This is a genomic window from Cupriavidus sp. 01L45, assembly GCF_056399885.1.
The window spans coordinates 1-57,671 of record NZ_JBFTSG010000034.1; the positions used below are offsets into that span (position 1 = coordinate 1).

Annotated in this window: 46 protein-coding genes, 1 tRNA gene and 1 pseudogene; 31 read left to right on the forward strand and 17 right to left on the reverse strand. The window is 66.7% G+C overall.

Annotation, left to right across the window (positions count from 1 at the left end):
• The 4 genes and pseudogenes from AC1DT6_RS22505 to AC1DT6_RS22520 all read left to right on the forward strand — a co-directional run.
• Nucleotides 1-405: pseudogene (locus AC1DT6_RS22505) on the forward strand (MFS transporter); the annotation flags it as partial.
• A 435-nt stretch (nucleotides 406-840) separates the two neighbouring features.
• Nucleotides 841-2,295: a cytochrome ubiquinol oxidase subunit I gene (locus AC1DT6_RS22510; RefSeq protein WP_477104329.1), complete on the forward strand. Its 1,455-nt coding sequence runs from the start codon at nucleotides 841-843 to the stop codon at nucleotides 2,293-2,295.
• Nucleotides 2,296-2,300: 5 nt separating this feature from the next.
• Nucleotides 2,301-3,308: a cytochrome d ubiquinol oxidase subunit II gene (gene cydB / locus AC1DT6_RS22515; protein WP_477114905.1), complete on the forward strand. Its 1,008-nt coding sequence runs from the start codon at nucleotides 2,301-2,303 to the stop codon at nucleotides 3,306-3,308.
• A complete protein-coding gene (locus AC1DT6_RS22520) occupies nucleotides 3,308-3,466 on the forward strand; it encodes a DUF2474 family protein (protein ID WP_276290887.1) in 159 nt (52 codons plus the stop codon). The genes cydB and AC1DT6_RS22520 overlap by 1 nt, the downstream gene beginning before the upstream one ends.
• A 20-nt stretch (nucleotides 3,467-3,486) precedes the next feature.
• Here the strand turns inward: AC1DT6_RS22520 and AC1DT6_RS22525 are convergent, their stop codons facing one another.
• A complete protein-coding gene (locus AC1DT6_RS22525) occupies nucleotides 3,487-4,251 on the reverse strand; it encodes an SDR family NAD(P)-dependent oxidoreductase (protein WP_477112035.1) in 765 nt (254 codons plus the stop codon).
• A gap of 146 nt (nucleotides 4,252-4,397) precedes the next feature.
• Between AC1DT6_RS22525 and AC1DT6_RS22530 the strand changes: the two genes are divergently transcribed.
• The 9 genes from AC1DT6_RS22530 (at nucleotide 4,398) to AC1DT6_RS22570 (ending at nucleotide 15,102) form a co-directional block, all read left to right on the forward strand.
• Nucleotides 4,398-4,994 carry a TetR/AcrR family transcriptional regulator gene (locus AC1DT6_RS22530; RefSeq protein ID WP_441635793.1) on the forward strand — a complete coding sequence of 199 codons (597 nt, stop codon included), beginning with the start codon at nucleotides 4,398-4,400 and terminating at the stop codon, nucleotides 4,992-4,994.
• A gap of 39 nt (nucleotides 4,995-5,033) precedes the next feature.
• Nucleotides 5,034-6,353: an MFS transporter gene (locus AC1DT6_RS22535; RefSeq protein WP_441635795.1), complete on the forward strand. Its 1,320-nt coding sequence runs from the start codon at nucleotides 5,034-5,036 to the stop codon at nucleotides 6,351-6,353.
• 377 nt (nucleotides 6,354-6,730) lie between these two features.
• The gene (locus tag AC1DT6_RS22540; protein ID WP_441635797.1) at nucleotides 6,731-8,761 is read left to right on the forward strand and encodes an alkaline phosphatase family protein; all 2,031 of its coding nucleotides are present in this window, start codon (nucleotides 6,731-6,733) and stop codon (nucleotides 8,759-8,761) included.
• A 26-nt stretch (nucleotides 8,762-8,787) separates the two neighbouring features.
• The gene (locus tag AC1DT6_RS22545) at nucleotides 8,788-8,973 is read left to right on the forward strand and encodes a hypothetical protein (RefSeq protein ID WP_441635799.1); all 186 of its coding nucleotides are present in this window, start codon (nucleotides 8,788-8,790) and stop codon (nucleotides 8,971-8,973) included.
• 80 nt (nucleotides 8,974-9,053) lie between these two features.
• A complete protein-coding gene (locus AC1DT6_RS22550; protein ID WP_441635801.1) occupies nucleotides 9,054-11,207 on the forward strand; it encodes a phosphocholine-specific phospholipase C in 2,154 nt (717 codons plus the stop codon).
• 169 nt (nucleotides 11,208-11,376) lie between these two features.
• Nucleotides 11,377-12,246 carry a LysR substrate-binding domain-containing protein gene (locus AC1DT6_RS22555; RefSeq protein ID WP_441635803.1) on the forward strand — a complete coding sequence of 290 codons (870 nt, stop codon included), beginning with the start codon at nucleotides 11,377-11,379 and terminating at the stop codon, nucleotides 12,244-12,246.
• 107 nt (nucleotides 12,247-12,353) lie between these two features.
• Complete coding sequence (locus tag AC1DT6_RS22560) at nucleotides 12,354-13,052, forward strand: HAD family hydrolase (protein WP_441635805.1); 699 nt, start codon at nucleotides 12,354-12,356, stop codon at nucleotides 13,050-13,052.
• Between the two features lie 257 nt (nucleotides 13,053-13,309).
• Entirely contained in the window at nucleotides 13,310-14,344 is a 1,035-nt protein-coding gene (locus AC1DT6_RS22565; protein ID WP_441635807.1) for a M14 family zinc carboxypeptidase, read from the forward strand.
• Nucleotides 14,341-15,102, forward strand: a complete 762-nt coding sequence (locus AC1DT6_RS22570) for an alpha/beta fold hydrolase (protein ID WP_441635809.1) — start codon at nucleotides 14,341-14,343, stop codon at nucleotides 15,100-15,102. Before AC1DT6_RS22565 ends, AC1DT6_RS22570 begins: the two co-directional genes overlap by 4 nt.
• A 58-nt stretch (nucleotides 15,103-15,160) precedes the next feature.
• Here the strand turns inward: AC1DT6_RS22570 and AC1DT6_RS22575 are convergent, their stop codons facing one another.
• From AC1DT6_RS22575 to AC1DT6_RS22590, 4 genes are all read right to left on the reverse strand, one after another.
• Nucleotides 15,161-17,329: a sensor domain-containing protein gene (locus tag AC1DT6_RS22575; RefSeq protein WP_441635811.1), complete on the reverse strand. Its 2,169-nt coding sequence runs from the start codon at nucleotides 17,327-17,329 to the stop codon at nucleotides 15,161-15,163.
• A 147-nt stretch (nucleotides 17,330-17,476) separates the two neighbouring features.
• Entirely contained in the window at nucleotides 17,477-18,205 is a 729-nt protein-coding gene (locus AC1DT6_RS22580) for a DsbA family protein (RefSeq protein WP_441635813.1), read from the reverse strand.
• 48 nt (nucleotides 18,206-18,253) lie between these two features.
• Nucleotides 18,254-19,162, reverse strand: a complete 909-nt coding sequence (locus tag AC1DT6_RS22585; protein ID WP_477112036.1) for an MBL fold metallo-hydrolase — start codon at nucleotides 19,160-19,162, stop codon at nucleotides 18,254-18,256.
• A 545-nt stretch (nucleotides 19,163-19,707) separates the two neighbouring features.
• A complete protein-coding gene (locus AC1DT6_RS22590) occupies nucleotides 19,708-20,652 on the reverse strand; it encodes a DUF6279 family lipoprotein (protein WP_477114906.1) in 945 nt (314 codons plus the stop codon).
• Between the two features lie 179 nt (nucleotides 20,653-20,831).
• Between AC1DT6_RS22590 and glmU the strand changes: the two genes are divergently transcribed.
• Both glmU and glmS read left to right on the forward strand, forming a co-directional pair.
• Nucleotides 20,832-22,193, forward strand: a complete 1,362-nt coding sequence (glmU, locus tag AC1DT6_RS22595; RefSeq protein WP_441635669.1) for a bifunctional UDP-N-acetylglucosamine diphosphorylase/glucosamine-1-phosphate N-acetyltransferase GlmU — start codon at nucleotides 20,832-20,834, stop codon at nucleotides 22,191-22,193.
• Nucleotides 22,194-22,313: 120 nt separating this feature from the next.
• Entirely contained in the window at nucleotides 22,314-24,152 is a 1,839-nt protein-coding gene (glmS, locus tag AC1DT6_RS22600; protein ID WP_441635668.1) for a glutamine--fructose-6-phosphate transaminase (isomerizing), read from the forward strand.
• Between the two features lie 259 nt (nucleotides 24,153-24,411).
• Here glmS and AC1DT6_RS22605 read toward each other — a convergent pair whose 3' ends face one another.
• Nucleotides 24,412-25,854, reverse strand: a complete 1,443-nt coding sequence (locus tag AC1DT6_RS22605; RefSeq protein ID WP_441635666.1) for an HDOD domain-containing protein — start codon at nucleotides 25,852-25,854, stop codon at nucleotides 24,412-24,414.
• Nucleotides 25,855-25,862: 8 nt separating this feature from the next.
• Nucleotides 25,863-27,644, reverse strand: coding sequence for a putative bifunctional diguanylate cyclase/phosphodiesterase (locus tag AC1DT6_RS22610; protein ID WP_441635664.1), 1,782 nt, complete (start codon nucleotides 27,642-27,644; stop codon nucleotides 25,863-25,865).
• A gap of 346 nt (nucleotides 27,645-27,990) precedes the next feature.
• On the opposite strand from AC1DT6_RS22610, the gene AC1DT6_RS22615 reads away from it, so the two are divergent.
• The 4 genes from AC1DT6_RS22615 to AC1DT6_RS22630 all read left to right on the forward strand — a co-directional run bounded on the left by AC1DT6_RS22615 (nucleotide 27,991) and on the right by AC1DT6_RS22630 (nucleotide 30,518).
• Nucleotides 27,991-28,410, forward strand: a complete 420-nt coding sequence (locus tag AC1DT6_RS22615; protein WP_045236150.1) for a hotdog fold thioesterase — start codon at nucleotides 27,991-27,993, stop codon at nucleotides 28,408-28,410.
• A gap of 93 nt (nucleotides 28,411-28,503) precedes the next feature.
• Nucleotides 28,504-28,578 (forward strand) — tRNA-Cys (locus AC1DT6_RS22620).
• 355 nt (nucleotides 28,579-28,933) lie between these two features.
• Nucleotides 28,934-29,377 carry a GNAT family N-acetyltransferase gene (locus AC1DT6_RS22625; RefSeq protein ID WP_441635662.1) on the forward strand — a complete coding sequence of 148 codons (444 nt, stop codon included), beginning with the start codon at nucleotides 28,934-28,936 and terminating at the stop codon, nucleotides 29,375-29,377.
• Nucleotides 29,378-29,393: 16 nt separating this feature from the next.
• On the forward strand, nucleotides 29,394-30,518 hold the full coding sequence (locus AC1DT6_RS22630; RefSeq protein ID WP_441635661.1) for a bifunctional nicotinamide-nucleotide adenylyltransferase/Nudix hydroxylase: 1,125 nt from the start codon (nucleotides 29,394-29,396) through the stop codon (nucleotides 30,516-30,518).
• A 163-nt stretch (nucleotides 30,519-30,681) separates the two neighbouring features.
• Here the strand turns inward: AC1DT6_RS22630 and AC1DT6_RS22635 are convergent, their stop codons facing one another.
• From AC1DT6_RS22635 to urtA, 7 genes are all read right to left on the reverse strand, one after another.
• Nucleotides 30,682-31,020 (reverse strand): FmdB family zinc ribbon protein, encoded by a 339-nt coding sequence (locus tag AC1DT6_RS22635; RefSeq protein ID WP_035869953.1) that lies wholly within the window; start codon nucleotides 31,018-31,020, stop codon nucleotides 30,682-30,684.
• Nucleotides 31,021-31,087: 67 nt separating this feature from the next.
• Entirely contained in the window at nucleotides 31,088-32,317 is a 1,230-nt protein-coding gene (gene fmdA / locus AC1DT6_RS22640) for a formamidase (RefSeq protein ID WP_035869950.1), read from the reverse strand.
• Nucleotides 32,318-32,385: 68 nt separating this feature from the next.
• Nucleotides 32,386-33,075: an urea ABC transporter ATP-binding subunit UrtE gene (gene urtE, locus AC1DT6_RS22645; RefSeq protein WP_276287593.1), complete on the reverse strand. Its 690-nt coding sequence runs from the start codon at nucleotides 33,073-33,075 to the stop codon at nucleotides 32,386-32,388.
• 16 nt (nucleotides 33,076-33,091) lie between these two features.
• The gene (gene urtD, locus AC1DT6_RS22650) at nucleotides 33,092-33,835 is read right to left on the reverse strand and encodes an urea ABC transporter ATP-binding protein UrtD (protein ID WP_441635656.1); all 744 of its coding nucleotides are present in this window, start codon (nucleotides 33,833-33,835) and stop codon (nucleotides 33,092-33,094) included.
• Between the two features lie 29 nt (nucleotides 33,836-33,864).
• The gene (gene urtC / locus AC1DT6_RS22655) at nucleotides 33,865-35,037 is read right to left on the reverse strand and encodes an urea ABC transporter permease subunit UrtC (protein ID WP_441635654.1); all 1,173 of its coding nucleotides are present in this window, start codon (nucleotides 35,035-35,037) and stop codon (nucleotides 33,865-33,867) included.
• 46 nt (nucleotides 35,038-35,083) lie between these two features.
• Nucleotides 35,084-35,998 (reverse strand): urea ABC transporter permease subunit UrtB, encoded by a 915-nt coding sequence (urtB, locus tag AC1DT6_RS22660; RefSeq protein ID WP_441635652.1) that lies wholly within the window; start codon nucleotides 35,996-35,998, stop codon nucleotides 35,084-35,086.
• Between the two features lie 163 nt (nucleotides 35,999-36,161).
• On the reverse strand, nucleotides 36,162-37,457 hold the full coding sequence (gene urtA / locus AC1DT6_RS22665) for an urea ABC transporter substrate-binding protein (RefSeq protein WP_441635650.1): 1,296 nt from the start codon (nucleotides 37,455-37,457) through the stop codon (nucleotides 36,162-36,164).
• Between the two features lie 278 nt (nucleotides 37,458-37,735).
• Here urtA and AC1DT6_RS22670 point away from each other — a divergent pair, with 278 nt between their 5' ends.
• Nucleotides 37,736-41,095 (forward strand): hybrid sensor histidine kinase/response regulator, encoded by a 3,360-nt coding sequence (locus tag AC1DT6_RS22670; RefSeq protein WP_477114907.1) that lies wholly within the window; start codon nucleotides 37,736-37,738, stop codon nucleotides 41,093-41,095.
• The gene (locus AC1DT6_RS22675) at nucleotides 41,079-41,966 is read left to right on the forward strand and encodes a response regulator (RefSeq protein WP_441630655.1); all 888 of its coding nucleotides are present in this window, start codon (nucleotides 41,079-41,081) and stop codon (nucleotides 41,964-41,966) included. The genes AC1DT6_RS22670 and AC1DT6_RS22675 overlap by 17 nt, the downstream gene beginning before the upstream one ends.
• A 12-nt stretch (nucleotides 41,967-41,978) precedes the next feature.
• Here the strand turns inward: AC1DT6_RS22675 and dmeF are convergent, their stop codons facing one another.
• Nucleotides 41,979-42,971 carry a CDF family Co(II)/Ni(II) efflux transporter DmeF gene (gene dmeF / locus AC1DT6_RS22680; protein WP_441630657.1) on the reverse strand — a complete coding sequence of 331 codons (993 nt, stop codon included), beginning with the start codon at nucleotides 42,969-42,971 and terminating at the stop codon, nucleotides 41,979-41,981.
• A gap of 146 nt (nucleotides 42,972-43,117) precedes the next feature.
• Between dmeF and chrA the strand changes: the two genes are divergently transcribed.
• Entirely contained in the window at nucleotides 43,118-44,473 is a 1,356-nt protein-coding gene (chrA, locus tag AC1DT6_RS22685; protein WP_477114908.1) for a chromate efflux transporter, read from the forward strand.
• 10 nt (nucleotides 44,474-44,483) lie between these two features.
• Here chrA and AC1DT6_RS22690 read toward each other — a convergent pair whose 3' ends face one another.
• Nucleotides 44,484-45,404 carry a LysR family transcriptional regulator gene (locus AC1DT6_RS22690; RefSeq protein WP_441630661.1) on the reverse strand — a complete coding sequence of 307 codons (921 nt, stop codon included), beginning with the start codon at nucleotides 45,402-45,404 and terminating at the stop codon, nucleotides 44,484-44,486.
• A gap of 152 nt (nucleotides 45,405-45,556) precedes the next feature.
• Between AC1DT6_RS22690 and leuC the strand changes: the two genes are divergently transcribed.
• From leuC to AC1DT6_RS22725, 7 genes are all read left to right on the forward strand, one after another.
• Nucleotides 45,557-46,975 carry a 3-isopropylmalate dehydratase large subunit gene (gene leuC / locus AC1DT6_RS22695; protein ID WP_477114909.1) on the forward strand — a complete coding sequence of 473 codons (1,419 nt, stop codon included), beginning with the start codon at nucleotides 45,557-45,559 and terminating at the stop codon, nucleotides 46,973-46,975.
• Entirely contained in the window at nucleotides 46,968-47,627 is a 660-nt protein-coding gene (gene leuD / locus AC1DT6_RS22700; protein ID WP_477114910.1) for a 3-isopropylmalate dehydratase small subunit, read from the forward strand. Before leuC ends, leuD begins: the two co-directional genes overlap by 8 nt.
• 13 nt (nucleotides 47,628-47,640) lie before the next feature.
• Nucleotides 47,641-48,525, forward strand: a complete 885-nt coding sequence (locus AC1DT6_RS22705) for an alpha/beta fold hydrolase (RefSeq protein WP_477114911.1) — start codon at nucleotides 47,641-47,643, stop codon at nucleotides 48,523-48,525.
• Nucleotides 48,526-48,626: 101 nt separating this feature from the next.
• A complete protein-coding gene (locus AC1DT6_RS22710; protein ID WP_035869903.1) occupies nucleotides 48,627-49,265 on the forward strand; it encodes a TetR/AcrR family transcriptional regulator in 639 nt (212 codons plus the stop codon).
• Between the two features lie 210 nt (nucleotides 49,266-49,475).
• Nucleotides 49,476-50,444, forward strand: a complete 969-nt coding sequence (locus tag AC1DT6_RS22715) for a Bug family tripartite tricarboxylate transporter substrate binding protein (protein WP_441630669.1) — start codon at nucleotides 49,476-49,478, stop codon at nucleotides 50,442-50,444.
• A gap of 61 nt (nucleotides 50,445-50,505) precedes the next feature.
• Nucleotides 50,506-51,696, forward strand: coding sequence for a M24 family metallopeptidase (locus tag AC1DT6_RS22720; protein WP_441630671.1), 1,191 nt, complete (start codon nucleotides 50,506-50,508; stop codon nucleotides 51,694-51,696).
• A 396-nt stretch (nucleotides 51,697-52,092) separates the two neighbouring features.
• Complete coding sequence (locus tag AC1DT6_RS22725; RefSeq protein WP_052685852.1) at nucleotides 52,093-52,671, forward strand: acyloxyacyl hydrolase; 579 nt, start codon at nucleotides 52,093-52,095, stop codon at nucleotides 52,669-52,671.
• 31 nt (nucleotides 52,672-52,702) lie between these two features.
• Here the strand turns inward: AC1DT6_RS22725 and AC1DT6_RS22730 are convergent, their stop codons facing one another.
• On the reverse strand, nucleotides 52,703-54,217 hold the full coding sequence (locus tag AC1DT6_RS22730) for an aminotransferase-like domain-containing protein (protein ID WP_441630673.1): 1,515 nt from the start codon (nucleotides 54,215-54,217) through the stop codon (nucleotides 52,703-52,705).
• A 351-nt stretch (nucleotides 54,218-54,568) separates the two neighbouring features.
• On the opposite strand from AC1DT6_RS22730, the gene aptA reads away from it, so the two are divergent.
• Both aptA and AC1DT6_RS22740 read left to right on the forward strand, forming a co-directional pair.
• Entirely contained in the window at nucleotides 54,569-55,900 is a 1,332-nt protein-coding gene (gene aptA, locus AC1DT6_RS22735; RefSeq protein ID WP_477114912.1) for an omega-aminotransferase AptA, read from the forward strand.
• Between the two features lie 39 nt (nucleotides 55,901-55,939).
• Entirely contained in the window at nucleotides 55,940-57,457 is a 1,518-nt protein-coding gene (locus AC1DT6_RS22740) for a CoA-acylating methylmalonate-semialdehyde dehydrogenase (RefSeq protein WP_035869886.1), read from the forward strand.
• Nucleotides 57,458-57,671: the final 214 nt, after the last annotated feature.

Sequence of the window (57,671 nt, forward strand, 5' to 3'; positions counted from 1 at the left end):
AAGCTGACGCTCGCGATCCTGTTCTGTCTCGTGTCGTGCGTGCTGTTGCTGGCGGGCTTCCGGTTGCCGCCGGGTACCTCGCAGTTGCTGCTGATCGGTTTCGGCATGCTGCTGGCAATGGGTACCTGGGGCCCCGCCGGCGCCATGGTGGTCAATCTCTCCCGCCCCTCGACCCATGCCACCGCGCTGGCGATGCTGACACTGGCCAACAACATCCTTGGCGCCGCGCCGGCGCCTTACCTGACGGGCCTGCTGGCCGACAGGATCGGATTGCTCGGGGCCCTGCAGATGGTTCCACTGATCTCCCTGGTCGCAGCCGCCGTGTTCTTCATCGCCAGGCCGCGCTACCTGCGCGACCTGCGGCTTGCCGAAGCGCGCAATGAGGCAGAGCGCAGCTGCGCCTGAAAACGCACCCCGCCGCTCGCTATGGCGAGCGGCGCCGCGCCCCTCTCCGGCCGTCTTGCCGGCAATTCTGATCCGGTCTTTTTGTCGCCGGTTGCTTCTGTTATGTTCCTCGCACTGCCGGTAACATGCTCTCCATGGCATGCGCCCGGCGCGAAACGCACAAAATGCGCAACACGCAGGATCGGGCACCGTGCCCAATCTCCCGGCAATGCTCATGGACATCCCCGCTTCAAACCTGCCCGCCCGGTCAGGCCCCGCCAAGGCCGCGGCACCCCGCCGCCAGCCGATCCATCCACCCAGCACGAAAAATGCGACTTCCAATACGCTCGCCGGGTGGTCTACTCTAGTGACTTGTGCTGCTGCTGCGCGCCGCGGCAAGGCCGCTCCCAGACTGGCAAGCCAGGCCCGCCGGCACAGCTTCATGGAGGTCACGATATGTTCGGCTTGAGCGCGCTCGACCTGGCACGGATCCAGTTCGGCTTCACCATTTCCTTCCATATCATCTTTCCCGCCATCACCATCGGCATGGCGAGTTACCTGGCGGTGCTGGAAGGCTGCTGGCTGCGCACCCAAAATACGGTCTACCGCGACCTCTATCATTTCTGGTCCAAGATATTTGCCGTCAATTTCGGCATGGGCGTGGTGTCCGGGCTGGTCATGGCTTACCAGTTCGGCACCAACTGGAGCTTCTTCTCGGACTTCGCCGGCAGCGTGACCGGCCCCCTGCTCGCCTATGAGGTGCTGACCGCGTTCTTCCTGGAAGCGGGCTTCCTCGGCGTGATGCTGTTCGGCTGGAGCCGGGTCGGCCCCGGCCTGCATTTCTTCGCCACGCTGATGGTGGCGGTCGGCACGCTGATCTCGGCCACGTGGATCCTGGCCTCCAACAGCTGGATGCAAACTCCGCAGGGATTCGAGATCATCGACGGCCGCGTGGTCCCGGTGGACTGGCTGGCGGTGATCTTCAACCCGTCTTTCCCGTACCGGCTGGTGCACATGAGCGTGGCGGCATTCCTCGCGACCGCGCTGTTCGTGGGCGCCTCCGCCGCGTGGCACCTGCTGCGCCGGCGCGACAACCCGGCCATCCGCAAGATGCTTTCGATGGCGATGTGGATGCTGCTGATCGTGGCGCCAATCCAGGCCGTGATCGGCGACATGCACGGCATCAACACGCTCAAGCACCAGCCGGCCAAGATCGCCGCGCTCGAAGGCCACTGGGAAAACCGCGGCGACGAAGCGCTGCCGCTGATCCTGTTCGGCTGGCCCGACATGAAGCGCGAGGAAACCCGTTTCGCGGTGGAAGTCCCGCGCCTTGGCAGCCTGATCCTCACCCATACCTGGGATGGCCAGATCAAGGGACTGAAGGAGTTCGCGCCGGAGGACCGGCCCAACGCCACCATCATCTTCTGGTGCTTCCGCATCATGGTGGGGCTTGGCATGCTGATGATCCTGCTCGGGCTCTGGAGCCTGCTGCTGCGGCGTGGCGAAAAGCTCTTCCACTCCCGCGCCTTCCTGCGCATGGCGCTATGGATGGGCCCGGCGGGGCTGATCGCGCTGCTGGCGGGCTGGTTCACCACCGAAATCGGGCGCCAGCCCTGGGTGGTCTACGGCGTGATGCGCACCGCCGACGCGGTCTCGCCGCACGGCGTGCCGGAACTGGCGTTCTCGCTCGCGCTGTTCGTGGTGGCCTATTTCTTCGTGTTCGGCGTGGGCATCGCCTACATGATGCGGCTGGTGCGCAAGGGCCCGGTCATGCATGAAGGCGACCCGGAACCCGATGGCGGCCACGGCGTGGAAGGCACTCCGGCGCGCCCGCTGTCCGCCGTGGACGATCCGGGCGATGTGCCGGACGCCGTGGCCTCCGCTAACCGTCTGGCCGATCGCAGGAGCTGATCATCATGGGCATCGACCTTTCTCTTATCTGGATCCTCATCATCTTTTTTGGCGTGATGATGTATGTGGTCATGGACGGCTTCGACCTTGGCATCGGCATGCTGTATCCCTTCGTGCCGGACCGCCATGACCGCGACGTGATGATGAACACGGTGGCGCCGGTGTGGGACGGCAACGAGACCTGGCTGGTGCTGGGCGGCGCGGGGCTGCTGGCCGCCTTCCCGCTGGCTTACTCGCTGGTGCTCAGCGCGCTCTACCTGCCGCTGATCTTCATGCTGCTGGGGCTGATATTCCGCGGCGTGGCGTTCGAGTTCCGCTTCAAGGCCAACGACCGCGAGCGCCACGTCTGGGACAAGGCGTTTATCTGCGGCTCGCTGATGGCGGCCTTCTTCCAGGGCGTTTCGCTGGGCGCGTATATCGATGGCATCAAGGTCAGCGGGCGCAGCTTTGCCGGCGGGCCGCTGGACTGGCTGCAGCCCTTCCCGCTGTTCTGCGGGCTAGGCGTGGTGGTGGCTTATACCGTGCTGGGCAGCACCTGGCTGATCGTGAAGACCGAAGGCAAGCTGCACGAGCGCATGCTGGAACTGACCGGCAAGCTGGCCTGGGTGCTGCTGGCGGTGATCGTGGTGATCAGCATCTGGACGCCGATCTCGCAGCCGCGCATTGCCGAGCGCTGGTTCAGTTTCCCCAACCTGATCTGGTTCGCGCCGGTGCCGCTGCTGGTGGCGTTCGCCATGTACCGGCTGATCCGTTCGTTGCAGCAGCATGYCCACCTGGCGCCGTTCATGTACACGCTGGCGCTGGTCTTCCTGGGCTATAGCGGGCTGGCGATCAGCGTGTGGCCCAACATCGTGCCGCCCGACATCTCGATCTATGCCGCTGCCGCGCCAGCGCAAAGCCAGGGCTTTGCGCTGGTGGGCGCGCTGTTCATCATTCCCTTCATCCTGATGTACACGGTGTGGTCGTACTACGTGTTCAGGGGCAAGGTACGGCATGGGGAGGGCTATCACTGATGGCGGCGACGAACCACGGCGGCCGCGCGCAGCCGCCCAAGCCATGGCTCAAGCGGGTTGGCTGGCTGTTGCTGATCTGGGTAGCCAGCGTGGCGGCGCTGGGTGCGGCGGCCTTGCTGTTGCGCCTGCTGATGGGGCTGGCGGGCATGCATAGCTGAGGCGGCCCGCCGTCACGCCGTCACGCGGAGAGACCACCGTCCACGCCGATGCTCTGCCCGTGGATAAAGCGGCCGGCGGGTGACGCCAGCAACACGGCCAGGCCCGCCACATCCTTCGCCTCGCCGATACGGCGCATCGGAATGCCGGCGGCGAGCCTCGCTTCCTGCTCCGGATTGCCCCACAGCGCCTCGCGCGAGAACTCGGTGCGCACCGGGCCGGGGTTGATCGCATTCACATTGATGCCCTTCGGCCCCAGCTCCAGCGCCAGGCTGCGCACGGCCCCGTCGGTGGCTGCCTTGGTGATGCTGTACAGGCCGAGCATGGCCGAGCCGCGCTTGGCCGCAATGCTCGACATAAAGATGATGGCGCCGTCGCCGCGTCCGATCATCTGCGGGGCCAGCGCATTGACCAGCACAAGGTTACCTCGCACATTGCCGGCCATGGCTTGCTCAAACTCTTCCGGACCCTGGCTCAGCAGTGACCCGGCCACGCCGCTGCCCGCCGCGTTCAGCACCAGCGCGTCCACGCGGCCGTAGGCGTCCAGCGCTTGCCTGGCAAACGCCTGGATGCTCTCCAGGTTGCCGATATCGCAAGCGATGCCTTTGGCCTTGAACCCCTCGCCTTGCAGCGCCGCGGCTACCGCTTCGGAAGCCGCCTGGTCGCGGCCGGACACCACCAGCGCGGCGCCGGAGGCACCCAACGCACGCGCCATTTCCAGGCCCATGCCCTTGGTGGAGCCGGTGATGACGGCAACGCGGCCGGTGAGATCGAACAAGTTCTGCATGATGATTCTCCTGAGGGAAAGTCAGCGCCGCCCGCATCGGTGATGCTGTCGGCCGCACCAATTTAAATGATGCTCAACATCTATTGAATAAATTATGGGTATCATCTAAACTCCGGTCAAGCAAAGTTTTGGCAGGAGAGACAAACATGGCGCGTGCATCACGAGAGCAGGCAGAGAAGCACCGGGAAGCCATCGAGCAGGCTTCCTCCAGGTTGTTTCGCGAACGCGGACTGAACGGCGTGAGCGTGGCGGAACTGATGGCCGGCGCCGGCCTCACGCACGGCGGCTTCTACGGACACTTCTCGTCGAAGGACGCGCTGGCCGCGCAGGCGAGCAAGCGCGCCTTCGAGGAATCCGCGCGGCGCTGGACACGACGCATCGAGCGCGCCGAAGGTGACAAGGGCGTGATGCGCGCCAACCTGGTCGAGCCCTATCTGACCAAGGCGCATTGCGCCAGCCCCGGCGATGGCTGCGCGGCGGTGGCCCTGGCCAGCGACATTGCCCGCGAACCGGCTGACAAGCCGGTGCGCCAGGTCTATATCGATGGCTTCAGGCAAATGGTCGAAGACTGGATGAAGACGGTCGACCACGAAGACCCGGCCGAGCGGCGCAAGCTGGCGCTGGCGCAACTCGCCACGCTGGTGGGCGCGATGACCCTGGCGCGTGCCACCGAAGGCGATGCCCTGTCCGAAGACATCCTCGCCGCCGCGCGAGAGATGCTGCTGGGCCCGCTGGCGCAATAACGAACACCTCACCAAGACCCCAACGCCTCCGGATATCCAATGTTCGCTCAAGCACTTTCCAGCCGGCTCGACCGGCGTGGCATCCACTACGCGTGGCTGATCGCCGCGATCACCTTCAGCGTGATGCTGACCACCTCGGCCGCGCTCGGCCTGCCCGGCGCTTTCCTGAAACCGCTGACGCGCGAGATGGGCTGGGACACCGACCAGATCTCGTCGATCCTGGCCTTCCGCTTTGCGCTGTTCGGCCTGATGGCGCCGTTCTCGGCCATCCTGATGGAACGCTTCGGCGTGCGCAATGTGGTCTGGGCAGCGCTGGCGCTGATCGCAGGCGGCATGGCGCTGGCCACCGTGGCGACCGAACTATGGCAGTTGTTTATCGCCTGGGGCCTGATGCTCGGCGTCGGCTCCGGCCTGACCGCGCTGGTGCTCGCCGCCGTGGTCGCCAGCCGCTGGTTCAGCGCGCGGCGCGGGCTGGTGATCGGCATCCTGACGGCCAGTTCGGCCACTGGCCAGTTGGCCTTCCTGCCCGTGGCTGCCTGGCTGATCGAGCATATGGGCTGGCGCATCGCCGTGCTGCCGGTGCTGGGGGCATGCGCCTTGCTGGCGGTGCTGGTGTTCTGCTTCATGCGCAACCGACCCGGCGATGTGGGCCTCAGCGCCTACGGCGAAGTGCCCGTGCATGCGCCCGCCGCGCCGGTGCAGGCCAGCGCGCCGCCCGCGCCGCTGACCCTGCGCGGCCCCTTCGTTGTGCTGCGCGATGCTGCCCGCAACCAGACCTTCTGGATCCTGGCCGGCACCTTCTTCATCTGCGGCCTGAGCACCAACGGGCTGATCCAGACCCACTTCATCTCGCTGTGCGCGGACTTCGGCATGGCCGCGGTGCCCGCCGCCGGCGCACTGGCGATGATGGGCGCATTCGACTTCGTTGGCACCATCCTGTCGGGCTGGCTGTCGGACCGCTACGATTGCCGCAAGCTGCTGTTCTGGTACTACGGGCTGCGCGGGCTGTCGCTGTTCTGGCTGCCGCACTCCACGTTCACGCTGTACGGCTTGTCGATCTTCGCCATGTTCTACGGCCTGGACTGGATCGCCACGGTGCCGCCCACGGTGAAGCTGGCCGGCTCCGTCTTCGGCAAGGAGCGCGCGCCGATGGTGTTCGGCTGGATCTTTGCGGCCCACCAGGTCGGCGCCGCCACGGCCGCGTTTGGCGCGGGCCTCACACGCACCCTGCTGCTGACCTATACGCCGGCCCTGTACGCGGCCGGCGCGGCCTGTGTGGCGGCCGCCCTGCTGGCGCTGATGGTCCGGCGCACGGCCACGCAATCCAGCGGCGCGTCCAATCAAACAGCAAAGGCATGAGTTTCGCGGCGCCAGCCGCCGCCGCTGCGTTGCCTCCGCCGCCATGACGGGGACAGCGCAGCGCGATTGATGCTCCGCTACGCGCGGCATCCCGGTTTTTCCCCTCCCATCTCCGCACTTCTCCGCTGCCTTCAGAGGCCACCTCCACGGCCGGCTCTTCCTCCAATTCCCGGCTCCCGCCACCCACGCCAGGGTCCGCGCATATGGCGCCGCGCCTGTCGCCTCAAGAATCCAAATAGGCGCATCAGCATTCTTTGCCTCCCTGTCACCCGGGTGACAACCCCTTTTCTTACTCTGCGAACGCGTCGCGGGGAGCGCGATCGGCAGCGCCGGCAATTCGGCGTACCGCTTCAGACAACAGAAAAGAGGGATCGGATATGGCATGGAAACAGCGGGCGCGCATGGCGTGTGGCCTGGCCCTGGCAGGTACGGTAGCGGCATGTGGAGGCGGAGGCGGCGGCAACGACACGCCGGCGACGGCGGCCCCCGAGCAGAGCAACGCGGGGCCGGGTGGCGCCGCCAGCAAGAAGGTGCTGCTGGTCGGTGTGGATGGCGCCACCTACAGCCAGCTGCAGAGCGCAATGGCCCAGCGCAGCCTGCCCAACCTGGCCACGCTGGCGATCACGCCCGCCGCCACCGGTGGCAGGCTCGGCACCACCACCGAGCAGGCTCCGCTCAACGGCCCGAGCTGGGCCACCGTGCTCAGCGGCAGCTGGGCGGACCGCCACGGGGTCACCGACGACGTGGCCGCGGCGGCCGGCCTGAAGGCGCCCAGCGTGTTCCAGTATTTGCGCGGCGCCAGCGCCACCGCAGGCACAGCCCGGCTGCGCCTTGGCGGCGCCACCAGCGCGCCCCTGCTGCCGGCGCTGCTCAAGGCCGACGTCACCGCGGGCAACCTCGATTCGCTGCGCGACTGCAATGCCGATGACAACTGCGTGACGCAGGAGACCATCAAGCTGGTGCAGTCGGGCTACGACGTGGTCTTCGCCCAGTACACGGCGCCCGATGCCGCGGCCGCCGCGCAAGGCTTCCAGGGCGGCGGCTACGCCACCGCGCTGTCGGGCTTCGATCAGGCGCTCGGCAAGCTGCTGGCGGCCGTGCAGGCGCGCCGCCAGGCCAATGCGAACGAAGACTGGCTGGTGGCCGTGACCACCAGCCACGGCCTGGACGCAACGGGCGCCACCACCACGCTGCCGACAGTGCAGAACCGCACCGCATTCATCGCGCTCAACAAGCCGTTCAATGCGGCGCTGGCCAGCAACCTCCCCCCGGCGCCCGCCAATGCAACCGCGCTCTCGGCACTGCCGACCGAAGCCGACCTGTTGCCGACCGTGCTCGCGCATACCGGCGTGGCGGTGCCTGCCGCCTCGTACAAGCTCGATGGCTCGGCCCTGACCGGCAACGTGGGCGTGCGCGCCTTGAGTTCCGTGGTGGGCGCCTACAACGCTTCGCTGCTGCTGTCCTGGCAGAACCCCACCACCGCCGGCGGCGACATGGCGCTGCTGCGCGACGGTGTGCAGATCGCCACGCTGCCGGCCGGCACCACCGGCTACGAAGACAAGACGCTCAACGCGCCCGCCAGCGGCATCTATCGATTCAACTACACGCTGGTGCGCAACGGCGTGCCCGCCTCGATGCTGGCGCAGATCAACTACGTCAAGCCGATCGTGCTGGCTGACACGCTGCGCAACAACCTGTCCGCTTACTACAGCTTCGAGACGCTGCCGGCAACCGACAGCAAGGGCACTACCGCCATCGGCCCCTGGGTCCCCGGCACCGACGGCGGCTCGCTGGGCGGCGATAACTTTGGCGGCAAGTCGCTCAAGGTCGACTCGAGAATCGATGCCTACCAGCTCACGCAGAGCGGCGCCGATATCGCGCTCGCCCCGCAGTTCACCATCGGCTTCTGGTTCAAGTCCGACTGCACCCAGGGCAACGGCACCGGCGAGCCCATCCTGTCGAACAAGAACTATGTCTCGGGCAGCAATGCCGGCATCGCCCTCGGCCTGTTCGGCAGCTGCGAGATCCGCTTCAACATCGGCAGCGGCGGCAAGCGCGACGACATCCAGGGCATGAAGTTCAGCGCCAACCAATGGGCCTACGTGGCTTTGTCGATCAACGCCACGGCCAAGACCTTCAGCGCCTACATCATCGATCCGGTGCTGGGGCTGCAGAAGACCGAAAACAAGGCCATCGCCAACACCGACGTGACCAAGCTCAACGGTCTCGCCACCAAGGTCTGGGGCATCAACGACGATGCCACGCATGCCTATGTGCCAAACAACAGCGGCGCGCTCAAGGGCGTGATGGAGTTCAACGACCTGGCCATGTGGACGCGCCAGCTCAGCCTTGCCGAGCTGCAGACGATCGCCGGCTCGCGCCAGCCGCTGTCCACGCTCAATCCCTGATTCCTCCCACGAGAGCAAACGTGACCATGAAGCCTTCTATTTCCTTCCTCGCACGGCCAGGCTGGCTGGCGGCACTGGCGCTGTGCGCCGCGCTGGCAGCCTGCGGCGGCGACTCCGCCGACAACAAGCCCGCCGATCCGGCTCAGCCGGCTCAGCCGGCCCAGCCCGGACAGCCGCCCGCGGCCACGCCGCAGTTGCGCTGCGCGCCATAGGGCGTCGATTAGCGCCATATGGCACCCCGGCGCCGACCGGACGTCCGGCACAACCCGAACAGACCAGCCAGAAAACAAAGATGAGCCTTCACAGCAGACGCAAATTCCTCAAGATGGCCAGCGGCGGCACCGCCGCTGCCGCGGCAATGGCCGCCTTCCCGCTGTCGATCCGCCGCGCGCTGGCGATTCCCGCCAACAACGCCACCCGCAGCATCCGCGACGTCGAGCACGTGGTGATCCTGATGCAGGAGAACCGCTCCTTCGACAATTACTTCGGCACCCTGAAGGGCGTGCGCGGCTTTGGCGACCGTTTCCCGATCCCGCTGGCCGGCGGCCTCAATGTCTGGCAGCAGAGCTACACCAACCGCATCGTCCAGCCGTACCACCTCGACAGCGCGACCGGCAACGCGCAGCGCGTGAGCGGCACGCCGCACAGCTACCCCGACGCCCAGAACGCCTGGGACCTGGGCCGCATGAACAAGTGGCCCACCTTCAAGAACACCCAGTCGATGGGCTACTACACCAAGAGCGAACTGGACTTCCAGTTCTCCCTGGCCGAAGCGTTCACGCTGTGCGACGCCTATCACTGCGGCTTCCACGGCGGCACCAATACCAACCGCCTGTTCCACTGGACCGGCACCAACGACCCCACCGGCGCCAATGGCGGCCCGGTGATCGACAACAGCGGCGACTCCATGGGCGCCTCCACCGGCGGCTATCGCTGGACCACCTATCCGGAACGCCTGCAGACGGCCGGCGTGAGCTGGAAGGTCTACCAGAACATGCCGGACAACTTCACGGACAACCCGCTGGCCGGCTTCGTGCAGTACCGCAAGGCCAACGAGGCGCGCGGCAATGCCTCCAACGGCAGTCCCTACCCGGCCTATACCATCGCCGACGATGTGATCAACCCGCTTATCAAGGGCATCGGCAACACCATGCCGGACGGCGGCTTCCTGCAGGCACTGAAGGACGACATCGCCGCGGGCAGCCTGCCGCAGGTATCGTGGATCGTCGCGCCGGCGAACTACTCCGAGCACCCGGGGCCTTCCAGCCCGGTGCAGGGCGCCTGGTACACACAGGAAGTGCTCAATGCGCTGACGGCCAATCCGGACGTCTGGAGCAAGACCGTCCTGCTGATCAATTTCGACGAGAACGACGGCTTCTTCGATCACGTGCCGCCGCCGTGCGCGCCCGCTTACGACGCCAATGGCGCGCTGGCCGGCAACTCCACCATCGCCACCGACGGCGAATACCATACCGACAAGCATCCCTACGGCCCCGGCCCGCGCGTGCCGATGTATGTGGTCTCGCCGTGGAGCCGTGGCGGCTGGGTCAACTCGCAGGTGTTCGACCACACCTCGGTGCTGCGTTTCCTGGAGGCACGCTTCGGCATCGCCGAGCCCAATATCAGCCCCTATCGCCGCGCCATCTGCGGCGACCTGCTGTCGGCCTTCAACTTTGTCACCCCCAATAGCGCGGTGCCGCCTGCCCTGTCCAGCCTCACCAAGACCTCGGCCGACAGCGTGCGCACGGCGCAGGAAGCCAAGCCCCAGGTCGCGCTGCCCAGCGTGGACTTCCAGAGCGCCAACCCGGCCAGTCAGGAAGTCGGCACCCGGCTCTCCCGCGCCCTGCCCTATGAATTGCACGTGAGCGGCCGCGAGGACCCCAGCGCGCGCGCCATGTGGCTGCTGTTCAGCAATACCGGCAACGCCGCCGCCGTCTTCCACGTCTACGACCGCCTGCACCTGGACCGCGTGCCGCGCCGCTATGCGGTCGAGCCCGGCAAGCAGCTCAATGGCAGCTGGGACGTCTTCACCACCGACAACGGCAAATACGACCTGTGGGTACTGGGTCCGAACGGCTTCCACCGCAGCTTCCAGGGCGACGTCAGCACCGTGACGGCCGCCGGCGGCACCGCGCCGGAAATCCGCGTGTGCTACGACATTGCCAATGCCGCGGTCTACCTGACCATGATCAACACCGGCGCCGCGGCCTGCACCTTCACCGTCACGCCCGCCGCCTACCGCGAAGACGGCCCCTGGACCTTCGAGATCCCGCCGGGCAAGCAGCTTGACCAGCACTGGCCGGTGGGCCTGCAGGGCAACTGGTACGACTTCGTCGTCACCACCACCCAGGGCAGCTTCAGGCGGCGCTTTGCCGGCCGCCTGGAAACCGGCGCCGACGGAGTGTCCGACCCCGCGCTGGGCAAGCCCGCACGGGCAGTGCCCTGAGCGAAGCCGGGCGGCGGCAGGGGCACCTGCCACTGCCGCCGCCCGTGCCGTCCATCCCTTGCGCCATCGCGCCGCCGTGCCAACGGCGGCGCGATGGCGCGTTGTCACATGAATTGTCATAAATCGCCGCTAGACTGGCGCGCTTGCCTTATTCCCACGGAAATCCCCCATGCTCGGCGACCTGCTGACGACGTTTTATGAAGTGGCGCGGCAGGGCAGCATCACCACCGCCGCCAAGCAGTTGCGCGTGAGCCAGCCCACGGTCACCGGCCGTATCCGCCAGCTTGAAGAGAACTATGGCGTTGAGCTGTTCTACCGGCGCGCCGGCCGGGTCGACCTGAGCGACGTCGGCGTGGCCCTGATGCCGGTGGTGGAGCAACTGATGCAACATGAGGGCAGCGCGGATTTCCTGCTGCGCAATGCCGGCAACCTGCATCTGGGCCATCTCCGCATCGGCGCCACCGGGCCCTATTACATCCTGAGAAGCGTGGCCGCGTTCCGCGAGCGCTACCCCGCCATCGAGATCAGCATCGAGATCGGCAACTCGCAGCAGATGCTGGACGCGCTGTTCGAGTACCGCATCGACGTCGCGGTCTCGTCGCACGCCGTCGACGACGATCGACTGGCCCGCATCACCCTGGCCTCCGATCCGATGGTGCTGGTGGTCAACCAGGGCCATCCGCTGGCACGCGCGCCCAGCGTCAGCCTGGCGCAACTCGCGTCCTGCCACCTGCTGGTGCGGGAGCACGGCTCCATGACGCGCAAGGCCACCGAGACCGCGCTGGACAACGCCGGCGTGCCGTTGCCCGCCAGCACCGTGATCGGCAGCCGCGAAGCCATCTGCGAAGCGATCCGCCAGGGTCTCGGCGCCAGTGTGGTCCCGCTCGGTGAAGTCCCGCGCGACCCGGCGCTGTGCGTGGTGCCGTTCGCGAGCGACCCGCCCGTGCTGCACGAATATCTCTACTGCCTGCAAGGGCGCACGCACACGCGCCTGATCGGCGCCTTCCTGGAATCCCTCGCGCCGCGCGCGGCCGCGTAGGCGCGCACGAAATCCGCCAATAGCGATATTGGAATTCTTGCGCCGCGCTTCATCCCCAGGTCATTGCCGGTACGCATGCTTGCGGCTTTTCCGACCGGAGACGGCGCATGTCCTGCCTTGCCTTGTTTGACCTCGACCACACCTTGCTACCGCTGGATAGCGAATATGAATGGGCACGCTACCTGGTGGAAGTGGGTGCCGCGGATGCGCGCGACGTCGATGCCAACAATGCGCTGTGGCTGGCCGAGTACAGCGCCGGACGCCTCGATTTCCACCGCCATGCGGGCTTCGCCCTGGGCCTGCTGGCGCGCCATCCGCGCGCGCGCCTGGAAGCCTGGCGCGGCGGCTTCATGCGCGACGTGATCGCGCCGGCCATCCGGCCCGAAGCGCGCGCCCTGCTGGCGTCCCACCGCGACGCCGGCGACCTGTGCTGCATCGTCACCGCCACCTGCCGTTTCGTCACCGAGCCGATTGCCCAGGCGCTGGACGTGCCCCACCTGATCGCGGTGGAGGCCGAGCGCGGGGCGCAGGACGAATTCACCGGCGCCGTCGAGGGCGTGCCGAGTTTCGGCGCGGGCAAGATCGAGCGTGTTACGCAGTGGCTGGGCGCCCTCGGCATGGCCTGGGACCAGTTCGGGCGCACGGTGTTCTACAGCGATTCGCGCAACGATATCCCGCTGCTCGAAGCCGTCAGCCACCCGGTGGCCACCAACCCGGATGCCGCGCTGCTCGCCCTGGCGGGCGTGCGTGGCTGGCCGGTGCTGACGCTGTTCGCACCGCCGGTGCCGGTCCTCGCATCGGCCTGACAGGCGGCACGCGTCACGGGGCTTTCACATTACCGGGGGATGATGGCGGGCACGCTTTTATATCCGGACCGGCGCCAGCGCCTATATTGGCGTTAGCGATCATGATGATCGCATCGCCCCAGCCGGCCGCGCCTGGTTTGCCTGGCCGGCACAGATACCAAGGAACCGCTCTCGCCCATGTCCGATTGCCCGTCCCGCGTCAAACCCGCCGCTTGCGGCCCCGGCGCGGCGCGCCGGTCCCACTGACGCCGCCGCGCATGGCGCAGTCACCTACCGCCGACGATGGCCTGGCTGAAATGCAGCAACTGGAGGCCATCCTGGAAGCTGGCGCCGGCCGCCTGCACGCCTGCCGGGTGGGCGAGGCACAGGCACGCGGCCAGCGCTTCCCGCTCTACACCGCCAGCATCGGCTCGAACGATCCGAACGCCCCCGCCATCGGTTTCTTTGCCGGCATCCACGGGCTCGAGCGCATCGGCACGCATYTGCTGCTCGACTATATGCGCATGCTGCTGTGGCGCCTGGAGTGGGACGCGTTGCTGGAGCGCCAGCTGCAATCGGTGCGGCTGTTGTTCATGCCCATCGTCAATCCGGGTGGCATGTGGGCCTCCACGCGCGCCAATCCCAACGGCGTGGACCTGATGCGCAACGCGCCGCAGGACGCGGTCGGCCGCGTGCCGCTGCTTGCCGGCGGGCAGCGCGTGGGGGCATGGCTGCCGTGGTACCGCGGCAGGCGCGGCGCGCCCATGGAGACGGAGAGCGCGGCCGTGCTGCAAGTGGCGGCGCAGCAATTGCAGTGCCGCCCCCTGAGCTTTGCGCTGGATTGCCACTCGGGCTACGGCTGGGGCGACAGCATCTGGTTCCCCTACGCGCGCACCGCCGCGCCGATGGCGCACCTGCCGGAGATGTTCGCCCTGAAGACCATGTTCGAGCAGGCGCATCCGCACCACGGCTATGCCTTCGAGCCGCAGAGCCGCCAGTACCTGCTGCACGGCGACCTGTGGGACTGGGCCTACGACCACACGCCACCCGGCAATATCTTCCTGCCGATGACGCTGGAGCTGGGTTCGTGGCTGTGGATCAAGAAAAATCCCCGCCAGTTGTTCTCGCGCCAGGGCATCTTCAACCCGGTCAAGGCGCATCGCACCGCGCGCGTGCTGCGCCGCCATGCCAACCTGCTCGATTTCCTGGGGCGCGTAGCCTACGCGCCAGAGCGCTGGCTGCCGCAAGGGCAACGCCGGGAGGCACTGCTCGAGCTGGCGACGGCGCAGTGGCAAGACGGCAAGCCCCGATGAGCGACTGGATCCTGCTGCGCGGCCTGACGCGCGAGACACGCCATTGGGGCGCCTTGCCGGGTGTGCTGCAAACCGCCGCCGGCATCAGGCCCATCGCCATGCTCGATCTGCCGGGCAACGGCGTGGAGGCAGCCGGGCGCGCGCCGGCCAGCGTGGCTGCCATGGTGGAATTCATGCGTGAACGTGCCCGCGAGCGGGTGCTGGCCCCGCCCTACCGGCTGCTGGCAATGTCACTGGGCGCCATGGTGGCGGCGGAATGGGCGCGGCGCCATCCGGGGGAGATCGGGGCACTGGTGCTGATCAACACCAGCATGCGGCCGTTCTGCGCGCTGACGGAACGCCTGCCGCCGCGCAACTGGCCCGCACTGCTTGGCATGGCGCTGCGCTGGCACCAAGCCGCTTACTGCGAGCGCACCGTGCACCGGCTGACTTGCAACACCAGCGCGGCACGCGCCGCCGATGTAGCCGCGTGGTGTGCGATTCGCACCAGCGCGCCGGTAAGCCGCACCAACGCGCTGCGCCAGCTGTGGGCCGCGGCGCGTTATGAGGCCGCGTCCACGCCGCCGGCCTGCCCGACGCTGGTGCTGTCATCGGCGGCGGACCGCCTGGTCGATCCCGCGTGCTCGGCGCATCTCGCCGCAGCCTGGCACGTGCCGCACCGCCGCCATCCCTGGGCGGGCCACGACCTGCCGCACGACGATCCGGCGTGGCTGGCCGCCACCATGGCCTGGTGGCTGGCGAGCGGAGGCGTGCGTTAGCGGGGCATGGGGAAAAGACGCCCCGGGGCTGCCCGCGCGCCCCGTGCAGCGCCTGGGGCTACGATGCTGCCGCGGTTGCGCCATGCCCGATCACGGCATGGACACGACGGAAGTATTCAAGAGGCTGCGGGCGCCCGAGCAGGAATCCCTGCGCCTCGTCGCAGCCTTCGGCCAGCAGCAGGCTGAGCTGCTCGTCGGTCTCCACGCCTTCGGCCAGCACCGGGATCGCCAGGCTCTGGCCCAGGGCGAGAATGGCGCGGATGATGGCCTTGGCCTGCTGGCTGCCGGAAATCTCCGCGATAAAGGTGCGGTCCAGCTTGATCTTGTCGAAGGGGAAGGAGCGCAAGGTATCCAGCGAGGAGTACCCCGTGCCGAAATCGTCGATGGCGATGGTAACGCCCAGCGCCTTGATGCGGCGCAGGATGTCCAGCGCCCGATCCTTGTCGCCGATGATGGTCGACTCGGTGATCTCGAGTTCGAGCCTGCCGGCAGCCAGCCCGGTTTCCTCCAGCACGTGCGCCACCATGGTGACCAGGTTGCCGTGGGTAATCTGCACCGGAGACAGGTTGACGGAGATCTTCCTTGGATAGGTCCACTGCGCGGCCTCCCGGCACGCGGTACGCAGCACCCACTCGCCGATTGGCAGGATGGCGCCGCACTCTTCGGCCAGCGGAATGAAATTGTCCGGCGGAATCAGTCCCCGCTCCGGATGGTGCCAGCGCAGCAGCACCTCGCAGCCGATCACCTCGCCGCTGGCGATGGCAGTCTGCACCTGATAGTCCAGCACGAACTGGTGCGCGGCGATGGCGGTCCACAGCTCGCCGGCGAGCGCGCGGCGCTCGCGTTCCGCCTCGTCCATCCGGCTCTCGTAGAAGCAGATCGACTCCGACAGGCTGCCCTTGGCGCGATACATCGCCAGGTCGGTGTTGCTGACCAGCTGGTCGCGATGGGCCCCGTCGCCGGGGAAGATCGCGATGCCGATGCTGGCGCCCGTGGTCAGGTCGAAGCCGTCTAGCCGCACAGGTTCGCTCAGGCAAGTCACCAGGCGGGCGGTAAAGTCGCTCAGCTCGGCCTGCCGCTCAAAGCGCTTGACCGCGATAAACTCATCGCCGCCGATGCGCGCGATGAATTCACCCGCCTCCAGCTGGCCGGCAATGCGCCCGGACACCGCCTTTAGCACCGTGTCGCCGGCCGCATGGCCATGCAGGTCGTTGATCTCCTTGAAGCGATCCAGGTCGATACCCAGCGTGGCCACCTGGCAGCCCTGCTTCTGCGCACGCAGCAGTTCTTCATCCAGGTAGTCGTTGAAATAGCTGCGGTTGGGCAGCCCGGTCAGGCCATCGTGGCGCGCCATATGATGGATCTTGGCTTCGATGCGGCGCTGCTCGGTAACATCCTCGCAGGTGGTGACCCAGGAGCCGTCGGCCATGGCGCTGTGCGACAGCGCCATGGCGCGTCCGTCGGGCAGCGCCTCCACGCTGCGCCAGTGCTTGTGGCGGCGCAGGATCTCGCGGTGCCGCTCGTAGAGCGCCTGCGCGTATTGCTCGCCGCGGCCATCCGGCTGGCCTGCCTCGGGCTGCGCATCGCCGCCGGGGAGGCCCGCCAGCGCGCCCGGCGCCGCGGCTTCGCTCTCGTGCGCGCCTGCCATGGTGCGGCACAGGGTGAGGAAATTCGCGCCAGGCGCAAGCGCCTTGCCGGCGCCCTGGAAGACCTCCTCCATCCTCCTGTTGGTCAGGATGACGATGCCCTCCGGATCGAACAGGCATAGCCCCTGCGACATATTCTCCAGCGCCAGGTCGAGCTTGCGCGTCACCTCGGCAATGCGCTCGGCATCGGCCTTTTGCTGGGTCATGTCGCGCGTGACCTTGGCATAGCCGATCTGCTTGCCGGTGCGATCGAACATCGGCGTGATCAGCACGTGGGCCCAGAAGCGGGTGCCATCCTTGCGCATACGCCAGCAGCCCTCGGCCACGAAACGGCCCGTCTCGCGCGCCAGTTGCAACGCTTGCTCGGGCAGCCCGGAGTCACGGTCCTCCGGGGTATAGAAGCAAGAGAAATGCGCGCCCAGGATTTCATCCTGCGTATAGCCCTTGGCCCGTTGCGCACCGGCATTCCAGCTGCTCACGCTCCCCGCGGGGTCCAGCGCGTAGATCGCGTAATCAGTCACGCCGAGCACAAGTGTGCGAAAAAGTTCGGTCTCGCCGGGAGGGCCTTGGATGTGAAGCATGTAGGGTGCATGTGGAGGGCCGATGCCGCCGCGCGCACCCTCCACCTCCGCAAGGAGGACAGCCTGCGCGCACGTGGGCATCGACGGAACCGGCTCGGCCGGCGTGCCGGGACATCGCTACCTATAACGGCAAGCCGGGTCCGAAATTTACCCTTGCCCCGGCAAATCGCAGCCTTGCGCGTCGCAAGCCGGGCCGCCCGCGCCATCCGTGCCACCCGCCCCCTGCTGCGCGACCGCACGGGCAAGGCTGTCCTGCCATGCGGCCGCGTCGCCAAGATACGGACCCACGTCGAGCACGGCAAAGCGTCCGTCCCCGCGTTCGAGCGCGAACGTGGGAAAGCCCTGGCCGCCCAGCCGGTTCAGCAACGCACGGCTGTCGGCCATATGCGCCTGCGTTTGCCCCGCGCCAATGTCCAGGCAGAGATCGGCGAAACGCTGCGGGTCCAGTCCGGCTTGCACGGCCACGTCGCCGAGCACATGCGCATCGGCGATGCGCCGCCCCTCCACGTAGTGCGCGTGCTGCAGGCGCGCCAGCAAATCGGCGGCAGCCTCCACGCCGCCCATCGATTGCGCCGCCAGGATCGCGGTGGTCGGCGGCGTGGAGTCCATCACCGCTTGCTCGTCGCGCAGCAAACCCTCGAAATAGCGCTCGCCGAACGGCTGGCCCGTCAGCGCCGCGATACGCCTGTCATGCGGCATCACGTAGTCGCGCCATTGCGGCGAAATGCGGCGCCGGTTCGCGCCCGTCATCATGCCGCCGCCGTGCAGCGCCAGTGCCAGCCCGGGCACCGCGCGCGCGGCGCGCACCAGCGGCGCGGCGCCGTAGCACCAGCCGCACAGGGGGTCATAAATGTAATGCAGGGTGAGGCCGGACATGATCGATGCGTTCCCGTGACTTGTCGTGTTCAATGCGGCGCGCCGCCGTTATTTTGCAGGCCAGGTCATCTCGCCCTTGATGACCCTGGCGCTCAGGTCGAGCGACTCCACGCCGCCCAGCTTCGGATAGTGCTGCTGCATCGCCGTGCTCAATGCCTTGGCATCCGACGCCTTTGCCGCCTCGCGCTCGAACGTGCGCAGGTAGTCCCGCGTGAAACGCACCGATGCCAGCGTCTGCGGCGCCTCGTCCAGGAAGTGCCCCGGCACGACCCGCGCCGGCTTCTTCGCCTCGATGCGGCCGAGCATGGCAATCCATTGCTGGCGCGAAGCAGGCGTCTGGGTATCGGCAATCCAGACATGGCTCTTGCCGAAGACCACCACACCGCCGGCCACTGTCTTGAGCGCCGGAATCCACACCACGGTGCGGGCCGGCGCCGGACCATCCAGGCCCAGCACTTCCAGCTTTTTGCCTTCGAGCAGGATGGTATTGCCGGCCAGCGGCTCGGGCAACACCAGCGCCCTGGGCGCATTCTCCTTCAGGATCGGCGACCAGTAAGCCTGCTTGCCTGCCATGGAAGCCTGGATCGCCGCCACCGTCTGCGGCGTGGCGACGATCTTCGCCGCCGGAAACGCGGCCTTGATCACGTCCAGCCCGAAATAGAAATCCGGGTCGCTGTGACTGATATAGACGGTGGTCAGGTTCTTGCCGCTGGCCCGGACCCGCTCGACCAGCGCCTCGGCATCGTTGCGCTGGAACTGCGCATCGATCAGCACCGCGTCGCGCGCGCCAGTGACCAGTTCGGAGGAGACCGGGAAGATGCTGTTGGTACCGGGGTTATAAACCTCCAGCTTCAGCGCGGAAGCGGCAATGGCGGGCGCGCCGCCAACGAAGCCCAGGCACAGTGCAGTGGCGGCCAGGCCGCGTAAGAAACGGGTCAGACTAGGATTGAAGCGCATGAAAGGTCTCACGTTGCAGGAAATCAAGGAAAACGCGAGCTTAAGTTGCGCCGGTCGATACAAAAACCCCATAAAATGATCATATTTGTTGCATATATCGATCAAATAAACGATCGACCATCCCGAGCCTAGTTGCGGCCTGAATCCCAAGCCCCGCTTCGCGCAACACGCCCCGGCAATAGTTCGGTTCCAGCCGTGTGGAGCGCCCGCAAGGGCGGGCCACACCCCAACGCGATGCGAAGCGAGCCGTGTAGGTGTACCAGGCCGTATGGGGCGCCTCGGGATCCGGTGAAAAGAGCGGAAAAGAGGGACCCATGTTTGAGTATCGCCTTAAGGCGATGCGAGTTTGGGTCCCGGCCGCTCTTTTCRCCGGATCCCGAGGGGGTGTCGCCCCATCCGGCGCGCCTTCTTTGCCTACTTTCTTGGCAAGACAAGAAAGTAGGTCGCCTCCCCGCAGGGGAGGTGAAACTGCCTTTGACTTTAGGCTTTTGAAGTYGAAGTTGAAGTTAAGCAGTTAACGAGTTACAAAAAGACCCCCCAAAAAATCAATTCTCCGCCCGAGCCGGCCGAGGCGCAGCCACAGTATTGCCCCCATCACGCATCAACGCATTGGCATCATCAATCCATTTCTGAAACCGCTCCACCGCATGTGCCTTCTGCTCCGGCGTTGTCAGGTTGGCAATAATGACAGTCAACGCCAGTCCAGCCTCGTTATTGGCGTCATGACGCGCATTGCGCTCCCTGGTCGGCGGGTTCTGCCAGTGATCGCCATAGCGCTTGAGCATCTCGACCACCTGGGCCTTGGGCGGATGCTCGGCCTGCACCTGCCGCACCAGCGCCAGCCATTCCTGCTGGCGCTTGAGGCGTTCGGCGTAGCGCGCCTCGGCGCCTTGCACCACCGGAGCCATGGCGTGCCGGATGGTGGCTTCCTGGTCACTTGAAAAGCGCCCGTAGACCAGCCGCGCGTAGTCCATTATCTTGTCGAAGCGGGCCTCTTCGCGCGCCGCCGGGTCCGGGCGCAGGTATTCCTTGCGGTACTTGGCGTTGGCATCGGCGAATTTCTTCTCCATGCGGGCAATCTGGTCCGGGGTCAGCGTCAGCAACAGGTCGGCCACGTCGGGCGTGGAGCGGTCGAACGCTACGCGCGCCAGCCGCTGGGCGTCGTCCTGGATCTTGCCCACTGCCGCGGCGGATACCGGTTGCTGCACTTCGCTTTTGGCCTGCCGCAGCAATCCGGCGATCTCGGGCAACTGGTCCTTGCGGTGCCAGGCAAAGAAGCGGGCGATGGCATCGCGCGTCAGCGGTTCCTGGCTGGCGGTAACGTCGACGTAGTTGTCGATCCACCAGTAGGCCAGCCGGTCGCCCTGCTGGTAGCCCAGTTTCATGGCGCTGCAGGCCGTCAGGGCGAGCACGGCCGTGGCCAGGAAGAGGCGCCGGATCCGGTCCCCGCGCAGGTGGGGAAACGTCGTCAAACGGCGTAAAACGCCCATGATAGAATCCTTTTCCGCGCGTTTGGGTGCCTGTTCGCGCCCGCCATTCCGGGTCGCCGCAGGCGTTACCCCGCGCACCGGGGCTGGGGCCAGGACCCTGGCCGACGCTACGCGTCCCCGGCCATCGCGGGGGAGCGCTTCAAACGGGTTTTTGGACACACTCACTTAGGACCCTCCTTGTGAATATCGTCATTCTCGCTGCAGGCATGGGCAAACGGATGAACTCCGCGTTGCCCAAGGTACTGCATCCTCTCGCTGGCCGGCCATTGCTCGCGCATGTGATTGATACGGCGCGCAAATTGTTGCCGACGCGGCTTGTGGTGGTGGTGGGACACGGCGCCGAGCGCGTGCGCGAAGCCGTTGGCGCGGAAGACGTCGCCTTCGCCCTGCAGGCCGAGCAGCTGGGAACCGGTCACGCCGTGGCGCAGGCGCTGCCGCTGCTCGATGACAGCCAGCCCACGCTGGTGCTTTATGGTGACGTGCCGCTGACCGAGCCGTCCACGCTGCAGCGCCTGGTGGCCGAGGCCGGCAACGGGCGCTTCGGCATCCTGACCGTAGAGATGGATGATCCCGCCGGCTACGGCCGAATCGTGCGCGAAGACGGCCGCATCGTGCGCATCGTCGAGCAAAAGGATGCCAGCGAGCAACAGCGCGCCATCCGTGAGATCAATACCGGCATCATCCTGGCGCCCACTGGCCACCTGCGCCGCTGGCTGTCCACGTTGCGCAATGACAACGCCCAGGGCGAGTATTACCTTACCGATACCGTCGAGCGCGCGGTCGCGGACGGCGTCGAGGTGGTCTCGGCACAGCCCGCCGCGCTGTGGGAAACACTTGGCGTCAACAGCAAGGTGCAACTCGCCGAGCTCGAGCGTATCCACCAGCGCAACCTGGCGCAGCGGCTGCTGGAAGCCGGCGTGACGCTGCTGGACCCGGCGCGGATCGATATCCGCGGCGAACTCACCTGCGGGCGCGACGTCACGATCGATGTCAATTGCGTGTTCGAGGGGCGGGTGCACCTCGAAGACGGCGCGCATATCGGCGCCAACTGCGTGATTCGCAACAGCACCGTGGGTGCCGGCGCACGGGTGCAACCGTTCTGTCATTTCGAGGATGCCAGCGTCGGCGCGGAAGGCCGCATCGGCCCGTACGCGCGCCTGCGCCCCGGCACGGTGCTGGCCGAGGACGTGCATATCGGCAACTTCGTCGAGGTCAAGAACAGCCAGATCGCGGCGCACAGCAAGGCCAATCACCTTGCCTATGTGGGCGACGCCACAGTTGGCTCGCGCGTCAATATTGGCGCCGGCACCATCACCTGCAACTATGATGGGGCCAACAAGTTCCGCACCGTGATCGAGGACGATGTCTTTATCGGCTCCGACACGCAACTGGTCGCCCCGGTGACCGTGCGCCGCGGAGCCACCATTGGCGCCGGCACCACGCTGACCAAGGAAGCGGCGGCCGACAAGCTGACGCTGTCGCGCGCCAAGCAAATGACCATCGATGCCTGGCAGCGGCCGGTCAAGCAAGCAAAAAAATGAGTCCCGCCGCCGACCTGCCCGGATAAGGGCGGGCGGCACGGGCAATCCTCGGGCGACGGCGCCGCCGTCCTCGCAGCAATCATCCGGTGCGGCCGTGTCCGCACCCCGTGGGAGAAGAATATGTGCGGCATCGTCGGCGCGGTTTCCTCGCGCAATATCGTTCCGGTCCTGATCGAAGGCCTGCGTCGCCTCGAATACCGCGGCTATGACTCTTGCGGCGTGGCGGTGGTGCGCGATGGCGCGCTCGAACGCGCCCGCACGGTGTCGCGCGTGGCCGACCTGGACGAGCAGACCCGCGCGTCCGGCCTGTCCGGCCTGACCGGCGTGGCGCACACGCGCTGGGCCACGCACGGCAAGCCCGACACCACCAATGCCCACCCGCACTTCTCGGGCGAAACCATCGCACTGGTGCACAACGGCATCATTGAGAACTACGAGCCGCTGCGCGAAGAGCTGCGCGCCGCCGGCTATGGTTTCGAGTCGCAGACCGATACCGAGGTCGTCGCCCACCTGATCCACCAGGTCTACACATATCCGAGCAGCGCCACGCGCGGCGACCTGTTCGCCTCGGTGCGCGCGGTGACCAAGCGCCTGCACGGCGCTTACGCCATCGCCGTGTTCTCCAAGGATCACCCTGAGCGCGTGGTCGGCGCCCGCGCCGGTTCGCCGCTGGTGGTGGCGCTGGGCGACAACGAGTCGTTCCTGGCTTCCGATGCGCTGGCCGTGGCGGGCACCGCCAACCGCATCATCTATCTGGAAGAAGGCGACGTGGTGGAGATCACCCGCGAGGGCGCCACGATCCACGACGTGCACGACCACCTGGTCGAGCGGGAAGTGCGCGTGGTCGAAACCCACGCCGCTGCCGTGGAACTGGGCCCGTACCGCCACTTCATGCAAAAGGAGATCTTCGAGCAGCCGCGCGCGCTCGGCGACACGCTGGAAGGCATCGAAGCCATCACGCCGGAACTCTTCGGCGCCAATGCGCAAAGCGTGTTCAGCGAAATCGACAACGTGCTGATCCTGGCCTGCGGTACCAGCTACTACTCGGGCTGCACCGCCAAGTACTGGCTCGAATCCGTCGCCAAGATCCCGACCCAGGTCGAGGTGGCGAGCGAGTACCGCTACCGCGAGACCGTGCCGAACCCGCGTGCGCTGGTCGTGGTGATCTCGCAGTCCGGCGAAACCGCCGACACCATGGCCGCGCTGCGCCATGCCAAGTCGCTGGGCCACACCCACACGCTGGCGGTATGCAACGTCGCCACCAGCGCCATGGTGCGCGAGACCGAGTTGCGCTTCCTCACCCGCGCCGGCACCGAGATCGGCGTGGCCTCGACCAAGGCCTTCACCACCCAGCTCGCCGCGCTGTACATGCTGACGCTGGCGCTGGCCAAGGTGCGCGGCAAGCTCACGGCCGAGGCCGAGGCCGCCGCACTGGCCAACCTGCGCCACCTCCCTGTGGCGCTGCACGGCGTGCTGGCGCTGGAGCCGCAGATCATCTCCTGGTCCGAAGACTTCGCGCGCCGCGAGAACGCGCTGTTCCTGGGCCGTGGCCTGCATTACCCGATTGCCCTCGAAGGCGCGCTCAAGCTCAAGGAAATCTCCTACATTCATGCCGAGGCTTATCCCGCCGGCGAACTCAAGCATGGCCCGCTGGCGCTGGTGACCGAGGCCATGCCCGTGGTCACGGTGGCGCCCAACGACGCCCTGCTGGAAAAGCTCAAGTCCAACATCCAGGAAGTGCGCGCCCGTGGCGGCCGGCTGTATGTGTTCGCCGACAGCGACACCCACATCCAGTCCACCGATGGCATCCAGGTGATCCGCCTGCCCGAGCACTACGGCGACCTCTCGCCGATCCTGCACGTGGTGCCGCTGCAACTGCTGGCCTACCACACGGCCTGCGCCCGCGGCACTGATGTGGACAAGCCGCGCAACCTGGCCAAGTCGGTCACGGTGGAGTAAGAGAGGCAAGCCGCGCCGCCCGGCATGGCCAGGACTGCCTGGCCGGGCCGGTGGCATCGCCGGCATTTGCAAGTGCGCTTCCATGTTGGCGGCAACGCAAGGGCGCGCGCCCGATGTGGCGCGCCTTGCCAGCCATGTTCAGATACTGCGTCCAGCATGGCCTCGGCACCCGCCGCGCGCTATCGGTGAGTTGCCTACTTTGGTATCCACCAACGTCGCGGCGGCGCGGCGCGCGCTCGCTTGCCCGCGCGCTCCAGGGCTACCGGTGTTCGGCAGAGCGGAGAAAGCTCGACGAGATTTCCCGCGTCAGAAGATCGAACGATTCCATTTCATCGTCGGACAGTCCGCCCGCGCAAACCGTCGTGCCCCAGTCTCCGCAGATCATCGCGACACAGCGGTTCTTGATCATCACGGGCGCCACCAGGATGGACCTGGCATCGGGCATCTGCTCGCGATACCAGCGCGGCACGCGGTGTGCCAATTCCTTGTCGAAGGAGTCTTCGAAGAGCAGGGGCTTGTGCGCGATGGCCGCGAAGTGAAAGATATCGGGGACAAATCCCTCTTCAAACGATAGCGCCTCCATCTTCTCGCGCATGCCTTCGCCAAATCCGACGCGCGCCCCAAAGCGTTTCGCCATCGGATTGAGCAGCATGAGAAAACAGTGCGAGAAATTCAGCGCCCGCATGGCCGATTCGAGCACCAGCGGAGCCAGTTCGGATACCGGCAGTCCGCTGCCCTCGCGCTGTACCTCAAGGAGACTCTGCTGGAGCCGCTTGAGCGCATCCTTGGGCTTGCCTGCGTTCCGGGGAGGGTTCGCATCGCCCGCATCGTCTGTATCCGGGGACTCCGCATGTGCCATGGACACGTTCAATGCCAGGGCCTGCTTCACCGCGCCTTCGACCGCGGCGGTTTGCAGGCCCAGCGCCTCCGCGTGAGTCAGGAGCAAGGCCTGGACGGCTGCCTCGGGCGCATCGCTGGCGAGCATTGCGGCGGCCCGGGCGGAAACGTCGGCGATGGCGCCCAGCCAGTCGGCATGGGATTCCAATACGGAATCCGCATCGAAGCGCTTGCGCAGCATCGAGTTCGCGATCACGGCAGGCAGGCGCCATTTAATGGCCGCCGCCTCCGCGATATCCTCCAGGGTCACGTCAAGGACTCGCTGGCAGGCTTCGCTTTCCTGCATGGCATCTCCCTCGCACAAGGCCCGGATCTGTTCCCATTCTTCAGGAAAGTAGAAAATGAGGAGAAGGCGGCTCATGTGGTGCATCAGCGTGCAAACGACGGCCTCCTCGGCCTGTCCGATGCCTTGCGCGTTGCTGAGCGAGCGCGTGAGCTCGCCTGCGATCAGGGCCTGCTTTAGCTCGTGGGAGGCCTGGGGGCGGTTGATTGCCACGCCGGAGAAATAGTCCAGCAACTGGACCCCCAGCGTGAGATGGCTGATCGCATCGACGCCCAGGACCAGGATGGCGCGCGACACCGTCGTGACCTCGCCCCCGAAAGAGCGGTACATGGCGGAGTTGGCCAGGCGAATGACCTTTTGCGACAGGCTGAAGTCGGAGAGCACGGCAGCGGCCATCTCGCCGACGCTGATATCGCTGCTCAGCGTCTTGAATACGTTGTCGATGCAGAACTGTAGCGTGGGGAAATCCCCTTGCTGGGCCATCCGGTTCCATAGCGCATCGAAGAACTGCTTGTTTTGCATAGCGGCGTCTACTTCGAGAATACTTGCGAGCTGCCAAGGCGCAGCTTTCCGCTTTGCGTTTGTTTCACGAACTGGACCGGGCTCATTGCCTTTGCGTAGCGCCACCCCTGTACCAGCTCACACCCTTGTTCGGCCAGCAACTGGCTTTGCTCCTTTGATTCCACGCCTTCCGCGATGGCGACCAGCCCGAGTTCCCGCGCCAGGGACAACACGGCAAACACAATGGTCCTGGCGTGCGGCGAGTCCATCATGTCCGCGACGAAGCTCCTGTCGATCTTCAAAGCCGAGAGCGGGAAGCGGCGAAGGTAAGACAAGCTGGAATAGCCCGTCCCGAAGTCGTCCACCGCGAACCGGACTCCCAGGGCGCGCAGCTCCATCAGCAAGTCCTGGGCCGCTTCGGGGTCGGTCATCAGTGCGCCTTCCGTGATCTCCAGGACCAGCCGGTGCGAACTGATGCCGGCGTCCTTGATCGCCCTTCTGACGCTATCCGCGAATCCCGGGTGCCTGAACTGAACCGGCGAGACGTTGACGGATATATATCCCACATGCAGGCCCAGCGCATCCCAGCTTGCCAGCTGCGCGCAGGCGCAGCGAAGGGCCCATGCCCCAAGGTGGTTGATGAGGCCGTTATGCTCCGCAACCGGGATAAACACGCTCGGGGGGACTGGCCCCGTCGGGTGCTCCCATCGCATCAGCGCCTCGACTGCGCAGACCTCGCCTGAACCGGGCCACACGATGGGCTGATAGTGGAGAAGGAACTCGCCGTTCTGGACGGCCTCGAACATGCCCTGCTCTATCCGGAACTGTTCGTCCAGGCGATGCTCAAGCTCCGGCGTGTAGACGCAATAGCGGTTCTTTCCCTGCGCCTTTGCGTCATACATGGCGAGGTCAGCGCGCTTGAGCAGTTGCGACTCGGACTGATGGGCGTGCGTGCCGAAGGTCAGTCCGAGGCTGGTGGTGACACGGATCTGGCAGCCTGCGAGATGAAAGGGCTGCCTGCAGGCATGTATCACTCTTTCAACCAGGCCGATGGCCGCCGCTTCCGATGCGATCCCGTCCAATAGCAGCACAAACTCGTCGCCGCCCAGCCGCGCGACCACATCCTTGGGGCGAACGGCGTCCAGCAGCCGCACGCTGACTTGCTTTAGCAAGGCATCGCCGAATTCATGGCCCAGCGAGTCATTCACCTTCTTGAACCCATCGAGGTCCATCAAGGCGACCGCAAACGGCGTCTTTCCCGTTCCGTCTTCGGCAAAGTAAGCGGAAATGCGCTCGCGCAGGAATGCGCGGTTGCCCACGCCGGTCAATGGGTCGCGAAAGGATGCCTCGATAAGTCGCTGTTCATTGTCAACCCAGTGCGTAATGTCGTAGCCAAACAACAACAGACAAACACCGCCGTCTTCATTTGCGTACCGGCAGACCCGGAGGTCCAGCCATCGGCTTTCGCCCACCCCGCCGGAGAACCGGATCCGGCCGCGCTGCCAGGAACCCTCTTGTTCGCAGGCCAGGAGCAGCTCGGCGAGCTGTTCGCGTTGTTCGAACGAGACCACATCCAGTATCGAGGACTTGAGCAGGTATTCCCGGGGAAAGGCCAGCAACTGAGCCGATGCTTCCGTTGCCAGCATGATGTAGCCCGTGACATCGATTTGCAGGGCAAGTCCGCCTGTGGCTTCGAGCAGCGCCCAGGCGTCGCGCGCCGATACATCGGCCGACGAGGGCGTGCTCCGGTCGGATGCTGGCCATCCAGGAGGCTCGTCCGCTAGCACAGCATCATACGTAAACGACGTCATGGAGCTCTTGTTGAAATCCAGGCTGGATTGAGAATCCCGATAATTAAACGCCGCCGGCGCGGCTTGGTGCCGCCATGCCGGGCATTGGTCTTTGTCACGTGCGCGGCCGTCCCTGCCTTTAAAGTGATTTTAAATGCATGTTGACCATACAACGCATGTCAGTTTAACGCTTAACCGCGACGGCGCATTGTCTCAAATGCGTTGGGGAATTGGAGATCGCGTTGCCGTGGCCGGCGCCGCGCCGGCCACAACCCGCCGGGCCCGTGTTTTCCGGGCAAGACGGGCCACGTGAACCCCTATGGACTGGTGCCTTAGAATGCGGGACAAACAACATCGGAGACCGTGCATGCTGTGGAAATCGACCCCGTCCCTGAAAGACCTCCAGGCCCGTCACAAGGACACCGCCGTCGAGCAACTGGGTATCGAGTTCACCGAGATCGGCGAGGCGTCGCTCAGTGCGCGCATGCCGGTGGACCGCCGCACCGTGCAGCCGCATGGCATCCTGCATGGCGGGGCTTCGGTGCTGCTGGCCGAGACGCTGGGCAGTTGCGCCGCCAGCCTGTGCCTGGATAGCGCAACGCAATACTGCGTAGGGCTCGATATCAATGCGAACCATGTGCGCGCGGCGCGAACCGGCTATGTGACCGGCACCGCCACCCCGGTCCATATCGGCCGCACCACCCATGTGTGGGCCATCGACATTCGCAACGACGAAGGCAAGACGGTGTGCGTCTCGCGAATCACCATGTCGATTCTTTCGCGCTGAAAGCCGGCCGGTCGGGTGCCGTGCAGAGTTTTTTATTTCCGGCTACACTGCGCCCCGCACTGTAGCGGATGCCAATCGAGGCATCCCGGCAGCGGCGGGGTGGCAGAGTGGTTATGCTACGGTCTGCAAAGCCGTACACGGCGGTTCGATTCCGTTCCCCCGCCTCCAGCAAGGCCCTGATTTTTCAGGGCTTTTGTTTTTTCTGTTGATATCGGGTTCCACCGGAAGGCGATTGCCGACGGTCCGGTCGAACTCGCCGGAAGCAATTCCCAAAACCCGCGGAAGTCCCTTCAGGCATCCATGCCGCGCGCGCAGAAGCGCAACCTCCGCGCGCCGGCTCAGGATCCGCTCCCCCCTGTCTCTCCCGGCATGACGCACACAAACGAGCGCCGCATTCGGCGAATCAGATACGCGTTATGCCGTTTGCCCGGCTGGAACATGTCGCCCGAATCATGTAGTGTGAAGTCAACGCAGTCCATCCATGACAACCTCCGCCATCGTGCGTGGCGGGGAGATAAATGCAATGACAAGAGATCTGCGTCTTCGCGTCGCACAACCGGCCGATTGGCCGGCGATCGCGGAAGTCCTTGAAACCTGTGGCCTCGCCAGCGACGATCTCGATCCCTCGCTGGCGTTGTTCCATATTGCCCTGCTCGACGGCGCGATCGTCGGTTGCGCCGCCGCCGAAGGCTATGGGGAAACCATTGTCGTGCGTTCGGTCGCCGTGCTGCCGCCCTACCGCGATCATGGCATCGCCTCCCATATGGTTTCCGCCGTGCTGATGCGCGCGCGCGCCAACGGCTGTACGCGCGCCGTGCTGCTGAGCGCCACTTGCCCAAGCTACTTTGCCCGCTACGGGTTCTCTCTGATCTCGGCGGATCGCCTGGCGCCCGAAGTGCGCGCCTCGCGCGAGTTCCGGCGCCAGGAGGGGACGTTGCCGCTGTGCATGTGCTGCGAGCTGAAATGACCTGCATGACGTATCGATGAACCAGCCGAGCCAGACAAACCAGACAAAGCAGACAAGACCAGAGCCTTTCGGATACCTGGTCTATATCGGCCGTTTCGAGCCCTTCCACAATGGCCATTTCGCCATGCTGCGCCAGGCGCTGGCACAGGCCCGCACGGTGATCGTGGTGCTGGGTTCGGCGGGCGGGGCCCGTACCGTGAAAAATCCGTTCACCGCCGGCGAGCGCCGCCAGATGATCGAGGGCGCGGTGGCCGGATGGGATGCCGCGCGTGTTGCCGATCTGCGCTTCGTGGCGGTGCGGGACTATGGCGAGAGCGTGCGCTGGACGGCTGCGGTGCGCGCGGCAGTGGACGCCGTGCCGGACGTCCAGCCGGCATTGGCGGCGGCTGCGCAAGATGCCCCGCGCGTCGGCCTGTTCGGGCATTTCAAGGGCGCGTCTTCGGGTTATCTCAATGACTTTCCCGGCTGGGACCTGGTGCCGCAGCCAGGCTTCGGGCAGTTCAATGCGGCCGACGTGCGCCAGCAGTGGTTCGAGCAGCAGGGCGAACTGGGCGAACTGGTGCATGTACTGCCGCCGCCGGTTGCCGCCTTCCTGCGCGAGTTTGCCGCGGGCGGGGCCTTCGCGACCTTGCTGGCGGAATATCGCTTCCTGCAGGACCACAAGATGCGGTGGGCGGCCGCGCCCTATCCGCCGGTGTTCGTGACCGTGGATGCCGTGGTGCGCTGCTGTGGCCAGGTGCTGCTGATCCGCCGTGGCGGACAGCCGGGCCGTGGCGCATGGGCGCTGCCCGGCGGCTTCCTCGATCAGCATGAACGCGTGGCGGATGCGGTCCTGCGTGAACTCGACGAGGAAACGCGCTTCGGCTTGCCGAAGGCGGCGTTGCAGCAATCGTGCCGCGCCCAGGCGCTGTTCGATCACCCCGAGCGCAGCCTGCGCGGACGCACGCTGACCCACGCCTTCTTCTTCGACCTGACGCTCGATGCGCTGCCCGCGGTGGCCGCGGCCGACGACGCGGCCGCGGTGCGCTGGGTGCCGCAGCACGAACTGCTGGCGCTGGAGGAGCAGATGTTCGAGGACCACTTGCTGATCCTCGATCGCTTCCTGCACCTGTTCGACGGCGAGGCGCGGCCAGCAGGCTGATTCGCCTTGTGGCGGGACGCCCGCCGGATCGCCGGATGGCCTGGTGGCCGCCGAGGCAAGCCTGCGCCAGCGCGCCGGCGGGACCGTTCGCCACCACGCGGCCTGCCTCCATCACATGGCCGCGATCGGCCAGCGCCGGGGCAGCCCGCAGCCAAAAGCATGCCTAGTGGCTGATCATCCAGGGCCGTCCGGCCGGATTTCCTTTCGGCGCATTCGCCGCCGCGCCGGGCGCCCCGGCCAGCGTCACCTTGCTCCCACAGCAACCACAACCCGGCCCATGCCCGCCGCGCGCCGATTCGCGCGGCGCGGCGGCGCTGCGCTCGTTGATGGCATGCGCCCGGCGCGATGCCGCCGGCATGCTGGCCAGCGATGGCGCGGCAACCAGGGCGCGGTCGGCGAAGCCGCCGCAGGCAGGGCAGGCGCATGGTTCGTCGCGTCGCGCGATGGGACGCATGGCGGCGAAATCGCCGCAGCCCGGGCAGCGGTAATCGTAGGTTGGCATCTGGCAGTCTCCGTGTCTCGAATGTTCCCGGGCGCGCCGTGGTGCGAGGGCACGCCCGGCAGTGCCGTCAAACGTCCGGCGAAATCGGCAGGTCCACATCGCCCGTGATGTGCTTCACGGGCCCTTGCGCGCTCGGCCGGATATCGAAATCGAAGATCTGAGTCGGCAGCCACAGCGTGGCGCAGGCATTGGGAACATCGACCACGCCGCTGATATGCCCCTGCACCGGCGCCGTGCCCAGGATCGAGTACGCCTGCGCCCGCGAGTAGCCGAACCTGGTCATGTACTCGATGGCGTTCAGGCAGGCCTGGCGGTAAGCCACATGCACATCCAGGTAATGCTGCTGGCCGGCCTCGTCCACCGAGATGCCTTCGAAGATCAGGTAGTCGTTGTAGTTCGGCGTGATCGGGCTGGGTTTGAAGATGGGATTCCTGATGCCGTACTTGGCCATGCCGCCCTTGATCAGGGACACGCGCATATGCACCCAGCCGGCCATTTCGATGGCGCCGCAGAAGGTGATTTCGCCATCGCCTTGCGAGAAGTGCAGGTCGCCAACCGACAGGCCAGCGCCGTCGACATAGACGGGGAAATACACCTTGGCGCCGCGCGAGAGGTCCTTGATGTCGCAGTTGCCGCCATGTTCGCGCGGCGGCACGGTGCGTGCGCCGTGCGCCGCGGCCTGGTCGCGCGCATCGCCCTGCAGGCGGCCCATGTGCGCCGTGGCGGCGAAGGGCGGGTTGGCCAGCGCCGGCACGCGATCGGGGTCGGTGGCGATGAAGTCGATCTCGCGTTTGTTCCAGGTCTCCAGCAGCGATTTGTCCGGCATGCAGCCGATCAGCCCAGGGTGGATCAGGCCGGCGAAGTTGACGCCGGGTATATGGCGCGACGACGTGTAGAGACCGTGGAAATCCCAGATGGATTTCTGCGCGAGCGGGAAGTGGTCGGTCAGGAAGCCGCCGCCGTTTTGCTTGGAGAAGAAACCATTGAAGCCCCACTGGCTCTCCGCCTTGGCACCGATGTCGAGCAGGTCCACCACCAGCAGGTCGCCGGGCTCGGCGCCTTCCACGCCGACGGGGCCGCTCAGGAAGTGAACGATGGACAGGTCGATGTCGCGCACGTCGTCGGCGGAGTCGTTGTTCTTGATGAAGCCGCCGGTCCAGTCGTAGGTTTCCAGGATGAAGTCGTCGCCGGGCCTGACCCATGCGGCCATCGGGATGTCCGGGTGCCAGCGGTTGTGGACATTGGGATTCTCGTACGGGGATTCGGCCAGATCGACCTTGATCAGGGTGTCCGTCATGACATGCCTCCTGGTGGGTGTTGGGCGTGAAGAAATCGTGGAAGAAATCGAAAAAAAGGCGCTGCCGGCTAGACCGAAAGCAATTGCCGGATGCGCTCGACGTCGGTGCCGTTGCGCTGGGTCTCGTGCACGAAGCGGCCGCCTTCGATCACCAGCAGGCGGTCCGCCACATCGAGCGCGAAGCTGAGCACCTGCTCGGAGAAGACGATAGTGATATCGCGCGTGCGGCGGATCTCGTTGAGCGCGCGTGCGATGTCCTTGATGATCGATGGCTGGATGCCCTCGGTGGGTTCGTCCAGCAGCAGCACCTTGGGATTGGCCACCAGCGCGCGCGCTATCGCCAGTTGCTGCTGCTGCCCCCCGGAGAGGTTGCCGCCCTTGCGCCGGCGCATCTCGAACAGCACCGGGAACATGGCGAAGATTTCCTCGGGGATGCGGCGGCTCTTGCCTTGCTCCATGCCGGTCAGGATGTTCTCTTCCACCGTGAGGTGGGAGAAGATCATGCGGCCCTGCGGCACATAGGCCAGGCCCGCGCGCACGCGCCTGTAGCTTTCGTCCTGCGCGACGTCTCGCCCGTCCACGCAGACCTGTCCGGAGCGCACCGGCAACATGCCGATCATGGCCTTGAACAGCGTGGTCTTTCCCATGCCGTTGCGGCCCATGATGGCTACCGTCTCGCCTTGCGCGGCAGCGAACGACACGCCGTGCAGCGCTTCGCTTTGTCCGTAGTTCACGACCACGTTGTCGACTGTGAGCATGCTGGTCTCCCTGGGCTCAGTGGCCAAGATAAACGTCGATCACGCGCGGATCGTTCTGCACCTGCTCCATCGAGCCTTCGGCGAGGATCTTGCCCTGGTGCATCACCGTGACCTTGTCGGCGATGCGCTTGACGAAATCCATGTCGTGCTCGATCACGATCACCGCGCGGCCGCGGCTGATGCGCTTGAGCAGTTCCGCGGTCTGCTCGCGCTCGCGCACGCTCATGCCGGCGATGGGCTCGTCGAGCATCAGCAGTTGTGGCTCCTGCATCAGCAGCATGCCGATCTCCAGCCATTGTTTCTGCCCGTGCGAGAGTTGCGCGGCCTCGCGCTCCAGCGCATCGGCCAGGCCGATCTCGTCGGCCACGCCGGCCACGCGCTGGCGCACCTCGGGCGTGGTGCGGAACGTGAGCGCGCCCAGCACGCCACGGCCGCGCGGGAACGAAACCGCGAGGTTCTGGAACACGCTGAGGTTCTCGTAGATCGAAGGAGTCTGGAACTTGCGGCCCACCCCGGCGCGCACGATCTGGTATTCGGGCAGGCCGGTCATCTCGCGGTTGCGGAACTTGATACTGCCGCCGGTGGCGCGGGTCTTGCCGCACACGAGATCGAGCAGCGTGGTCTTGCCGGCGCCGTTGGGGCCGATGATCACGCGCAGCTCGTCGCGATCGACATACAGCGTGAGCTTGTCGATGGCCCGGAAGCCGTCGAAGGAAACGGTCAGGTCTTCCACCGCCAGCATGAAATCGGTATTGCTCATGGCGTCTTCCTCGCTTTGGACGGATGGCTTCAGGCGGTACGGCCGGGAATCCCTTCGGCGGGCGGCGTCGGTACTGCGGGCGAAGTCGCCTCCACAGCCGGGTCGGCGGGATCGGACGGGCTGCCGATGGTCCGGCGGCGCGACATGTACTTGCTGTAGAGGCCGGCCAGCCCGTCGGGAAAGGCCACCACCACGCCGATGAACAGCGCCGCCATCAGGAACAGCCACAGGTCGGGAAAGCTCTCGGAGAAATACGTCTTGCCGAAATTGACCAGCAGCGTGCCCCACACCGCGCCCACCAGGCTCATGCGCCCGCCCACGGCGGCAAAGATCACCATTTCGATGGAGGGCACGATGCCGACGAAGGACGGTGACATAAAGCCCACCTGCAGCGTGAACAGCGCACCGCCCACCGCCGACAGCGCGGCGGCCAGGCAGAACACGAAGACCTTGAACATGGCCACGTCGTAGCCGGAGAAGCGCACGCGGTCTTCCTTGTCGCGCATCGCCAGCAACAGCACGCCGAGCTTGCTGCGCTGGATCCCGCGGCACACGGCGATGGCGCCGAACAGCAGCGCCACGTTGGCGAAGTACAGGATCACTTTGGCGCCGTCGCTGCGGATGTCCCAGCCCAGCATGGTCTTGAGGTCGGTGATGCCGTTGACGCCGCCGGTATAGCCCTGTTGGCCGATGATCAGCACCGAGAGGATCAGCGCCACCGCCTGCGTGATGATGGCGAAGTACACCCCGCCCACGCGCCGGCGGAACATGGCGAAGCTGACGATAAAGGCCAGCGCCACCGGAATCGCGATCACGCCGGCCAGCGCAAATGGCAGGTGGCGGAACGGCTCCCACCACCACGGCAGCGCGGTGAGCTGGTTCCAGTCCATGAAGTCGGGGATGCCGGGCGTGGACTGGATCGCGGTGCTCTTCGCGTCGGACGCTTCGAGTTTGAGGAACATCGCCATGGCGTAGCCGCCCAGGCCGAAGAACACGCCCTGGCCAAGGCTCAGCACGCCGCCGTAGCCCCACAGCATGACCAGGCCAATGGCGACGAAGGCGTAGCTCAGGTACTTGCCGATCAGGTTGAGCCGGAACACGTCGAGCGCCAGCGGCATGACGACAAGGAGCGCCACGGCCAGCACAAGGTAGCCGGCGAATTCGCCGCGCAACAGGCGGGCGGTGGAAGAGGAGGGCGACATCACAAGCTCCTGTGCAGGTTTGGTGAGTGGCGGCGCAGCGGCGTCTTCAGCGCCGCACTGCCGGCGCGAACAGGCCTTGCGGACGGATCATCAGGATCGTCACGATCAGCAGCAGCGTCAGCACGCGCGCCATCGACCCGGTGAGGAAGAACTCGCTGATCGATTGCGCCTGGGCAATGCCGAATGCCGATGCCACCGTGCCGAGCAGGCTGGCCGCGCCGCCGAAGGTGACCACCAGGAAGGAGTCGACGATGTAGAGCGAGCCGCTGGTGGGGCCGGTGGAGCCGATGGTGGTGAAGGCCGCCCCCGCCACGCCGGCGATGCCGCAGCCGATCGCGAAGGTGAGCCGGTCGGTTCGCCGCGTATTGATGCCGGCCGCGTTGGCCATGGCGCGGTTAAGGGTGGTGGCGCGTACCCGCAGCCCCCAGCGCGAGCGATACAGCGCCAGCCACACCATGCCCGTGACGAACAGTGTCAGCGCCATCACGAACATGCCGTTGATGGGGATATCCAGCCCCGGCGCCGGCGCCCACGAGCCCATCAGCCATTCGGGCAGCGTGGGGCTGACCTCCTTCGGGCCGAAGGTGGAGCGGAAGGTTTGCTGCATGCCCAGCGACAGGCCCCAGGTGGCGAGCAATGTGTCGAGCGGGCGGCGATAGAGATGGCGGATCAGTGCCCACTCGGCCAGCCAGCCGGCACAGAACGCCAGCGCGAAAGCGGCGCCGATGGCCAGCGGAAAGTAGAAGGGCATCCACGACGGCGCGAGGCGCTCGGTCAGCGTGGACGCCAGGAAGATGGTGTAGGCGCCGATGGTCATGAACTCGCCATGCGCCATGTTGATCACGCCCATCTGACCGAAGATGATGGCCAGGCCCAGCGCCATCAGCAGCAGTACCGAGAACAGGCTCAGGCCGGCAAAGCCCTGCATCAGGCCGATATTCAGCATGTCGGATAGATTCATGTCGTGCTCCGCCATCGGGGAGAAGAAAGGGTGCCGGCAGCGCAAATCGAAGCTGGCGAGAAGCGCCAGTGCCGCTTGCGATGCCCGACGGTGCTTGCTCCCTCTCCCCTCAGGAGCAGAGGGTTGGGGAGAGGGGGGGCAAACCGGTGGTCAGTCAACCCGCTTACTGGTAGCCCTTCGGGAACGGATTGGGCGGAATCAGCGAAGGCGATTCGGCTACCACCTTGAACTGCCCGTCGAGCTGCGCCAGGCCCACGCGCGTCTTGCTCCACAGGTGGTGGTTGGGGTCGACCTTCACATAGCCCTCCGGCGCGGTCTTCAGCTCGATGCCGGGGGAGGAGGCCACCACCTTGTCGATATCGAAGCTGCCCGCTTTCTCCACCGCGGCCTTCCACAGCCAGGGGCCGAGATAGGCCGCCTGCGTGACGTCGCCGATCACCGACTTGCCGCCGTACTTGCTCTTGAAGGCATCCACGAAAGACTTGTTGTTGGGATTGTCGAGCGACTGAAAGTACTTCATGGCGGCGTAGAAACCGGCGATGTTCTCGCCGCCGATGCCGAGCACTTCATCCTCGGTCACCGAGATGGTCAGCAGGAATTGCTTGTCCGCCGTAATGCCAGCGGCCTTGAGCTGCTTGTAGAAGGCCACGTTGGAGCCACCCACCACGATGGCGTAGATGCAGTCCGGCTTGGCGATCTTGATCTTGTTGATCAGCGAGTTGAAGTTGGTGTGGCCAAGCGGGTAGTACTCCTCGCCCACCACCTTGAGCTTCTGGAAGTTCTCGATATGCTTGCGCGCGATCTTGTTGGAAGTGCGTGGCCAGATGTAGTCCGAGCCGATCAGGAAGAAACTCTTGGCGCCTTTCTGCCTGGCCGCCCAGTCCAGGCCCCAGATGATCTGCTGCGTGGCTTCCTGGCCGGTGTAGATGACGTTCTTCGACTGCTCCAGCCCTTCATAGAAGGTCGGGTAGTAGAGCAGGCCATTCTCCTTCTCGAAGATCGGCAGAACCGCCTTGCGCGAGGCGGAGGTCCAGCAGCCGAACACGGCCGCCACGCGGTCGTTGACCAGCAGCTTCTTGGACTTCTCGGCGAAGGTGGGCCAGTCGGAGGCGCCGTCTTCCTTGATGACCTTGATCTTGCGCCCGAGGATGCCGCCCGCCGCGTTGATCTGGTCGATGGCCAGTTGCTCGGCCTGGATCGAGCCGGTCTCGGAGATTGCCATGGTGCCGGTGGCGGAGTGCAGCTGGCCCACGGTGACTTCGGTGTCGGTGACGGCCAGCCTGGTGGTGTTCGCTACCGAGGTAGGCACCGCGGCGCGCGCCTGGCCGCTCAGGCCGGCCATGCCCGCAAGAGACAGGGCCGGCAGCGCGGCGAGGCCCTGCATCATGCGGCGCCGCTGCGGCGAGACGGCATCGGCATCTTGGGAGGGAGGGGAACCGTTCGTTTCTTTGTCACGCATGATTGACGCTCCTTGGAGGCGTGGTGAGGTAGGACGGCATTGGCCACGCACGTTGACCGAATACGTTGACCGCATACGATGGCCGGATAGGCAATGAATCACCCTGTGGCCGGATCATGGTGCAGTGCAACCGCGCCTTCCATACGTCATTCAACGTAGGCGCATGCGCAGCCCGGCTGCGCTACGATTCGCGCGCCGCGATGCATCGTGGTGCACGGCACGGCTCTTGCATCTGCCCGGCACGACCCACGCGAGCGTCTTCTGGAGTCCCGACCCCCATGCCAGCCGCCAGCCAGCCCGTACAGCGCATCAGCAAGATCCGGCGCGACTACAACCGCTGGGTGGCAGACGAGACGCTGGAGGACTACGCGCTGCGTTTTGCACCAAGGACGTTCCGCAAATGGAGCGCCTTTCGCGTGGCCAATACCGCTTTTGGTGCGGTGGCCTTCCTGGCGCTGGAAGCCATCGGCGCGGCCATCACGCTGAGCTATGGCTTTACCAACGCCATGTGGGCTATCGGCATGGTCAGCCTGGCGATCTTCCTGACCGGGCTGCCGATCTCCTATTACGCGGCCCGTCACGGCGTGGACATGGACCTGCTGGCGCGCGGCGCCGGCTTCGGCTACCTCGGGTCGACCATCACCTCGCTGATCTACGCCAGCTTCACGTTTATCTTTTTCGCGCTGGAAGCGGCCATCATGGCGCAGGCCTTTGAACTGTTGTTCGGGCTGCCGCAATCATTGGGCTATCTGCTGTCGGCCATCGTGGTGATCCCGCTGGTCACGCACGGGGTGACGCTGATCTCGCGCATCCAGCTGTGGACGCAGCCGCTGTGGCTATTGCTGCTGGTGCTGCCGTATGCGGTGATCTGGTGGCGCGAGCCCGGGCTCTACACCGATTTCCTTTCCTTCAACGGGCGGCTGGCGGAAGGCGACGGCTTCTCGTGGCACGCCTTCGGCGCCGCGGCCACGGTCACGTCCGCGCTGATCGCGCAGATCGGCGAGCAGGTGGATTTCCTGCGCTTCATGCCGGAACTCACGCCGCGCAACCGCTGGCGCTGGTGGAGCGCGCTGATCGCCGCCGGGCCCGGATGGATCGTGCTGGGCGCGGCCAAGATGGCGGGCGGTGCACTTCTCGCCTTCGTCGCGCTGCAGGCCGAGGTGCCGATCGCACACGCGCTGGAGCCCACCCAGATGTACCTGGCGGGCTTCTCGCGCGCGCTCGGGGGTGCGTGGCCGGGCTGGGCGGCGGTGGTGCTGACCGGCCTCTTCGTGTTGCTCTCGCAAACCAAGATCAACATCACCAACGCCTACGCCGGCTCGCTGGCATGGTCGAACGTGTTCGCACGGCTCACGCACAGCCATCCGGGCCGGGTGGTGTGGCTGGCCTTCAATGTGCTGATCGCGGTGATGCTGATGGCCATGGGCGTGTTCGAGGCGCTGGAGCAGGTGCTGGCGCTCTACGCGCACCTGGCCGTGGCGTGGGTCGGCGCCATTGTCGGCGACCTGGTCATCAGCAAGCCGCTCGGGCTGTCGCCGCGCACCATCGAGTTCCGCCGCGCTTACCTGTTCGATATCAACCCTGCCGGCTTCGGCGCGATGATGCTGGCGTCGGCGGGATCGATGCTGGTGCACCTGGGCGCGTTCGGCGAGACGCTGCGGCCGGCTTCGATCGGGGTGGGGCTGGTGCTGGCCATCGCGATCCCGCCGGTGATCGCCTTCGCTACCCAGAGCCGCTATTTCATCGCGCGCTCGCCGGTGGACTTCGGCCCGCGGCACAAGGTGGTCCGCTGCACCATCTGCCGCAATCCCTTCGAAGTGGAGGACGTAGCAGCTTGCCCCGCGTATCGCGGCCCGATCTGCTCGCTGTGCTGCACGCTGGACGCGCGCTGCGGCGACCGCTGCAAGCCCGGCGCCAGCGCGCAGGAGCAGATCGTCACCGCGCTCACGCGCGTGCTGCCGGCCGGCACGCCGCCGGTGATGGCGCGCCGCATCGGCCAGTTCTGCCTGGTGCTGGCGGGCATGGTGTTCGTGTTCGGCACCTTCCTGTGGCTGCTGTACACGCAGGAGCAATTGTCGGGCGCGCTGGCGGCGGCCACGTTGCCGCGCGCCGGCCTGTTCCTCAAGATCTTTGCCGGGTTGCTGCTGTTCGCGGCGGTGGCGGCGTGGTGGCTGGTGCTGGCCAACGAAAGCCGGGGCGTGGCGCAGGAAGAATCGGAGCGGCAGAACATGCTGCTGCAAAAGGAAATCGACGCGCACCGCCATACCGATGCCTTGCTGCAGGGCGCGAAGGAAGTCGCGGAGAAGGCCAACGTGGCCAAGAGCCGCTTCATCACCGGCATGAGCCACGAGATGCGCGCGGGGCTGAATTCGATCCTCGGCTATTCGCAACTGCTGTTGCGCGCGGGGCCGCTGCCGCCGGCATTGCGCGAAGACGTACGCACCATCGGGCGTGCCGGCGAGCATCTCTCCAGTCTGGTCGATGGCCTGCTGGAACTGTCGCGCATCGAGGCCGGCAAGCTGCGCCTGGCGCAGGAAGCCGTGGCGCTGGAAGGCCTGTTCGATGAACTGGTGCGCATGTTCCGCCCGCTTGCCGCGGCGCGCGGGCTGGCCTTCCATTACCGCGTGGAAGGCGTGCTGCCTGCGTACGTGCACGGCGATCCCAAGCGGCTGCGGCAGATCGTCATCAATCTGGTCAGCAACGCCATCAAGTTCACGGAGCAGGGTGCGGTGACGCTCGCCGTGCGCCACCAGCGCGAGATGGCCACCATCGTGGTGAGCGATACCGGTCCGGGCATCGACGCGGCCGACCAGGAGCGCATCTTCGACCCGTTCGAGCGGGCCTGTGGCCACGACGACCGCGACGGCATCGGCCTGGGGCTGGCCATCGTGCGGCTGCTGGCCGACCTGATGGGCGGCGAGATCCGCGTGCGCAGCGCGTCCGGTGCCGGCAGCGAGTTCACGGCACGGCTGTACCTGCCCGCCGTGACGGCGCCGGTGGCGCGCCGGGTGCCCGCGCAGCGCACCCGCCTGCCGGCCGATGCGCGGGTGCTGGTGGTGGACGACCGCGCCGCGCATCGCGCGGTGCTGCTCGGCTTCCTGGCGCCGCTGGGGCTGGCGGTGGATGAGGTGGGGGAGGGCGCGGCGGTACTGCCGGCGGTGCAGCGCTTGCGGCCGCAACTGGTGCTGCTGGACCTCAACCTGCCCGATGCGTCCGGCTGGGACCTGTGCCGCCTGCTGCGCGCGCGGGAACGTCCGCCGCTGGTCGTGATCGTCTCCGCCAATGCGCACGAGAACACCGAGGAAGCGCGTGCCACGCACGGCTATTTTGCTTTCGTCAGCAAGCCGGTGCGCGAGGTGGAACTGATCGAGGTGGTCCGGCGCGCGCTGGCGAGCGCGGTGCAGCATGAGAGCAAGGCCGCCGCCGTACACGCGCTGCCATCGGCCGAGCTGCTGCGCGAGCTGCTGCTGCTCGGCGCCACCGGGCGGCAGCGCGCGCTGGAGGCGCAGCTTTCCGAGCTGGCCGAAGGCGCGGACGCTGCCGCCGCATGGGCGGCCCGCATGCTTGCACTGGCACGCAGCGATGGCGCTGCACTGACTCACTCACTTGGCGAGGCGCTTCATGAATCCCGCTCCTGACCTGCAGACCCGCGTACTGGTGGTGGACGACAATGCCGACGCGCGCGGCTTCCTCACGCGCGCCCTGGGCGGCGAGGCCATGGCGGTGCATGCCGCGCACAGCGGCGACGCCGCGCTCGATGCGCTGGCGCTCTTCGAGCCCGACGCGGTGCTGCTCGACGTGGACATGCCGGGCATGGACGGCTTTGCCACCTGCGCGGCGCTGATGGACCGCCATGCCGACCTGCCGGTGATCTTCATGACAGGGCTGGGCGAGACCGGGCATATCGTGCGCGGATTCGAGGTGGGCGCGTGCGACTACGTGACCAAGCCGGTGGCGATTGCCGAGGTGGTGGCGCGGGTGCGCTCGCATGCCGCCAAGGCGCGCCTGGCGCGCAGCGCGCGCGCGGCCGTGCTGGGCAGCGCGGTGGCGATGCTGGCGGCCGATACCGCTGGYCAGCTGATGTGGATGAACACCAGCGCCGCGGCCTTGATGCAGGCGCAGGGCTGGGTGGCCTGCCTGCCCGGCGCGCCGTTGCCGGCGCCGCTGGTGGCAGCGCTGCGGGCGCTGCAGGAGGATGTGGCCGCGCCGGGCTTGCTGCCGGGCGGGTTGTCCCTGCGCCGGCTGACAGGCGCGACGGCGGGCGTGATGGTGGTGGAACTCGCCGCGCATCCGGTGCACGCGGCCACGAGCGCGCCGCCGTCGGAACTGACGCCGCGCGAGGCCGAGGTGATGGTCTGGGTGGCGCGCGGCAAGACCAACCGCGACGTGGCCGAGATCCTCGGCATGAGCCCGCGCACCGTCAACAAGCATCTCGAACACATCTACGAGAAGCTCGGGGTGGAAACCCGCACGGCGGCCGTGGCGGCCGCGCAGCGCGGGCTGGCGTAGTGCGTCAGTGGGTCATGCGTGCCGGTGCGCCGCGGTGGCGCCGTCATGATCGCAGCGGTGGATCTCCACCGTCACGTGCACCAGTTCTTCGTGGACCGACAGCGCCTGCCTGACGCGCGCGGGTGTCAGCGCGGCGTCGTGCGTGACCAGGCTGGCGATGACGGCGAATTTCTGCTTGCCCACGCGCCATACGTGCAGGTCCGTCACGCGCGTGCCTTCGGGGCCCTGGTCGAAGCCGGCCAGCACCTCGCGCACTTCCTCCACCACCGGGTGATCCATCTCGCGGTCGAGCAGCACCGTGCCGGTCTGCCTGAGCAGGCCCAGTGCCCAGTGGCCGACCAGCGCGGCGCCCACCAGCCCCATCACCGGGTCGAGCCAGCCCAGGCCGAGCCACCAGCCGCCGGCCAGCGCCAGCACCGCCAGCACCGAGGTGGCGGCGTCGGCCAGCACGTGGAGGTAGGCGGAGCGCAGGTTGAGGTCGTGATGTTTGCCGTGATCGTGCCCGTGATCATGGGCGTGGTCGTGGCCGTGGCCGTGGCCGTGATCATGATGGGCGCCACCGAGGATCAGCGCGCAGCCGAGGTTGACCAGCAATCCGACGATGGTCACCGCCATGGCTTCGCGGTAGTGGATGGCCTGCGGGCTGAACAGCCGCTCGACCGAGCCGAACACCATCAGCGCGGCCACGCCGAGCAGGAAGATCGCGCTGGCAAAGCCGGCCAGCACTTCGATCTTCCACGCGCCGAAGGCAAAGCGCTTGTCCGCGGCATAGCGGCGCGCCGCGGCGTAGGCGAAGGCGGTGAGCCCGATCGCCAGCGCGTGCGAGCTCATGTGCCAGCCGTCGGCCAGCAAGGCCATCGAGTTGAACCACAGGCCGGCGGCGATTTCGGCGACCATGGTGACGGCGGTGATCAGCATCACCAGGCGGGTGCCACGCTCGGCGGCGCGGTTGCCGGTGTCGAATACGTGGCTGTGGGTCCAGCGGGACAGGTCGTTGCTATGCATGGCTTTCCTTGGGGGTGTCGCAAGGGTATCAGTCCCGGCGTTGCAAAGCCGCCTCATCCCTGACGGCGGTGTGGGTTGCTGACACAAGTCTCTGCTATCTTATGCGCCCGACCTGCCGCTGGCGAACCATCCCAAGAACCGCACTCATGCAAGCAACTAGCACCACGCCAGACGCCGTCGCCCCCGCCGCCATTACCTTGCGCCAGGCCTTCTGGTACTGGCTCAAGCTGGGCTTTATCAGCTTCGGCGGGCCCGCCGGGCAGATCGCCATCATGCATGAGGACCTGGTCGAGCGGCGCCGCTGGATCTCCGAGAGCCGCTTCCTGCACGCGCTCAACTACTGCATGGTGCTGCCCGGCCCGGAAGCGCAGCAACTGGCGACCTATATCGGCTGGCTGATGCACCGCACCTGGGGCGGGGTGATCGCCGGCGGGCTGTTCGTGCTGCCTTCGCTGCTGATCCTGATGCTGCTGTCGTGGATCTACATGCGCTTTGGCGAGGTGCCGGCGGTGGCGGGCGTGCTGTACGGCATCAAGCCGGCGGTGACGGCCATCGTGGTGTCCGCCGCCTGGCGGATCGGCTCGCGGGCGCTGAAGAACAGCTGGCTGTGGGCGATCGCGGCGGCCTCGTTCGTCGCGATCTTCGCGCTCGGGTTGCCGTTCCCCGCCATTGTGCTGGCCGCGGGCGTGATCGGCCATGTGGGCGGCCGGTTCGCGCCGGCGCGCTTCACCAGCGGCGGCGGGCATGGCGCGGGCAAGGCCGGCTTCGGGCCTGCGTTGCTGGACGACCACACGCCCACGCCGGCGCATGCCGTTTTCACCTGGAAGCGATTCGCGCGGGTGCTGGCGGTTTTCCTGGCGATCTGGGCCCTGGCGACCGGCGCGCTGGCATGGCGCTACGGCTGGCAGGGCACGCTGACGCAAATGGGCTGGTTTTTCACCAAGGCCGCGCTGATGACCTTCGGCGGCGCCTATGCGGTGCTGCCGTACGTCTACCAGGGCGCGGTCGAGCATTACCACTGGCTTACCGCGCCGCAGATGATCGACGGGCTGGCGCTGGGGGAAACCACGCCCGGACCGCTCATCATGGTGGTGGCCTTCGTTGGCTTTGTCGGCGGCTGGACGCATACCGTGCTCGGCGCCGATGCGGCGGTGGCATCGGCCATGGCGGCGGCAACGGTGGTGACCTTCTTCACCTTCCTGCCGTCCTTCCTGTTCATCCTGCTGGGCGGCCCGTTCGTGGAAAGCACGCACGGCAACCTGAAGTTCACCGCGCCGCTGACCGCCATCACGGCGGCGGTGGTGGGCGTGGTCGTCAACCTGGCGGTGTTCTTTGCCTATCACGTGCTGTGGCCGGCCGGGCTGCACGGGCGTTTCGACTGGCCCTCGGCCCTGATCGGGCTGGCCGCGGCGGTGGCGCTGTTCCGCTTCAAGGCCGGGGTGATCCCCGTCATCCTCGCTTGCGGCGCCGCCGGGCTGGCGCTGGCATTCCTGCGCGGCTAGCGGCGGGCGGCTACCACCCGCTATAAGGCGCGCCCTGCACGCGGTGCGCCGCGAAGTGCTCCGCCAGGAAATCGACGAAGGCGCGCACCTTGGCCGTGAGGTGGTCGCGCGTGAGGAATACCGCGAATACGTCGGCGGGCGGCGTTTCCCAGTCGGGCAGCACTTGCCGCAGCCGCCCGGACCGGAGCATCGGCGCCACCTCCCATTCGGAGCGCATCAGGATGCCGTGGCCTTGCAAGGCCCAGCCGAGCGCCACTTCGCCGTCGTTGGTGCTGGCCGGCCCGCGCACCTTGACGGTCTCCTGTCGGCTCGCCGAGCGCAGTTGCCAGGTGCCGTAGGTGGCATCGCTTTCCCGGATCACGATGCAGCGGTGCTGCTGCAGTTCGCGCGGCGAGCCCGGCGCGCCGTGGCTGGCCAGGTAGCGCGGCGATGCGCACAGCAGCCGGCGATTGTGGGCAAGAGGCCTGGCGGCGAGGCGCGCATCGGGCAGGTCGCCCACGCGGATGCCGACATCGAAGCCGGCTTCGGCCAGGTTGAGCGGCCGGTCGGTCAGTTCAAGCTGCACCTCCACCTCCGGGCAGGCCAGCAGGAAGGCGCCCACTGCCGGCGCCACGTGACGCCGGCCGAAGCCGAGCGTGGCGTTGACCCGCAGCAGCCCGCGCGGCGCTACCCGGCTGCCGCCCAGGCCCTGTTCCAGTTCCTCCAGTTCGGCCAGGATGCGCGCGCCCTGCGCAAGGTAAGCCTCGCCCTCCTGCGTCACGCTCAGGCGGCGCGTGGTGCGGTTGAGCAGGCGCACGCCAAGGCGCGCTTCCAGCGCCGTCAGCCGCTTGCTGGCCGCCGATGGCGTGATGCCGGACTGCTGGGCCGCGCCGGCCAGGCTGCCGCGCTTGACCAGGGTGACGAAGAAGGCTAGGTCCGAGAAGTTGTCCACGATGCGGAACGATGCGGTTAGGCCGGGGATTGGTGAATCTCGCGACTGAATGAAAGTCTGTAGATGAAATTATAGCGATGGGTTCAATGGTTAAACTGGTCTCTCGATACTCTTCAACCCAATTCAACGCCATTCAACGCAGGCAGAGCCCCATGTCAGGCCTTACCTTCTATCGCAAGCTGGTGGATTCGCATACCGTGGCCGCGCTCGACGCCGATCACGTGCTGCTCTACGCGGATCTGCACCTGATGAACGAGTACACCAGCCCGCAGGCATTCGCCGGGCTGGCCGCGCAGGGCCGGGGCGTGCCGTCGCCTGGCCAGCAGGTGGCGGTGGTGGACCATGTCATCCCCACTCATGCGGAAAGCCCGCGCCGCATACAAGACCCCGCCTCGGCGCTGCAGGCGCGCAATCTCAAGCGCAACTGCGTGCAGCACGGCATACCCCTGTTCGACACCGACGACGCCCTGCAGGGCATCGAGCACGTGATCGCGCCCGAGCACGGCATGATCCGGCCCGGCATGGTGGTGCTGTGCGGCGACAGCCATACCACCACCTACGGCGCGCTGGGCGCGCTCGGCTTCGGCATCGGCACGTCGGAGGTGGAGCATGTGCTGGCCACGCAGACGCTGGTCTACCGCGTGGCGAAGGACATGCGCATCCGCGTGGAGGGCATGCTGCCGCGCGGCGTCACCGCGAAGGACCTGATCCTGCACATCATCAGCCGCATCGGCGCCCAGGGCGCGCGCGGCTATGTGGTGGAATTTGCCGGCAGTGCCATCGATGCGCTCACCATCGAGGCGCGCATGACGCTTTGCAATATGACGGTGGAAGCCGGCGCGCGCGGCGCGCTGATCGCACCGGATGCGCGCGCCATCGACTACGTGCTGGCACGCGCAGCGGATATCGACGCAACGATGCGCGAGCGCGCGCTGGCGTGCTGGCGCGATCTGCGTTCGGATGCGGATGCGCGCTTCGATAGCGAGCTGGGATTCGACGCCGGCAGCGTCGCACCCTATGTGAGCTGGGGCACCAGCCCCGACCAGGCCATCCCCATCGACGCGCGCGTCCCACTGGTGGAGGAAGCCGCCGACGAAACGGCGCGCAGCGCCGCCGCCAAGGCGCTCGGCTACATCGGCCTGCAGGCGGGCGCCTCGCTCGAGGGCTTGCCGGTGCAGCGCGTGTTTATCGGCTCGTGCACCAACGGCCGCATCGAAGACCTGCGCGCGGTGGCCGCCATCGTGCGCGGGCGCAAGGTGGCCGAAGGCGTGCGCGCGATGGTGGTGCCCGGCTCGGGCGCGGTGCGCCGGCAGGCCGAGGACGAAGGCATTGCGCGGGTACTGCTCGATGCCGGCTTCGAGTGGCGCAAGCCCGGCTGCTCCATGTGCCTGGCCATGAATGACGACGTGCTCGCGCCGGGCGAGCGCTGCGCCTCCACCACCAACCGCAATTTCGAGGGACGCGAGGGGCGCGCCGGGCGCACCCACCTGATGAGTCCCGCGATGGCCGCCGCCGCCGCGCTGACCGGCTGCATCACCGATGTACGCCGCCTGGAGCATACCGATGCCTGATTCGATGCCTGACCCTGATGCCGATCTGATCGCCGCCCTCGGCGCGCCCCTGCCCATCGGCAATCTCGACACCGACCAGATCATGCCCAAGCAGTTCCTGCGCATCATCGACAAGGCCGGGCTGGACCGTGGGCTGCTCTACGATATGCGCTTCGACGCGCAAGGCGCGCCGCGCCGGGAGTTCGTGCTCAACCAGGCACGCTACCGGGGTGCGGGCGTGCTGGTGGCGGGCCCCAACTTCGGCTGTGGTTCGAGCCGCGAGCACGCGGTGTGGGGCCTGCAGCAATTCGGCATCCGCGCGGTGATCGCGCCGAGCTTTGGCGAGATTTTTTATTCGAATGCGATCAACAACCGCCTGCTGCTGGTGATGCTGCCGCAGGCCGAAGTGGATGCGCTGATGGTCGAGGTGTCGCGCGAGGCGCCGGTCCGGATCGAGATCGACCTCGCGGCCATGACGGTGAGCGCGGGCGCCGTGCGCGCCGGCTTCACGCTGGCCGAGCGCCATCGCACCCTGTTCCGCCAGGGCCTGGACATGATCGGCGCGACGCTGGCACAGTCGTCGCGGATCGCCGGGTTCGCGCGGCGGCATCACCATGCGCAGCCCTGGCTGCAGGACGTCGCCGCCAAGACCATGGCGCGGCTGTCCGCCTGAAGGAGGACCAATTGTGTTCGAAGGTTTCACCCCGCGCCGCATCCGCTGCGGCGAAGTCGAGATCAACGCCGTCGTCGGCGGCCAGGGCCCGGCCTTGCTGCTGCTGCATGGCCATCCGCAAACGCATGTGATCTGGCACAAGGTAGCCGGCACGCTGGCCCGGCATTTCACCGTGGTCGCCACCGACCTGCGCGGTTACGGCGACAGCGGCAAGCCCGCCGGGCTGCCCGACCATGCCAACTACAGCAAGCGCAGCATGGCGCAGGACCAGGTGGCGGTGATGCGCGCGCTGGGCTTCGAGCGCTTCCTGGTGATGGCGCACGATCGGGGTGCGCGCGTGGCCCACCGCATGGCGCTGGACCATCCGGATGCCGTGCGGCGGCTGGTCACGCTCGATATCGCGCCCACGCTGGCGATGTACGAGCAGACCAACCTGCAGTTCGCGCTGGCGTACTACCACTGGTTCTTCCTGATCCGGCCCGCGCCGTTTCCCGAGACGCTGATCGAGGCCGATCCGGCGCTCTACCTGCGTAACACCATGGGCAGCCGCAGCGCCGGGCTGGCGCCGTTCACGCCGGCGGCCATGGCCGAGTATCTGCGCTGCCTCAGCCTGCCCGGCGCGGCGCACGGCTTGTGCGAGGACTACCGCGCCAGCGCCTCGGTCGATCTCGATCACGACCGCGCCGACCTGGCCGCGGGGCGCAAGGTCGAGTGCAGCATGCTGGCGCTGTGGGGCGAGCAGGGCGCCGTGGGCCGCTGCTTCGCGCCGCTGGAAGAGTGGCGCAAGGTGGCGCGCAGCGTGGATGGCAAGAGCCTGCCTTGCGGGCATTACATCGCCGAGGAAGCGCCGGCGTTGCTGCTGGAGGAGACGTTGCCCTTCCTGCTGGGCGCAGGCTGAGCGCGCCGGACGCGCGGCAGGAGGTGGATGCATGACGCGCCGGCCTGGCTTACACTCGCTGTCTTCGCACCCGTGCCCGACCGATCGCGTCTCACCCATCCATGCCGCCCCGCAAGAACCCCGCCGCCGATACGCTTGCCGAAAGCCGCGCCACCAGCGACCAGGCCATCCAGTTGCTGGACGCCGCCGTGCGTCATGTGCTGGAGCACGGCATCGGCGACCTGTCGCTGCGCAATATCGCCGAAGCGGTCGGTACCAGCCACCGCATGCTGATCTACTACTTCGGCTCCGGCGACCAGTTCTGGGAAGCGGTGCTGCGCCGCATCCGCCATGCCGAACTGGATGCGCGCGCCAGCCTGGCCGCCAGCGAGGCCGATCCCGCGCGGGCGCTGGAAGTGGCCTGGGCGCGCTACTCGGCGGACAACTACCTCCCCATCATCCAGTTGCTGTTCGAGATCTACGGGCGCGCCATTCGCGATCGCGAGCGCTTCCATGTCTTCCTCGATGACGTGATCGGCAGCTGGACCGGCGCGCTGACCGAGCGCTTTCACAAGCAGCTCGGGTTGAGCACCAGCGAGGCGAAGCTGCGTGCCCGAGTCGAGGTGGCCACGATGCGCGGGCTGCTGCTGGATCTCGTCACCACGGGCGATCGCAAGGGCACCACCGCCGCGCTGAAGTATTTCGCGCGCATGCAGAACGCGCCCAGGGCGGCGGGCGCAAAGCCCGGCCACGAAGCCTGATCCCGACGCGGCGCCATCACGGCGCCGCGCAGCAGTTGTTGCCGCTGCCGCGGCAATGCGTCTCCGCTTCCCCTTCAAGCTTTCTCACCGGCTCTTGCCGCGATGGCAGGCCCTGTGCCGGTCCTGTTTTCTTTTGCGTGTACCACATGGTACAGTAAACCGGATGGGTCCGTCATGAGGCGCGTCCAGGGGATTCGAGAGGAGAACGATGTGAAGAGACGAACGCTGATAGTGGGCGCCGCGCTAGCCGTGGCGGGAATGTCATACGGCGCCGCCGGCTGGGCGGAGGCGTGGCCGCAGCGCCCCGTGCGGCTCGTGGTGCCGCAGGCCGGCGGAACCGGCAACGATGTGCTTGCGCGCGCATTGGCTGAAGCGCTTGGCAAGCGCTGGGGGCGCAGCGTGGTGGTGGAAAACAGGCCAGGCGCCAATGGCGTACTGGCGATCAACTACGTGCTGCAACAACCGGCCGACGGCTACACGCTGTTTTTCGCCGGCGTTTCCAACCTGGCTTTCAATCCCTTCCTGTATCCCTCGCTGCCCTATGTGCCGCAGCGCGACCTGGCCGGCGTGGCGATGCTGGCGAACTCGCCCTTCGTGCTGGTGGTGGCGCCGGCCATGCATGCCACCAGCTTCGCGGAGTTCGTGCGGCTGGCCAAGGCGCGGCCGGGCGGCATCAGCTATGCCTCCGGTGGCATCGGCAATTCCACGCATCTGGCCATGGAACTGGTGGCCGAGCGCGCCGGCATCAAGCTGCAGCATGTGCCGTTCAACGGCGCCGGCGGATCGACCAGCCTGATGTCGGGCGAGACCCCGGCGATGATGAACGTGCTGGCGGGCGTGCAGCCCTATATCACCGGCAAGAAGCTGGTGCCGCTGGCGGTGACCGGCGAGCGGCGCCTGGCGGCGCTGCCCGATGTGCCCACATTCAAGGAGCTTGGCTACGACGTGGCGGTGCCGGGCTGGTACGCCATCGTCGCCAGGTCCGGCACGCCGGCGCCGCTGGTGCGCAAGATCAATGCCGACATCGATGCGGCCATGGACGAGCCCGCGTTCAAGGACAAGCTGGCCAACCAGTTCCTGGAGCCGATCAAGGGCCCGCCTGACGAAGTGCAGCGCTATATGCAGCGCGACGCGCAGGCCTGGGGCCCGCTGATCCGCAAGCTCGGCATCGCCCTTTGATCCGCACCACGCATCCGCACCACGCCTGGCTTTACCGCACCGACTTTCAAGGAGACAAGACATGCCCCAGATCACGACCGCCGTGCGCGACTACCGACTGTCCATGATGCACGCGCTGATGGACCGCCTCCGCGTTGACGCGCTGGTATTCGCCACCCCGGACTTCTTCCAGTTCGCCACCAATTTCCAGCTTGATGTCTGGCCGTGGGAACGCCCCGTATTTGTGTTCGTGCCGCGCAATGGCGAGCCCTTCGCGGTGATGAACGAGCTATCCACCAACCATATGCGCTTGTGCGCGGAAAAGGAGAAGGTCTGGCTGCGCGATGTGACCTACTATGCCGAGCATCCGCGCGTCGCGCGGCGGCTGGCGCTGGCGCCACAGTTGCCCGAGGTGGTGGCGTCGCTGCTGGCCGCGCACGGGCTGGGCGGTTCGCGCATTGCCGTCGATGTGGCGCACCCGATCCTGGCGGCGGCGCAGCGCTACCTGCCCGAGCTTACTTTGCGCCCGGCCCTGGCCGAGATGCGCGGCATGCGCTGGGTCAAGCATGCCGAGGAACTGCAGGTGATGCGTGAACTGGGGGCGCTGACCGACTGGGTGCAGGACCGCTATCGCGAGAATATCCGCGCAGGCCGGCTGGTGCAGGAGCTGGACCACGCCATGTCGGCGCTGATGGTGGAGGAAGCGGCGCGCCGTTTCCCCGGCGAGGATTTCGACATTCTCAAGTGCTGGACACTGACGGGGCCCGCCTCGGCGTCGCCGCATGGCGACGGCGCCGCGTGCGGGGCGCGCATCGCGGCCGGCGACACTATCGTCAACCTGATCCTGCCGCGCCTGAATGGCTACTACGTCGAGAACGAACGCACCTGGTTCTGCGGCAGGCCGGATGCGCGCCAGGCACATTGCTACGAGGTCGCCGCCGAAGCCACCGATGCCGCGGTAGCGGCCGCGGTGACCGGACGCCGCGTCTGCGATATGGACGCTGCGGCACAGGCCGTGATCGAGCGCGCGGGCCTGGGCGAGTACATCTTTCACCGCACAGGCCACGCGGTCGGCCTGATGCTGCACGAGTACCCGGAAGACATGGCCTTCAATACGCGGGCGCTGTTGCCGGGCGAGGTGTACTCGGCCGAGCCCGGCATCTATGTCTACGGATTGGGGGGCTTCCGGCTGGACGATACGGTGGTGGTGGGCGAACGCCCCGAGGTGATCGTGAAGACGCCAAAGACGCTGGAATACGCAACGGTGGGGTGAGAGGCGGGTGCCGCCGGGCACCACAGGCCAGGAGGGTTGACGCGGCGCGGCAACAGGGCTTTGGTACCGCAAGCATTACGCCGCCCGGAGGCGCATAATCCCTGACCATTAAGTCAGGTCCTAGCCGAATCCGCGTCAGCCCTCAACATACATTCATGGATGGATGTATAATTCCGGAATTATTCGCTTGTCCCCAGGCGTTTGTTGCGGAAATTGACATGACTTACCGATTTATTGCCGGATGCATGAGCGCCTGGCTCGCGATCTGCGTGACCGCGAGCTGGGTGGTTGAACGCCTCTGGTCCTGAGTACGGGTGGTCGGCCTTGCCGCTGGGAGGTGGCAAGGTTTTCGCTAGGACTTGCCATTCTTCGCGGTATTCACCACCCACCATGTACATGACCAGAGATAAGAAGAACGCCGGCCTTGCCCACCGGCTTGTAACGCATATCAAGGCGCTTGGCGCCGTGGCTGCCCTTGGTACCAGCGCGCTGGCGCATGCCGATCCCGGGGTGCACGTGGCCTTCGGCCGCGATCCTGGCCACAACATCAACAAGTACGAAATCGGCGTCAACTGGGATTCAGGCTTTGCCTGGGGCAACCCGCAGGGCTGGCTGGTCAAGCTGCAGTGGGAGGCCGAACTGGCCGAATGGAATGCCCGCAGCGGCACCAATGCCCAGAATGTGACCGAGTTCGGTTTTTCGCCGATCTTTCGCCTGGAAAAGCGCGGCGGCTCGCTGGTCCCCTTCCTGGAAGCTTCGGTAGGCGTGCGCATGATGAGCCACAAGGCCACCTCCGACGAGCACCGCTCCGGCAGCCTGTTCCAGTTCTCCGACATGATCGGCGTAGGCATGGCATTCGGCCCCAAGACTGCTTACGAAGCCGGCTTCCGCTACCAGCATGTCTCCAATGCCGGTATCAAGCAGCCCAATCCGGGTAGCGGTTTTTACACGGGTTACATGCGTTATCGCTTCTGAACCGGCAACGGCGGCTGGCCCGGGCCGGCGCTCAGGCCAGCTTGACCATGCCGGCACGCGGATTGCGCGCGGCGCGCGAGGCCGGCTCGGGAAGTCCGGTCTCCGCCCCCCGGCTATCCGCGCCGCGCAGCGTGTCGAAAAAGCGCCATAGCGCGGGCGCGTCGGTGGTCGCGACATTGAACCGTATCCAGGGCGAGTCGCCTTCTTCCGGCTCGAAGTAGGAGCCCGGTGCCAGCCAGATGCCGTGCTCCAGTGCCAGCGTTGCCAGCCGGTTGCCTGACAGGGCGGCCTGCTCGTTCCCGTCTCGCGGGCGCATCCGTGCCCAGGCAAACATGCCGCCTTCCGGGCGCAGCAGCACTTCCAGCCCGTGCGCTTCCATCTTCTCCGTGATCCGGTCCTGCTGGGCGCGCAGCCGTTCGGCCAGCGCCGCCACGTGGCGGCCGTAGTGGCCGCTGGTCAGCACCGAATACACGAGCCGTTCCGTCACTTCCGATGACGTCAGCCCCACCGCCATCTTGGTGCGGGCCAGCGCCTTGGCCAGATCGGGGCTGGCTGCCAGGTAGCCCACCCGCAGCGACGGCGTGATGGTCTTGGAAAAACCGTTGATGTAGATCACGTGCGAGAGGCCGTCCATGGCCGCCAGCATGGGCGAGCCGGCGGGCGCCAGTTCGCGGTAGATATCGTCCTCCACGACCAGCAGCCGGTATTGCTCGGCCAGTTGCAGCACGCGGTGCGCGTTCATGCTGGTAAGCGTGCCGCCGGTGGGATTCTGCAGCACGGTGTTGACGAACAGGGCACGCGGTGCATGGCTCCTGATGGCGTGGTCGAGCGCGTCGGTGTCCAGCCCGCTGGCGGTGCGGCGCACGCCGATCACCTGCAGCCCGGCCAGGCGCAGGATCTGCAGCAGGTTGCAGTAGCACGGGTCTTCCACCAGCACCGTGTCGCCCGGCCGCAGCAAGGTGCGCACCACCAGGTCCAGCGCCTGCGTGGCGCCCTGGGTCAGCACTACCTGCTGGGCCTGGACTGGCATGCCGTACTGGCTGAGGCCGGCGGCGATATGCTCGCGCAGCGCGCCAAAGCCGTAAGGATGGCCATAGCCCGAGACCTGCGCCGCGGGCACCCGCGCCGCGGCGCGCATGGCCTGGTGCAGTCCCTCCTCGTTGAGCCAGTCGCCGGGCAGCCAGCCCGCGCCCGCCTTGATGGGCACCGAATGGTCGGCGAAGACGTCCGACAACAGCCAGGCGGCATTCAGCCCCGGTGCCTCCCAGCGCGCCGCTGGCGCCTGGCCGGCCGGCGCGTGGCGGTGCGCCACCGTRTAGCCGGAACCCGCGCGCGCGCCGAGGTAGCCCAGCGCGGTCAGGCGGCCGTAGGCCTCGGCCACGGTGAAGGTGCTGACGCCGTGTTGCTGGGCGAACCGCCGCACCGAGGGCAGCGCCACGCCGGCGCGCAGCACGCGCCGGTCGATCAGGCTGGCGATGCCGGCCACGATCTGTTCGGTCAGGGTGTCCCCGCTGCGCCGGCTGCGGACCAGTTCAAGGTTTAGCATGCGTCATATGTCAGAATCAACCTGTACAGTTTAGTGGCCGTAGTGGTGCGATGGGAAGCGTCTTCGTCCCGCGCGGCATTGCGGCACCGCAGCGCGAACATGGCTTCCGGGGCGGGATTGCGCGCCGCGGGGCGCGCCAGGGCCGGGCATGGCGGCAAGCCGGCATGTAGCGCGCCTTTTGAATTCTGTACAGTTGTCATAGTCTTAACTGTACGGTCAGGTGATGTTTTGCCGACCGTATATTCTTTAAGCCGGGCCGGGCCGCTACAGTGGCCGCATTCGCCAGAATCACTCGACAACCCCGGTGCGGCGCAACCGCCGCCGCCCGAGCCAATGCCCTGAGGAGGACGTATGGATGCCGCCAAGACCGTGATCCCCGATCTCGATGCCCTGTGGATGCCGTTTACCGCCAACCGCCAGTACAAGGCGGCGCCGCGCCTGCTCGCCTCGGCCAGCGGCATGTACTACACCTCGCATGACGGCCGCCAGATCCTCGACGGTTGCGCCGGCCTGTGGTGCGTGGCCGCCGGCCACTGCCGCAAGGAGATCTCGGAAGCGGTCGCGCGCCAGGTGCAGACCCTGGACTATGCGCCGCCATTCCAGATGAGCCACCCGCTGACATTCGAGGCCGCCACCAAGCTGGCCGCCATCATGCCGTCCGGGCTGGACCGCATCTTCTTCACCAACTCGGGTTCGGAATCGGTCGACACCGCGCTGAAGATCGCGCTGGCGTACCATCGCGCGCGCGGCGAAGGCCAGCGCACCCGCTTTATCGGCCGCGAGCGCGGCTATCACGGCGTGGGCTTCGGCGGCATGGCGGTGGGCGGCATCGGCGGCAACCGCAAGGTCTTCTCGGCCAACCTGATGCCTGGCACGGACCACCTGCCGGCCACGCTCAATATTGCCGAGGCTGCCTACTCCAAGGGCCAGCCGCAATGGGGCGGGCACCTGGCCGAGGACCTGGAGCGCATCCTGGCCTTGCACGATCCGTCCAACGTGGCTGCCGTGATCGTCGAGCCGCTGGCCGGTTCGGCCGGCGTGCTGGTGCCGCCGGTGGGCTATCTCGAAAAGCTGCGCGAGATCACCAGCAAGCACGGCATCCTGCTGATCTTCGACGAAGTCATCACCGCCTTCGGCCGCCTGGGCGCGGCCACCGCCGCCGAGCGCTTCAAGGTCACGCCGGACCTGATCACGATGGCCAAGGCCATCAACAATGYGGCCGTGCCGATGGGCGCGGTGGCGGTCAGGCGCGAAGTGCACGACACCGTGGTCAACTCCGCCGCGCCGGGCGCGATCGAGTTCCTGCACGGCTACACCTATTCCGGCCATCCGCTGGCAGCGGCCGCGGCCATCGCCACGCTGGATATCTACAAGAACGAGAACCTGTTCGGCCGTGCCGCCGAACTGGCGCCCAAGTTTGAAGCCGCTGTGCACGCCGTGCGCGGCGCCCCCCACGTGAAGGACATCCGCAACCTCGGCATGGTGGCCGGCATCGAACTGGAGCCGCGTCCCGGCCAGCCCGGCGCGCGCGGCTACGAGGCCTTCCTCAAATGCCTGGAACGCGGCGTGCTGGTGCGCTACACCGGCGATATCCTCGCCTTCTCGCCGCCGTTGATCATCACGGAAGAGCAGATCGGCGAAATGTTCGACACCGTGAAGAAGGTCCTGCAAGACGTGCAGTAAGTACGCACGCATGGCAGGAACAACACAAGGAACACTGACGTGAACATCGCAGAAAACCGGCAGATCGCCGACATCGCGCACTACATCGGCGGCACCGTGCGCGCCGCCTCGTCGGACCGTTATGCCGACGTATTCAACCCCGCCACCGGCGCGGTGGCCGGGCGCGTGGCGCTAGGCTCCGCGCAGGACGTGGATGCCGCGGTAGCCGCCGCGCACGCGGCCTTCCCGGCCTGGTCCGAGACCGCGCCGCTCAAGCGCGCCCGCATCCTGTTCAAGTTCAAGGAGCTGCTCGACCGCCACCATGACGACCTCGCCGCGCTGATCACGCGCGAGCACGGCAAGGTGTTCTCGGACGCCAAGGGCGAAGTCACCCGCGGCATCGAGGTGGTGGAATTCGCCTGCGGCATTCCCAACCTGCTCAAGACCGACTTCACCGACAACATCGGCGGCGGCATCGACAACTGGAACCTGCGCCAGCCGCTGGGCGTGGTGGCCGGCATCACGCCGTTCAACTTCCCCGTGATGGTGCCGATGTGGATGTTCCCGGTGGCGCTGGCCTGCGGCAACACCTTCGTGCTCAAGCCGTCCGAGCGCGATCCCTCGCCCTCGCTGCTGATCGCCGACCTGCTCAAGCAGGCCGGCCTGCCGGACGGCGTGTTCAACGTGGTGCAGGGCGGCAAGGAAGCCGTCGACGCGCTGCTGGCGCACAAGGATGTGCAGGCGCTGTCCTTTGTCGGCTCGACCCCGATTGCCGAGTACATCTATACCGAGGGCACGAAGCACGGCAAGCGCGTGCAGGCCCTGGGCGGCGCCAAGAACCACCTGGTGGTGATGCCCGACGCCGACCTCGACCAGGCGGTGGACGCGCTGATCGGCGCGGCCTATGGCTCGGCGGGCGAACGCTGCATGGCGATCTCCGTAGCCGTGGCGGTGGGCGACGTCGCCGACAAGCTGGTCCCGCGCCTGGCCGAACGCGCGCAGTCGCTGAAGATCCGCAACGGCATGGAAGCCGATGCCGAGATGGGTCCGCTGGTGACCGCCGCGCACAAGGCCAAGGTGGAAGGCTATATCGCCAAGGGCGTGGAAGAAGGTGCGAAGCTGGTGACCGATGGCCGCGGCCACAAGGTCGAAGGGCATGAAGATGGCTTCTATGTCGGCGGCACGCTGTTCGACAATGTCACGCCGGACATGACGATCTACAAGGAAGAGATCTTCGGGCCGGTGTTGTCGGTGGTGCGGGTGCATGACTTTGCCCAGGCGGTGGACCTGATCAACGCGCACGAGTATGGCAATGGCGTGTCGTGCTACACGAGCGACGGCGGCGTGGCGCGCGCTTTCTCGCGCCAGATCCAGGTTGGCATGGTCGGCATCAACGTGCCGATTCCGGTGCCGATGGCATGGCACTCCTTTGGCGGGTGGAAGCGTTCGCTGTTCGGCGATCACCATGCTTACGGTGAAGAAGGCATTCGCTTCTATACGCGGTACAAGAGCATCATGCAGCGCTGGCCGGACAGCATCGGCAAGGGTGCGGAATTTACGATGCCGGTGGCTAAGTGAGGGTTTTGGTTTTGGCTGGATGATGGTGGGGGTCACGTTTTTTTGCGGGGTTGGTCGGTGTTTCTTTGAGCGGTGTTGGCTCTTGTACCCAACAGCCATACGACATCCCCCCTGCGGGGGGCTGCCGGTTAGTCTTCTTTGCTTTGGCAAAGAAGACTAACGAGAAGAAAGCCGACCCTGCCGGGGGCAGAGCAATCGCGGGCGCTAGGGGTGC

Coding starts and splice junctions, on each gene's coding strand:
- AC1DT6_RS22510 (WP_477104329.1), top strand. CDS start 841: ATGTTCGGCTTGAGCGCGCTCGACCTGGCACGGATCCAGTTCGGCTTC.
- AC1DT6_RS22520 (WP_276290887.1), top strand. CDS start 3,308: ATGGCGGCGACGAACCACGGCGGCCGCGCGCAGCCGCCCAAGCCATGG.
- AC1DT6_RS22525 (WP_477112035.1), bottom strand. CDS start 4,251: ATGCAGAACTTGTTCGATCTCACCGGCCGCGTTGCCGTCATCACCGGC.
- AC1DT6_RS22530 (WP_441635793.1), top strand. CDS start 4,398: ATGGCGCGTGCATCACGAGAGCAGGCAGAGAAGCACCGGGAAGCCATC.
- AC1DT6_RS22535 (WP_441635795.1), top strand. CDS start 5,034: ATGTTCGCTCAAGCACTTTCCAGCCGGCTCGACCGGCGTGGCATCCAC.
- AC1DT6_RS22540 (WP_441635797.1), top strand. CDS start 6,731: ATGGCATGGAAACAGCGGGCGCGCATGGCGTGTGGCCTGGCCCTGGCA.
- AC1DT6_RS22545 (WP_441635799.1), top strand. CDS start 8,788: ATGAAGCCTTCTATTTCCTTCCTCGCACGGCCAGGCTGGCTGGCGGCA.
- AC1DT6_RS22550 (WP_441635801.1), top strand. CDS start 9,054: ATGAGCCTTCACAGCAGACGCAAATTCCTCAAGATGGCCAGCGGCGGC.
- AC1DT6_RS22555 (WP_441635803.1), top strand. CDS start 11,377: ATGCTCGGCGACCTGCTGACGACGTTTTATGAAGTGGCGCGGCAGGGC.
- AC1DT6_RS22560 (WP_441635805.1), top strand. CDS start 12,354: ATGTCCTGCCTTGCCTTGTTTGACCTCGACCACACCTTGCTACCGCTG.
- AC1DT6_RS22570 (WP_441635809.1), top strand. CDS start 14,341: ATGAGCGACTGGATCCTGCTGCGCGGCCTGACGCGCGAGACACGCCAT.
- AC1DT6_RS22575 (WP_441635811.1), bottom strand. CDS start 17,329: ATGCTTCACATCCAAGGCCCTCCCGGCGAGACCGAACTTTTTCGCACA.
- AC1DT6_RS22580 (WP_441635813.1), bottom strand. CDS start 18,205: ATGTCCGGCCTCACCCTGCATTACATTTATGACCCCCTGTGCGGCTGG.
- AC1DT6_RS22585 (WP_477112036.1), bottom strand. CDS start 19,162: ATGCGCTTCAATCCTAGTCTGACCCGTTTCTTACGCGGCCTGGCCGCC.
- AC1DT6_RS22590 (WP_477114906.1), bottom strand. CDS start 20,652: ATGGGCGTTTTACGCCGTTTGACGACGTTTCCCCACCTGCGCGGGGAC.
- glmS (WP_441635668.1), top strand. CDS start 22,314: ATGTGCGGCATCGTCGGCGCGGTTTCCTCGCGCAATATCGTTCCGGTC.
- AC1DT6_RS22605 (WP_441635666.1), bottom strand. CDS start 25,854: ATGCAAAACAAGCAGTTCTTCGATGCGCTATGGAACCGGATGGCCCAG.
- AC1DT6_RS22610 (WP_441635664.1), bottom strand. CDS start 27,644: ATGACGTCGTTTACGTATGATGCTGTGCTAGCGGACGAGCCTCCTGGA.
- AC1DT6_RS22615 (WP_045236150.1), top strand. CDS start 27,991: ATGCTGTGGAAATCGACCCCGTCCCTGAAAGACCTCCAGGCCCGTCAC.
- AC1DT6_RS22625 (WP_441635662.1), top strand. CDS start 28,934: ATGACAAGAGATCTGCGTCTTCGCGTCGCACAACCGGCCGATTGGCCG.
- AC1DT6_RS22630 (WP_441635661.1), top strand. CDS start 29,394: ATGAACCAGCCGAGCCAGACAAACCAGACAAAGCAGACAAGACCAGAG.
- AC1DT6_RS22635 (WP_035869953.1), bottom strand. CDS start 31,020: ATGCCAACCTACGATTACCGCTGCCCGGGCTGCGGCGATTTCGCCGCC.
- fmdA (WP_035869950.1), bottom strand. CDS start 32,317: ATGACGGACACCCTGATCAAGGTCGATCTGGCCGAATCCCCGTACGAG.
- urtE (WP_276287593.1), bottom strand. CDS start 33,075: ATGCTCACAGTCGACAACGTGGTCGTGAACTACGGACAAAGCGAAGCG.
- urtD (WP_441635656.1), bottom strand. CDS start 33,835: ATGAGCAATACCGATTTCATGCTGGCGGTGGAAGACCTGACCGTTTCC.
- urtC (WP_441635654.1), bottom strand. CDS start 35,037: ATGTCGCCCTCCTCTTCCACCGCCCGCCTGTTGCGCGGCGAATTCGCC.
- urtB (WP_441635652.1), bottom strand. CDS start 35,998: ATGAATCTATCCGACATGCTGAATATCGGCCTGATGCAGGGCTTTGCC.
- urtA (WP_441635650.1), bottom strand. CDS start 37,457: ATGCGTGACAAAGAAACGAACGGTTCCCCTCCCTCCCAAGATGCCGAT.
- AC1DT6_RS22670 (WP_477114907.1), top strand. CDS start 37,736: ATGCCAGCCGCCAGCCAGCCCGTACAGCGCATCAGCAAGATCCGGCGC.
- dmeF (WP_441630657.1), bottom strand. CDS start 42,971: ATGCATAGCAACGACCTGTCCCGCTGGACCCACAGCCACGTATTCGAC.
- chrA (WP_477114908.1), top strand. CDS start 43,118: ATGCAAGCAACTAGCACCACGCCAGACGCCGTCGCCCCCGCCGCCATT.
- leuC (WP_477114909.1), top strand. CDS start 45,557: ATGTCAGGCCTTACCTTCTATCGCAAGCTGGTGGATTCGCATACCGTG.
- leuD (WP_477114910.1), top strand. CDS start 46,968: ATGCCTGATTCGATGCCTGACCCTGATGCCGATCTGATCGCCGCCCTC.
- AC1DT6_RS22710 (WP_035869903.1), top strand. CDS start 48,627: ATGCCGCCCCGCAAGAACCCCGCCGCCGATACGCTTGCCGAAAGCCGC.
- AC1DT6_RS22720 (WP_441630671.1), top strand. CDS start 50,506: ATGCCCCAGATCACGACCGCCGTGCGCGACTACCGACTGTCCATGATG.
- AC1DT6_RS22725 (WP_052685852.1), top strand. CDS start 52,093: ATGACCAGAGATAAGAAGAACGCCGGCCTTGCCCACCGGCTTGTAACG.